The sequence below is a fragment of the Acidovorax sp. KNOB132 genome, assembly GCF_057541515.1.
Map to the genome: position 1 here is coordinate 1 of NZ_BAAJYT010000012.1, position 50,909 is coordinate 50,909.

47 protein-coding genes, 4 tRNA genes and 3 pseudogenes are annotated in these 50,909 nt (G+C 67.6%); 19 read left to right on the top strand and 35 right to left on the bottom strand.

The window, feature by feature from the left end; genetic code table 11:
- Positions 1–26 precede the first annotated feature (26 nt).
- Both AC27IO_RS03600 and AC27IO_RS03605 read right to left on the bottom strand, forming a co-directional pair.
- Positions 27–1,238: a multidrug effflux MFS transporter gene (locus AC27IO_RS03600; protein WP_284430726.1), complete on the bottom strand. Its 1,212-nt coding sequence runs from the start codon at positions 1,236–1,238 to the stop codon at positions 27–29.
- A gap of 88 nt (positions 1,239–1,326) precedes the next feature.
- Complete coding sequence (locus AC27IO_RS03605; RefSeq protein WP_272568573.1) at positions 1,327–1,602, bottom strand: metal/formaldehyde-sensitive transcriptional repressor; 276 nt, start codon at positions 1,600–1,602, stop codon at positions 1,327–1,329.
- 52 nt (positions 1,603–1,654) lie between these two features.
- Between AC27IO_RS03605 and dmeF the strand changes: the two are divergent.
- Positions 1,655–2,651 (top strand): annotated as a pseudogene (gene dmeF, locus AC27IO_RS03610) (CDF family Co(II)/Ni(II) efflux transporter DmeF).
- Positions 2,652–2,697: 46 nt separating this feature from the next.
- Here the strand turns inward: dmeF and AC27IO_RS03615 are convergent.
- The 10 genes from AC27IO_RS03615 to folC all read right to left on the bottom strand — a co-directional run bounded on the left by AC27IO_RS03615 (position 2,698) and on the right by folC (position 11,675).
- On the bottom strand, positions 2,698–3,879 hold the full coding sequence (locus tag AC27IO_RS03615; protein WP_284430724.1) for an acetyltransferase domain-containing protein: 1,182 nt from the start codon (positions 3,877–3,879) through the stop codon (positions 2,698–2,700).
- A 449-nt stretch (positions 3,880–4,328) separates the two neighbouring features.
- A tRNA-Asp gene (locus tag AC27IO_RS03620) sits at positions 4,329–4,405 on the bottom strand.
- A 50-nt stretch (positions 4,406–4,455) separates the two neighbouring features.
- A tRNA-Glu gene (locus AC27IO_RS03625) sits at positions 4,456–4,531 on the bottom strand.
- Between the two features lie 34 nt (positions 4,532–4,565).
- Positions 4,566–4,641 (bottom strand) — tRNA-Ala (locus AC27IO_RS03630).
- A 65-nt stretch (positions 4,642–4,706) separates the two neighbouring features.
- Positions 4,707–6,122: a glutamate--tRNA ligase gene (gene gltX, locus AC27IO_RS03635; RefSeq protein WP_498737358.1), complete on the bottom strand. Its 1,416-nt coding sequence runs from the start codon at positions 6,120–6,122 to the stop codon at positions 4,707–4,709.
- Complete coding sequence (locus AC27IO_RS03640; protein WP_498737359.1) at positions 6,119–7,351, bottom strand: O-succinylhomoserine sulfhydrylase; 1,233 nt, start codon at positions 7,349–7,351, stop codon at positions 6,119–6,121. The genes gltX and AC27IO_RS03640 overlap by 4 nt, the downstream gene beginning before the upstream one ends.
- Positions 7,352–7,377: 26 nt before the next feature.
- Positions 7,378–8,886 (bottom strand): amidophosphoribosyltransferase, encoded by a 1,509-nt coding sequence (gene purF, locus AC27IO_RS03645; protein WP_284431508.1) that lies wholly within the window; start codon positions 8,884–8,886, stop codon positions 7,378–7,380.
- A gap of 79 nt (positions 8,887–8,965) precedes the next feature.
- Positions 8,966–9,454: a CvpA family protein gene (locus AC27IO_RS03650; protein WP_498737362.1), complete on the bottom strand. Its 489-nt coding sequence runs from the start codon at positions 9,452–9,454 to the stop codon at positions 8,966–8,968.
- 24 nt (positions 9,455–9,478) lie between these two features.
- A complete protein-coding gene (locus AC27IO_RS03655) occupies positions 9,479–10,327 on the bottom strand; it encodes an SPOR domain-containing protein (protein ID WP_498737364.1) in 849 nt (282 codons plus the stop codon).
- Between the two features lie 22 nt (positions 10,328–10,349).
- Positions 10,350–11,675 (bottom strand): bifunctional tetrahydrofolate synthase/dihydrofolate synthase, encoded by a 1,326-nt coding sequence (gene folC, locus AC27IO_RS03660; RefSeq protein ID WP_284406187.1) that lies wholly within the window; start codon positions 11,673–11,675, stop codon positions 10,350–10,352.
- Positions 11,676–11,722: 47 nt separating this feature from the next.
- Between folC and AC27IO_RS03665 the strand changes: the two genes are divergently transcribed.
- The 6 genes from AC27IO_RS03665 to AC27IO_RS03690 all read left to right on the top strand — a co-directional run bounded on the left by AC27IO_RS03665 (position 11,723) and on the right by AC27IO_RS03690 (position 16,395).
- On the top strand, positions 11,723–12,148 hold the full coding sequence (locus AC27IO_RS03665) for an ArsC family reductase (RefSeq protein ID WP_498737366.1): 426 nt from the start codon (positions 11,723–11,725) through the stop codon (positions 12,146–12,148).
- A gap of 112 nt (positions 12,149–12,260) precedes the next feature.
- A complete protein-coding gene (locus tag AC27IO_RS03670; RefSeq protein ID WP_284406185.1) occupies positions 12,261–12,896 on the top strand; it encodes a glycine zipper 2TM domain-containing protein in 636 nt (211 codons plus the stop codon).
- Positions 12,897–13,076: 180 nt separating this feature from the next.
- Positions 13,077–13,394: a pyrimidine/purine nucleoside phosphorylase gene (gene ppnP / locus AC27IO_RS03675; protein ID WP_272568545.1), complete on the top strand. Its 318-nt coding sequence runs from the start codon at positions 13,077–13,079 to the stop codon at positions 13,392–13,394.
- Between the two features lie 17 nt (positions 13,395–13,411).
- Positions 13,412–14,755 (top strand): argininosuccinate synthase, encoded by a 1,344-nt coding sequence (gene argG / locus AC27IO_RS03680; RefSeq protein WP_272568543.1) that lies wholly within the window; start codon positions 13,412–13,414, stop codon positions 14,753–14,755.
- A gap of 157 nt (positions 14,756–14,912) precedes the next feature.
- Positions 14,913–15,803 carry an RNA polymerase sigma factor SigJ gene (gene sigJ / locus AC27IO_RS03685; protein ID WP_498737369.1) on the top strand — a complete coding sequence of 297 codons (891 nt, stop codon included), beginning with the start codon at positions 14,913–14,915 and terminating at the stop codon, positions 15,801–15,803.
- A 133-nt stretch (positions 15,804–15,936) separates the two neighbouring features.
- Positions 15,937–16,395, top strand: coding sequence for a carboxymuconolactone decarboxylase family protein (locus AC27IO_RS03690; protein WP_498737371.1), 459 nt, complete (start codon positions 15,937–15,939; stop codon positions 16,393–16,395).
- A 148-nt stretch (positions 16,396–16,543) separates the two neighbouring features.
- Here the strand turns inward: AC27IO_RS03690 and murB are convergent, their stop codons facing one another.
- Positions 16,544–17,614, bottom strand: coding sequence for a UDP-N-acetylmuramate dehydrogenase (murB, locus tag AC27IO_RS03695; RefSeq protein ID WP_498737373.1), 1,071 nt, complete (start codon positions 17,612–17,614; stop codon positions 16,544–16,546).
- Positions 17,615–17,681: 67 nt separating this feature from the next.
- On the opposite strand from murB, the gene AC27IO_RS03700 reads away from it, so the two are divergent.
- The 3 genes from AC27IO_RS03700 to AC27IO_RS03710 are packed head-to-tail and all read left to right on the top strand — an operon-like array spanning position 17,682 to position 19,903.
- Positions 17,682–18,167, top strand: a complete 486-nt coding sequence (locus tag AC27IO_RS03700; protein ID WP_272568536.1) for a YajQ family cyclic di-GMP-binding protein — start codon at positions 17,682–17,684, stop codon at positions 18,165–18,167.
- 58 nt (positions 18,168–18,225) lie between these two features.
- Positions 18,226–18,873, top strand: coding sequence for a retropepsin-like aspartic protease family protein (locus tag AC27IO_RS03705; RefSeq protein WP_284426723.1), 648 nt, complete (start codon positions 18,226–18,228; stop codon positions 18,871–18,873).
- Between the two features lie 10 nt (positions 18,874–18,883).
- Complete coding sequence (locus AC27IO_RS03710; protein ID WP_284398701.1) at positions 18,884–19,903, top strand: HD-GYP domain-containing protein; 1,020 nt, start codon at positions 18,884–18,886, stop codon at positions 19,901–19,903.
- A 35-nt stretch (positions 19,904–19,938) separates the two neighbouring features.
- On the opposite strand, the gene plsY is transcribed toward AC27IO_RS03710, so the two are convergent.
- From plsY to AC27IO_RS03725, 3 genes are all read right to left on the bottom strand, one after another.
- The gene (gene plsY / locus AC27IO_RS03715) at positions 19,939–20,574 is read right to left on the bottom strand and encodes a glycerol-3-phosphate 1-O-acyltransferase PlsY (protein WP_498737376.1); all 636 of its coding nucleotides are present in this window, start codon (positions 20,572–20,574) and stop codon (positions 19,939–19,941) included.
- Between the two features lie 108 nt (positions 20,575–20,682).
- The gene (locus AC27IO_RS03720) at positions 20,683–21,186 is read right to left on the bottom strand and encodes an aminoacyl-tRNA deacylase (RefSeq protein ID WP_284412002.1); all 504 of its coding nucleotides are present in this window, start codon (positions 21,184–21,186) and stop codon (positions 20,683–20,685) included.
- Positions 21,183–22,244 (bottom strand): aldo/keto reductase, encoded by a 1,062-nt coding sequence (locus tag AC27IO_RS03725; RefSeq protein WP_498737378.1) that lies wholly within the window; start codon positions 22,242–22,244, stop codon positions 21,183–21,185. Before AC27IO_RS03725 ends, AC27IO_RS03720 begins: the two co-directional genes overlap by 4 nt.
- Before the next feature lie 172 nt (positions 22,245–22,416).
- Here AC27IO_RS03725 and AC27IO_RS03730 point away from each other — a divergent pair, with 172 nt between their 5' ends.
- The 6 genes from AC27IO_RS03730 to AC27IO_RS03755 all read left to right on the top strand — a co-directional run bounded on the left by AC27IO_RS03730 (position 22,417) and on the right by AC27IO_RS03755 (position 29,313).
- The gene (locus tag AC27IO_RS03730) at positions 22,417–23,370 is read left to right on the top strand and encodes an alpha/beta fold hydrolase (RefSeq protein WP_498737380.1); all 954 of its coding nucleotides are present in this window, start codon (positions 22,417–22,419) and stop codon (positions 23,368–23,370) included.
- A 186-nt stretch (positions 23,371–23,556) separates the two neighbouring features.
- Positions 23,557–24,661, top strand: a protein-coding gene (gene prfB, locus AC27IO_RS03735; protein WP_272552141.1) for a peptide chain release factor 2 whose coding sequence is annotated in 2 segments (ribosomal slippage) — positions 23,557–23,637 and positions 23,639–24,661 — 1,104 coding nt in all. Because the reading frame shifts where the segments join, the coding sequence is not laid out codon by codon here.
- A 25-nt stretch (positions 24,662–24,686) separates the two neighbouring features.
- Positions 24,687–27,407 (top strand): aminopeptidase N, encoded by a 2,721-nt coding sequence (gene pepN / locus AC27IO_RS03740; RefSeq protein WP_498737397.1) that lies wholly within the window; start codon positions 24,687–24,689, stop codon positions 27,405–27,407.
- Between the two features lie 29 nt (positions 27,408–27,436).
- Positions 27,437–28,444 (top strand): class 1 fructose-bisphosphatase, encoded by a 1,008-nt coding sequence (locus AC27IO_RS03745; protein ID WP_272568522.1) that lies wholly within the window; start codon positions 27,437–27,439, stop codon positions 28,442–28,444.
- Positions 28,445–28,455: 11 nt separating this feature from the next.
- Positions 28,456–28,531, top strand: a tRNA-Thr gene (locus AC27IO_RS03750).
- Between the two features lie 293 nt (positions 28,532–28,824).
- Positions 28,825–29,313: a hemerythrin domain-containing protein gene (locus tag AC27IO_RS03755; RefSeq protein ID WP_284431497.1), complete on the top strand. Its 489-nt coding sequence runs from the start codon at positions 28,825–28,827 to the stop codon at positions 29,311–29,313.
- A gap of 136 nt (positions 29,314–29,449) precedes the next feature.
- On the opposite strand, the gene AC27IO_RS03760 is transcribed toward AC27IO_RS03755, so the two are convergent.
- The 16 genes and pseudogenes from AC27IO_RS03760 to rpsB all read right to left on the bottom strand — a co-directional run bounded on the left by AC27IO_RS03760 (position 29,450) and on the right by rpsB (position 44,617).
- Entirely contained in the window at positions 29,450–30,238 is a 789-nt protein-coding gene (locus AC27IO_RS03760; protein WP_498737383.1) for a TrmH family RNA methyltransferase, read from the bottom strand.
- Positions 30,235–30,957, bottom strand: a complete 723-nt coding sequence (gene rnhB / locus AC27IO_RS03765) for a ribonuclease HII (RefSeq protein ID WP_498737384.1) — start codon at positions 30,955–30,957, stop codon at positions 30,235–30,237. The genes AC27IO_RS03760 and rnhB overlap by 4 nt, the downstream gene beginning before the upstream one ends.
- Positions 30,929–32,098 (bottom strand): lipid-A-disaccharide synthase, encoded by a 1,170-nt coding sequence (gene lpxB, locus AC27IO_RS03770; protein WP_498737385.1) that lies wholly within the window; start codon positions 32,096–32,098, stop codon positions 30,929–30,931. Before lpxB ends, rnhB begins: the two co-directional genes overlap by 29 nt.
- A 5-nt stretch (positions 32,099–32,103) precedes the next feature.
- Positions 32,104–32,895 (bottom strand): acyl-ACP--UDP-N-acetylglucosamine O-acyltransferase, encoded by a 792-nt coding sequence (lpxA, locus tag AC27IO_RS03775; protein ID WP_284411994.1) that lies wholly within the window; start codon positions 32,893–32,895, stop codon positions 32,104–32,106.
- 22 nt (positions 32,896–32,917) lie between these two features.
- Positions 32,918–33,358, bottom strand: a complete 441-nt coding sequence (gene fabZ / locus AC27IO_RS03780; RefSeq protein ID WP_092744676.1) for a 3-hydroxyacyl-ACP dehydratase FabZ — start codon at positions 33,356–33,358, stop codon at positions 32,918–32,920.
- A gap of 13 nt (positions 33,359–33,371) precedes the next feature.
- Positions 33,372–34,352 (bottom strand): UDP-3-O-(3-hydroxymyristoyl)glucosamine N-acyltransferase, encoded by a 981-nt coding sequence (gene lpxD, locus AC27IO_RS03785; RefSeq protein WP_284431493.1) that lies wholly within the window; start codon positions 34,350–34,352, stop codon positions 33,372–33,374.
- Positions 34,353–34,379: 27 nt separating this feature from the next.
- A complete protein-coding gene (locus AC27IO_RS03790) occupies positions 34,380–34,907 on the bottom strand; it encodes an OmpH/Skp family outer membrane protein (protein ID WP_272568495.1) in 528 nt (175 codons plus the stop codon).
- Positions 34,907–37,204 (bottom strand): outer membrane protein assembly factor BamA, encoded by a 2,298-nt coding sequence (gene bamA, locus AC27IO_RS03795; protein WP_272568493.1) that lies wholly within the window; start codon positions 37,202–37,204, stop codon positions 34,907–34,909. The genes AC27IO_RS03790 and bamA overlap by 1 nt, the downstream gene beginning before the upstream one ends.
- Positions 37,205–37,246: 42 nt before the next feature.
- A pseudogene (gene rseP, locus AC27IO_RS03800) lies at positions 37,247–38,612 on the bottom strand (RIP metalloprotease RseP).
- A 27-nt stretch (positions 38,613–38,639) separates the two neighbouring features.
- The gene (ispC, locus tag AC27IO_RS03805; RefSeq protein WP_284431492.1) at positions 38,640–39,818 is read right to left on the bottom strand and encodes a 1-deoxy-D-xylulose-5-phosphate reductoisomerase; all 1,179 of its coding nucleotides are present in this window, start codon (positions 39,816–39,818) and stop codon (positions 38,640–38,642) included.
- A complete protein-coding gene (locus tag AC27IO_RS03810; RefSeq protein WP_317358394.1) occupies positions 39,815–40,669 on the bottom strand; it encodes a phosphatidate cytidylyltransferase in 855 nt (284 codons plus the stop codon). The genes ispC and AC27IO_RS03810 overlap by 4 nt, the downstream gene beginning before the upstream one ends.
- Before the next feature lie 12 nt (positions 40,670–40,681).
- A complete protein-coding gene (uppS, locus tag AC27IO_RS03815) occupies positions 40,682–41,413 on the bottom strand; it encodes a polyprenyl diphosphate synthase (RefSeq protein ID WP_284431490.1) in 732 nt (243 codons plus the stop codon).
- Positions 41,414–41,445: 32 nt separating this feature from the next.
- Entirely contained in the window at positions 41,446–42,006 is a 561-nt protein-coding gene (frr, locus tag AC27IO_RS03820; RefSeq protein WP_272568485.1) for a ribosome recycling factor, read from the bottom strand.
- 48 nt (positions 42,007–42,054) lie between these two features.
- Positions 42,055–42,777, bottom strand: a complete 723-nt coding sequence (gene pyrH / locus AC27IO_RS03825) for a UMP kinase (RefSeq protein WP_272568484.1) — start codon at positions 42,775–42,777, stop codon at positions 42,055–42,057.
- A gap of 56 nt (positions 42,778–42,833) precedes the next feature.
- Entirely contained in the window at positions 42,834–43,760 is a 927-nt protein-coding gene (tsf, locus tag AC27IO_RS03830; RefSeq protein ID WP_284398757.1) for a translation elongation factor Ts, read from the bottom strand.
- Positions 43,761–43,864: 104 nt separating this feature from the next.
- A complete protein-coding gene (gene rpsB, locus AC27IO_RS03835; protein ID WP_272568482.1) occupies positions 43,865–44,617 on the bottom strand; it encodes a 30S ribosomal protein S2 in 753 nt (250 codons plus the stop codon).
- A 311-nt stretch (positions 44,618–44,928) separates the two neighbouring features.
- Between rpsB and AC27IO_RS03840 the strand changes: the two genes are divergently transcribed.
- From AC27IO_RS03840 to AC27IO_RS03850, 3 genes and pseudogenes are all read left to right on the top strand, one after another.
- Positions 44,929–46,176 carry an FAD-dependent oxidoreductase gene (locus tag AC27IO_RS03840; RefSeq protein WP_498737392.1) on the top strand — a complete coding sequence of 416 codons (1,248 nt, stop codon included), beginning with the start codon at positions 44,929–44,931 and terminating at the stop codon, positions 46,174–46,176.
- Positions 46,177–46,191: 15 nt separating this feature from the next.
- Positions 46,192–47,756 (top strand): annotated as a pseudogene (locus AC27IO_RS03845) (NAD(P)H-hydrate dehydratase).
- 168 nt (positions 47,757–47,924) lie between these two features.
- Complete coding sequence (locus tag AC27IO_RS03850) at positions 47,925–48,107, top strand: hypothetical protein (protein WP_272568478.1); 183 nt, start codon at positions 47,925–47,927, stop codon at positions 48,105–48,107.
- An 83-nt stretch (positions 48,108–48,190) separates the two neighbouring features.
- Here AC27IO_RS03850 and AC27IO_RS03855 read toward each other — a convergent pair whose 3' ends face one another.
- The 3 genes from AC27IO_RS03855 to AC27IO_RS03865 form a co-directional block, all read right to left on the bottom strand.
- Positions 48,191–48,883 (bottom strand): hypothetical protein, encoded by a 693-nt coding sequence (locus AC27IO_RS03855; RefSeq protein ID WP_498737394.1) that lies wholly within the window; start codon positions 48,881–48,883, stop codon positions 48,191–48,193.
- Positions 48,880–49,887: an MlaD family protein gene (locus AC27IO_RS03860; protein WP_317358379.1), complete on the bottom strand. Its 1,008-nt coding sequence runs from the start codon at positions 49,885–49,887 to the stop codon at positions 48,880–48,882. The genes AC27IO_RS03855 and AC27IO_RS03860 overlap by 4 nt, the downstream gene beginning before the upstream one ends.
- Positions 49,888–50,031: 144 nt before the next feature.
- Positions 50,032–50,835: an MlaE family ABC transporter permease gene (locus AC27IO_RS03865; protein ID WP_284398774.1), complete on the bottom strand. Its 804-nt coding sequence runs from the start codon at positions 50,833–50,835 to the stop codon at positions 50,032–50,034.
- Between the last annotated feature and the right edge of the window lie 74 nt (positions 50,836–50,909).

Consider the following 50,909-nt stretch of genomic DNA (forward strand, 5'->3'; position numbering starts at 1 on the left):
CACGGCGGCGGCGCCCGGACCGGGGCTCAAACCCGCGCCTCCACCGGTCCGGCGGCATGCGGGCCCGCCAGCGTGATCCAGGTCAGCGCCACGCCCACCAGCGCGCCTGCGGCCATGCCGATCACCATGGGCAAGGGCTGTCCATTGGCGAACAGGCCGACGATGCCCATGGCGGCCGCACCTGTCAGCATCTGCAGCGTGCCCAGCAGGGCCGAGGCGGTGCCGGCGATGGCGCCGTGCTGCTCCAGCGCCAGCACCGACGTGGTGGGAATCACCAGCCCCATGAAGGCGCTGGACACGAAATACAGCGCGATCAGCACCGCCAGCTGGTCACCGCCCAGCAGGTAGTAGGCCAGCAGCAGCACCATGACCACGCCCGCCGCGCTGGCCGCCACCTTGACGAGCGGCACCAGGCCAAACCGCTGGCCCAGCAGGCCGGTGAACTGGGACGAGCCGATGAAGGCCGCCGCGTTCAGCGAGAACGCCAGGCTGTACTGCGTGGGTGTGAGCCCGTAGTGGTTGATGAGCACAAACGGCGAGCCCGCCAGGTAGACAAAGAACCCCGACATGGCGCAGCCGCCGATGAAGACCAGGCCCAGGTAATGGCGATCGCGCAGCAGGAGCCCGTAAGCCCGCAGGGCGCTGCCCAGGCTGCTTTCCACCCGGTCGGCAGCGGGACGCGTCTCGCGCAGCGCGCCATAGACCAGCGCCAGCCCCGCGATGGCGGCCACCGCCACCACCCAGAACACGCCGCGCCAGCCGGTGAGCGCGATGACGCCGCTGCCCGCGAGCGGCGCGAGGATAGGCGACACGCTGAACACCAGCATCAGCAGCGCCATCAGGCGCGCGGCATCGGTGCCGGTATGCAGATCGCGCACCACGGCGCGCGGAATGGCCATTCCGGCTGCGGCGCCCAGGCCCTGCAGGAAGCGCAACGCCACCAGCGTCTCGATCTCGGTCGCGAGGGCGCAACCCACGCTCGCCGCGGTGAACAGCAACAGCCCGAAATACAGCGGCGGCTTGCGCCCCACCATGTCGGATACGGGGCCGTAGAACAGCTGCCCCGCCCCCAGCGCCAGGAAGAACGCCGTCAGGCTCCACTGCACGGCGCCGACCTGCGCGCCCAGGCTGCGCCCGATGTCGGGAAGCGCCGGCAGGTACATGTCGATGGCAAAGGGGCCGATGGCCGAAAGAAGGCCCAGAACGAGGGCGGCGCGGAGGAAGGGCGAAGGAAACATGGGCCCGATTGTCGCCAACGGCGGCATCCGCCGCTCGGGCGCCCGATTGGCCGGCGGCCGGGCGCGGTCTTGCCCCGGAGCACCCGGCCTATTTGAGGTAGGAGCGCAGCGCCGAGGCCACCGCCGCCACGTCCTGCGCGCGCTGCTGTGCGGGGGTAGCAGGGTCGCCCAGGTGCTGAACGATGTGGCCTTCCAGCACCTGCGCCATCAGGCCGTTCACCGCGCCGCGAACGGCCGCGATCTGCTGCAGCACCGCCATGCAGTCGGCCTCCTGTTCCAGCGCCCGCTCGAGGGCCGCCGCCTGGCCCTGGATGCGCCGCACGCGGGCCAGCAGCTTCTTTTTTCCGTGGATGGTATGGGCCATGGCCGGATTGTACGAAGGGCTGAAAATATACTGGGGTACAGTATCTCTTACCATGACGGCCACGACCCAAAGCCCTTCCGCCAACGCCCCCCTCGCAGCCGGCTGGCAGCACCCCCATGTCTTCAGCCACGGCAATCCCCTGGCCGAGCGCAACACCCGCTGGGCGGTGGCACTGACGGTCGCCATGATGGTGGCGGAGATCGTCGGCGGCTGGGCCTTCGGCTCAATGGCATTGCTGGCGGACGGCTGGCACATGGGCTCGCATGCCCTGGCGCTGGGGCTGTCCGCCGTGGCGTATGCCGCGGCCCGGCGCCACGCGAGCGATGGCCGCTTCGCCTTCGGCATCTGGAAGATCGAAGTGCTGGGCGGTTACACCAGCGCCATCCTGCTGCTGCTCATGGCCGGGCTCATGGTGTACCAGTCGGTGCAGCGGCTCCTCGCCCCGGCGCCCATCCAGTATGAGCAAGCCGTCTTCACGGCCGCGCTGGGACTGGTGGTCAACCTGGCGTGCGCCTGGCTGCTGCGCGGCGGGCACGCGCACCACGCACACCACGAACACCCTGCGCATGAAGGTCACGGCCACAGCCATGGGATGACGCCAGCCGATCTGAACCTGCGGTCGGCCTACCTGCACGTGGTGGCCGACGCTGCCACATCGGTGCTGGCCATCGCCGCGCTGTGCGGGGGGGCTGCTGTGGGGCGCCGACTGGCTCGACCCGGCCGTGGGCCTGCTGGGCGCGGCCCTGGTCGCGGGCTGGGCCTGGGGGCTGCTGCGCGATACCGGGCGGGTGCTACTGGACGCGGAAATGGACGCGCCCGTGGTGCAGGAAATCCGCGATGCGATCGCCGCCAGCCCCATTCCCGCCAGCGTGTGCGACCTTCACGTGTGGCGCGTCGGGACGGGCCTGTATGCCTGCATCCTGTCGCTGTCCACGGCCCATCCGTCCGTGGCGCCCGACTTCTTCAAGCGCCTGCTGAGCGTGCACGAGGAACTGGTGCACGTCTCCGTCGAGGTGAACCGGGCCGACACCTCCGGCCGGCCCCACTGACCCCGCTGCGCACCGACGCGGGCACCCGCGACGGCACCGCCCACGCTCAAAGGTACTTGAGCCAGGCGATGTCGCGCCGCCGCGCCTTGAAGGCCCCAAAGGCTTTCACCGCGGGGTACAGCGCCACGGCCAGGACGGCCGTGCACAGCCAGACGGCCCACATGGCGTCGAACCCGAAATACGTGCCCTGGGTCTTGCCCCACACGGCCACCGCCGCGAGGTAAAGCAGCTTGAGCACGTACAGGTGCAGCAGGTAAAAGAACATGGGCGCGGCACCGAACCCCGCCAACACCCGCAGCCCGGCCCCGGGCCGCGCCCGCTCGAACGCCCGCAGCACCAGCAGGCCGATGCCCAGCGTGAGCGCGATGAACAGCAGCGAAGGCGGGTATTTGGTCACGTTGAAAAACGACATCGCGGTGGCCAGGGCCGTGTCGCCCGCCACCCAGGGCTTGTCGCCGTACACGTTCCACCAGCGCAACACGGCAAACCCGGCCAGCAGCCCCGTGCCCCAGGCCAGCAGGCGGCGCTGCCGCGCGCCCGCATCCGTGGACGCCAGGAACCAGGGTCCGGCCGCATAGCCCAGCGCGATCACACCGATCCAGGGCAGCAGCGGATAGGAAGTGCGCAGGCGCAGCGATTCGCCCACTTCGATCCAGCCGCGGTCGTGCAGCACCGCCCAGGGAATGTGCAGCGCATGGCCGAACGGAAAATGCAGCCCGTCGAGCAGGTTGTGCCCGGCCACGATCGCCACGCCCAGGGCGATCAACACGGTGCGCGGCAGCCACAGCAGCGCAGCCAGGGCCAGCATGCTCAGGCCGATCACCCAGATCACCTGCAAGTACACCACCTGCGGCGGCCACTGGAAGGTCCAGGCAAAGTTCACCAGCGTGAGTTCCAGCGCGACCAGGAAGCACCCACGCTGGAGCAGGAACACCGAGGCCGCCCCCCGGCCTCCGCCCTGCCGCGAACCATACAGGCAGGCGGACAGCCCCGTGAGGAACACGAACACCGGCGCACACACGTGGGCCAGCAGCCGGCTTGCGAACAGGTCGGGCGAGGTGGCCGCGACGACCATGGGGTCGCTGACTTGGTGGTGCAGGAAAAAGGTTTCGCGCACGTGGTCCAGCAGCATGAACAGGATGACGAGCCCGCGCAGCGCGTCGATGGACTGCAGCCGGGCGGAGGCGGAGCCAGCATGGGGTGGAGGCAGGGAGCGGTCGATGGGCATGGAAGGGGTGGCGCGCGGTGCCTGCATCGCCCTAGGCTGCCGCGCGGCGGGCTGTGGCGGCAGAGGCGATCCGTTGACGGCGAGGGGGCGAAAGGCGCGATTGTGCCCGTTTGGAACAGGCCCGCTGCGATGCGCCTTCCGTTGGATCCAAAAAACAAAGGGTTTTTTTTTGCGCACAGCAATGGGGTCCATCCTGCGACGGTGCAATGGGCACCCGGATCGACAACATGTCAAAGTCCTTTTCCCCTCAGCTTCCCATTAGCCCATGGGCTGACGGACCATGCGCTGGCAGTGCGGCAGTGCGGCAGTGCGGCATTCACCATTCTTTTGAAAGAGCCACTGCAGGTCGGTCCGCAACGGATGGACACAATCCCACGCAGCCAAGCCGCCGTCGCCACCAAAAACCAAAGAAAAAGCCCTCGCAAGCATTGCTTGCGAGGGCTTCCATATGGCGGAGTGGACGGGACTCGAACCCGCGACCCCCGGCGTGACAGGCCGGTATTCTAACCAACTGAACTACCACTCCTGGCAGGCAGCGTTTGCTTGTGAAAAGACACAAGCCAAGTGCTACAAACTTGGCGACCCTACGGGGATTCGAACCCCGGTACTCACCGTGAAAGGGTGATGTCCTAGGCCTCTAGACGATAGGGTCAAAACCTGGGAACTAACCGTTCTCTAACTCTCAGTGGTGGAGGTAAACGGGATCGAACCGATGACCTCTTGCATGCCATGCAAGCGCTCTCCCAGCTGAGCTATACCCCCACTGAATGACCACATTCACACTGTGACTGTCATCATTTCCTGAGCCTTGAATTATAGACAGGTTTTTAAGGCTTCAGCAATCTCGCTGCGATTTTTTCGCGGCCTACGAGTTCGAGCACCGCATCGACCGATGGCGTGTGGGCCGTTCCCACGGTCAGCACGCGCACCGGCATGGCCAGTTGCGGCATCTTGAGCGAATGGGCGGCGAGCACTTCCTTGAAGGCGGCAGAGATTGCAGCCTTGTCCCACGCACAGGTGGTCAAGGCCTGCGACAGTGCACCGATGGCAGGCCACACGGCTTCGGTCACGTGCTTGGCGTACTCCTCGGGGTTGGGCGCCACATCGCCGTAGAAGACACAAGCCCAGTCCGCCAATGCCACGGTCGTGTCGCAACGGTCCTTGAAAAGCGCGCAGATGCGCGGCAGGCGGCCATCGGCCAGCTCTGCCGCAGAAATGCCCCGCTGTTCCAGCCGCGGCGCCACGAGGGCGGCCAGGGCGTCGTCCGCCATGGCTTTGAGATGCTGCGCGTTCACCCACCGCAGCTTGGCTTCGTCGAACTGGGCGGCGCTGCGCCCCAGATGGTCGAGATTGAACCAATGCAAGAACTGCTCGCGGCTGAAGATCTCGTCGTCGCCGTGGCTCCAGCCCAGCCGGGCCAGGTAGTTCACCATGGCTTCGGGCAGATAGCCTTCGTCCCGGTACTGGGTCACGGGCTTGGCGCCATTGCGCTTGCTCATCTTCTCGCCCTGCTCGTTGAGCACGGTGGGCAGGTGGGCATACACCGGGGGCTGCTTTCCGAGGGCCTCGAAGATGTTGATCTGACGGGGGGTGTTGTTGACGTGGTCGTCCCCACGGATCACGTGCGTGATCGCCATGTCGATGTCATCGACCACCACGCAGAAGTTGTAAGTCGGCGTGCCATCGGGCCGCGCGATCACCAGATCGTCGAGCTCGTCGTTGCGGATCTCGATGCGGCCCTTGACCTTGTCATCCCAGATGACGGAGCCGCCCAGCGGGTTGCGAAAGCGCAGCACCGGCTGCACGCCGTCAGGCACGGCCGGCAGGGTCTTGCCGGGCTCGGGGCGCCACGTGCCGTCGTAGCGCGGCTTTTCCTTGGCCTGCATCTGCCGTTCGCGCAGCGCGTCGAGTTCCGGCACGCTCATGTAGCAGGGATAGACATGGCCGGCCTCCTGCAGCTGGGCCAGCACTTCCTTGTAGCGATCCATGCGCTGCATCTGGTAGAACGGGCCTTCGTCGGGCTGCATGCCGAGCCATTCCATGCCTTCCAGAATCACGTCCACGGCGGCCTGGCTGGACCGCTCCAGGTCGGTGTCCTCGATGCGCAGGATGAAGTCGCCACCCGTCGCGCGGGCGAACGCCCAGGGGTACAGGGCGGAGCGGATGTTCCCCAGATGGATGAACCCTGTGGGCGAGGGAGCGAAACGCGTGCGAACGCGCTGGGTCAGGTTGGCTTCGGTCATTGCAGGGTATCCAGGCCGCGCGCGAGGTCGGCCTTCAAATCTTCGATGTGTTCCAGCCCGACCGCCACGCGGATCAGGCCTTGCCCCAGGCCGGCGGCCTGGCGCTGCTCTTCGGTCAGGCGGCCATGCGAGGTGCTGGCGGGATGGGTGATGGTGGTCTTGGTGTCGCCGAGATTGGCCGTGATGCTGCACACCCGCGTGCTGTCGATCACATGGAATGCCTGTGCACGGGCCGAGGCCGGATCGCCCTCTTTCACCTTGACGTCGAACGACAGCACGGCGCCGCCGAGGCCGGATTGCTGGCGCATCGCCAGCGCATGCTGGGGATGGGACGCCAGCCCCGGGTAGTACACGCGCGCCACGCGCGGATGCGATTCGAGCCAGGTGGCCAGCTGCAGCGCGTTGGTGCTCTGCGCCTTCATGCGGATGGACAAGGTTTCCATGCCCTTCAGAACCACCCATGCATTGAAGGGCGACAGGTTCATGCCCGCGCTGCGGATCATGGGCGCGAGCTTGTCGTCGATGAGCGCGCGGGGTCCACACACGGCCCCCGCCATCACCCGGCCCTGTCCGTCGAGGAACTTGGTGCCCGAGTGCAGGACCAGATCCGCACCCCATTTGGCGGGCTGCTGCAAGGCGGGAGAGGCAAAGCAGTTGTCTACGGCAAGCAGCACGCCGGCTTCATGGGCAATGTCGGCCAGCGCCTGGATATCGCACAGATCGGTCAGCGGATTGGTGGGGGTTTCCGCAAACATGAGCCGCGTTTCCGGGCGCAGCGCTGCCTTCCATGCGGCCGCATCGGTCTGTGGCACGAACGTGGTCTGCACGCCGAAACGCGACAGCTCTCCGCCGATGAGCTTGATGGTCGAGCCGAACATCGACCGGGAGCAGATCACATGGTCGCCGGTCTTGAGCAGTGCCAGGCACATGAGCAGGATGGCCGACATGCCGGTGGCAGTGCCGATCGCGGACTCGGTGCCTTCCAGGGCAGCCAGACGCCGCTCGAAGCTCGTGACCGTGGGATTGCCGGTCCGGGTGTAGGTATAGCCCTCTTCCTCGCCGGCAAACCGGCGCGCCGCCGTCGCCGCGTCGGGCTGCACGAAGCTGCTGCTCAGGTAGAGCGCCTCGGAATGCTCGCCGTACACGCTGCGGGGAATGGCTTCGCGCACCGCCAGCGTGTCGGGGTGCAGACCTTCGGGAAGGGTTCGGGCATTCAAGGGGGAGTTCATGGCGTGAAGATCCAAGCGAATAGCGGTCAGGCGTCCTGCGCGTTGGGCAGGGCCAGGCGGGAAGTGTCTTCCTCCTGCGGCTCCTCCGCGCCCACACGCCCTTCGTTCAGCCGCGCGATGTCCTGCGCGGTGATGTCGCCCGTGACGTACACACCGTCGAAGCATGACGCGTCGAAGCCTTCGATGCGCCCGTTCAGTGCGCCCACTGCCTTCTTCATGCCGTTGACGTCCTGATAGATCAAGGCATCGCAGCCGATGGACTGCCGCACTTCTTCGACCGTGCGGCCATGGGCCACCAGTTCATTGCTCGTGGGCATGTCGATGCCGTACACGTTGGGGTAGCGCACCGGCGGCGCGGCGCTGGCCAGGTAGACCTTGCGGGCGCCCGCATCGCGCGCCATCTGCACGATCTCGCGCGAGGTGGTGCCACGCACGATGGAGTCGTCCACCAGCAGCACGTTGCGGCCCTTGAACTCGCTGGCGATGACGTTCAACTTTTGCCGCACGGACTTCTTGCGAACGCCCTGCCCCGGCATGATGAAGGTGCGCCCCACATAGCGGTTCTTCACGAAGCCCTCGCGATACGGAATACCCAGCAGATGCGCCAGTTGCGTGGCGCTCGGGCGGCTCGATTCCGGGATGGGAATGATCACGTCGATCTCGTTGGGCGGCACCGTGGAGACCACGCGCTTGGCCAATGCCTCGCCCAGGTTCAGGCGGGCCTGGTACACCGAGATGCCGTCCAGCACCGAATCCGGACGCGCCAGGTAGACGAACTCGAAGATGCAGGGGTTGAGTTGCGGCGCATCGGCGCACTGCTGCGCATGCACCGTGCCGTCGTCCGTGATGAACACGGCCTCGCCCGGCTGGATATCGCGCTCGAACACGTGGTTGGTGCCTTCCAGGGCCACCGACTCACTGCCGACCATCACGGTGCCTTCCGGGCTGCGGCCCATGCACAGTGGGCGGATGCCGTGGGGATCGCGGAAGGCGACCAGCCCGTGGCCGGCGATCAGCGCGATCACGGCGTAGGAGCCCTTGACGCGGCGGTGCACGGCACGCACGGCCGCGAACACGTCCTCGGTCTGCAGCGGCACACCGCGGGTGGCGCGCTCCAGCTCATGCGCGAACACGTTGAGCAGCACTTCGGAGTCGCTCTCGGTGTTGGTATGGCGGTGGTCGGTTGAAAACAGTTCGGCGCGCAGCGATTGCGCATTGGTCAGGTTGCCGTTGTGCACCAGCACCAGGCCGAAGGGGGCATTCACGTAGAACGGCTGGGCCTCTTCCTCGCTGTAGGCATTGCCCGCCGTGGGGTAGCGCACCTGCCCCAGGCCGACCGTGCCCGGCAACGCACGCATGTTGCGCGTGCGAAACACGTCGCGCACCATGCCCTTGGCCTTGTGCATGAAGAACTTGCGCCCCTGCTGGGTGACGATGCCCGCCGCATCCTGGCCCCGGTGCTGCAGGAGCAGCAGAGCGTCATAGACCAGTTGGTTGACAGGAGCCGTGCTGACCACGCCGACGATTCCACACATATTCGCGTTCCATCCAAAGGCGGGCGATCCCGCAATAAAAAAATCAGTGCAGCGCCACCGGGGTGGCGCCGCGTCCCTGTCATGAAGGCAGATGCCTTCCCAGCGCTGGCGGCAAAGCCGGCTTCAAAACTCTCAGCATCCCCGTCAATATGGGGGCGGCCTGCGACTCTTTCCACCACAGCCCCTCCTGCAAGGGGGTCCACAGCACCACGAGCGATGCCGCCAGCAGCAACACCATGCCCCGCAAGGCGCCAAATGCGGCCCCGAGCGTGCGGTCCACGGGGCGCAGGCCCACCGCTTCGATCAATTTCTTGGCCAGCCAGGCCAGGAATCCACAGGCAAACAGCGTGCCGATGAACGCCAGCGCAAAGCCCGCCGCATGCCGGACGGACTCGGCCGAATCGGAAATCGGCAGCCACCGCCCCACGTCCTCGGCCCACCACTGGGCCATGAAAAAGGCCATGACCCAGCCCGCCAGCGACAGCACCTCATAAATCAGCCCGCGCCAGGCCCCCAGCACCAGGGACCCCAGCAGCACCGCCAAGAAAATCCAGTCCAGCGATGCCATGTACGCACGCGAGCCGTCGGCCGGCTACAGCGCCAGGACCGAAGCCGACAGGCCCAGGCCCTTCACGCGCGCAGCCGCCTTGTCCGCTTCGGCGCGGGAGGCATAGGGGCCGACCCTGACGCGGGTGCGTTTACCGTCCTTGGTGTCCACCACCTGGGTGTAGGTCTTGAGGCCGGCGCGCTCCAGCGACTGGCGCACTTCGCGGGCCTTGTCGGCATCGGCGAAGGCACCCACCTGCACGATCAGCCGGCCCTCTTCGCCTTTGGAGGCTGCCGCGGCCGGCGCCGGGGTATCGCGCCCTTCGAGCAAGGCCCGCGCACGCGCCGCGTCTTCCGAGCGCTGCGGTTTGGCCTCGGGCTTGGGTTCAGGTTTGGTTTCTGGTTTCGATTCGTGAACCTGCGGCTTCGGCTCCGGCCGGGGCACCGGCTTGGGCTCGGCCCGCACCTCGGGCTTGGACGCCGCTGCAGGCGCGGGCGCAGGGGCGTGCACCGGAGCAGACGCCGCCGGCTTGGGCGCGTTGCGGCTGGACGGCACGACCTCTTCGCCTTCGGCCAGCCCCCCGGCCGACGCCATGGCCGGGGCCGAAGCTGCCGGACGGGCCGGCGCGGCCTCGGGCACCACCAGGGGAGCCACCTTGTTGCGATCGGGAATGTCGATGGGAATATCGACCGGGATGGGGCGCGGCTGGGTGTCGAAAAGGATGGGGAAACCCACCACCCCCAGCAACACCAGCACCGCTGCGCCGATCAGCCGGTGCCGTGCGCGCCGACGCATGGCCTCGATGCTCTCAGCCTGGGCATTGCGCGAACGCTTGCCCGCGGGTTTATCGGGTTGCTCCTTGCTGCCGGGCCACCGAAACTTGAAAAATGCCATGGAGTGCAGAATCGTGCGGACCTTATGCGCCCAGATGCTTGGCCTGCAGGCGAGGCGTCCCATTGGTCAGAACGCCGCCCACCGTGTAGAACGAGCCAAAGACCACGATTCTATCAGCCGGCTCCGCGGCATCGACGGCCGCCTGCAGTGCCTGCTGGGGGTCCACGTGCAGGCTGGTGGGCACGGTGCGGCGCCCCCCGGCCACGATCTGCAGGGCGTTCCATTTCTGCTGCAGGCCCGCGGCGCTCTCGGCGCGGGGCGTGGGCAGATCGGTGAAATACCAGCGGTCCACCAGCGGACCGATCTTGGCCAGCATGGGGCCGAGGTCCTTGTCGGCCATGGCGCCCAGCACGGCATGCGTGGTGGGGAAGAACCCCATCGCGTCCAGGTTGGCGGTCAGCGCCGCCACCGAATGGGGGTTGTGCGCCACATCCAGCACCAGGGTCGGCTGGCCGGGAACGATCTGGAAGCGCCCGGGCAGTTCCACCATGGCCAGCCCGTTGCGCACCGCCTGGGCGGTGACCGGAAGCCGGTCGCGCAGGGCCTCGAGCGCCGCCAGGGCGCCGGAGGCATTGACGAGCTGGTTGGCGCCCCGCAAGGAGGGGTAGGCCATGCCGGCGTAGCGGCGCCCCCGCCCGGCCCAGCTCCACTGCTGCTTGTCGCCCGAAAAGTTGAAGTCATGGCCGAAGCGCCACAGGTCGGCGCCGATCTCCAGAGCATGGTCGAGCACGCTCTGCGGCGCCATGGGATCGCTCACCACCACGGGGCGGCCCGTGCGCATGATGCCGGCCTTCTCGCGCCCGATGGTTTCGCGGTCGGGGCCCAGGAATTCGGTGTGGTCGATGTCGATGCTGGTGATGACGGCGCAGTCCGTGTCGATCACGTTGGTGGCGTCCAGCCGCCCGCCCAGGCCGACCTCGAGGATGGCCACATCCAGCCGCGACAGGCTCATGAGCCGCAGGATCGCCAGGGTGGTGAACTCGAAGTACGACAGCGAAATGTCCTCGCCATCCAGGGTCCTGGCGCTTTCCACGGCGGCGAAGTGCGCGATCAGATCCGAAGCGGCGACGATTTCGCCGTGGATGCGGCACCGCTCCTCGAAGTGCACCAGGTGCGGCGACGTGTACACCCCGGTGCGGTAGCCCGACTGCAGCGCCACCGCTTCGAGCATGGCGCAGGTGGAGCCCTTGCCGTTGGTGCCGGCCACGGTGATGACCGGGCAGTCGAACCGCAGATCCATGCGCCGGGCCACGGCGCGCACGCGGTCCAGGCCCATGTCGATGTTCTTCGGGTGCAGGCGCTCGCAATGGCCGAGCCAGCCTTCCAGGGTGTCGAAATTGGTGTGCATACGGGGCCGGATTGTCGCCGAGCGCGGCTTGCACGATGATCGGCGCCATGAGTACCCCCACCCCTACCCCCGCCCGTCCCCCCGCCCACGCCGCCGCCCGCCCGGGCACCACCGTGCTCTACGGCATTCCCAACTGCGACACCGTCAAGAAGGCCCGCGCCTGGCTCGCCGCCCAGGGCGTTACGCACCAGTTCCACGACTTCAAGAAGCAGGGCGTGCCGGCCGATCGCCTGCCGCATTGGGCCGATGCGGTGGGCTGGGAAAAGCTGCTCAACCGCCAGGGAACGACCTGGCGCAAGCTGGATGCGGACACCCAGGCCGCCGTGCACGACGCAGGCAGCGCCGCCGAGGTGATGAAGGCGCAGCCCAGCGTCATCAAGCGCCCGGTCGTGGAATGGGCGGACGGCCGCATCACCGTGGGTTTCAACGAAGCCGATTGGAACGAAGCCGCCACCGCGCGCTCCAAGCCCTGAAACGGCACAAATCTTTACCCAGATTTACGGCCCCCGGCTGCAGGCTTGACACGGCGACCCTAAACTTTTTCTCAGCCTGATGCGTTGTACACCGACCGAAAGGAGCTTCTCCATGAAGAAAATCATCTTGTTGACCGCGCTGGCTGCCGTTGCAGCCAGTGCCAGCGCCCAGGAGCAGGGCCGCGTCCTCTCCGCCACCCCCATCACCGAGCAGGTGGCCATTCCCCAGCAGGTGTGCGGTAACGAAACCATCTACGGCGAATCCCGGCCGACCGGCGCCGGGGCGGTGCTGGGTGCCATCGCCGGCGGGGCCACCGGCAACGCGATCGGCAAGGGCAGCGGACGCGCCGCCGCCACCGCCATCGGGCTGATCGGCGGGGCCGTGCTGGGCAACAACATCGAGGGCACCCGGCCCGAGTACCAGAACGTGCAGCGCTGCTCCACCCAGACGTACTACGAGAACCGCACCATGGGCTACAACGTGCTCTACGAGTACGCGGGCCGCCAGTACACCACCCGCACGCAGCACGACCCGGGCGCCTGGATTCCCGTGAGCGTGCAGCCCATCGCCAGCGCACCGCCGGCCCCCGCCTACTCCGGCGGCTACGCCCAGCCGGGCGTGGTGGTCTCCACCTACCCTGGCCCGCCCGCCTACGTGACGCCCCCGTCCACCACGGTCATCGAATACCACGACAGCTACGGCCGCCCCTACTACCCGCCCCGCCCGCGCGATCCCTACTGGCGCTGAAGGGACCACCGGCCGGACGGCCAACGCATCCAGCAGGGAGCCTTCGGGCTCCCTTTTTCGTGGGGCGCGCCTTCGGCACGGCGTTTTGGGGCGCCGCCTCGCACGGGGAACGGGGGCCGGCCGCAGCGTTCAACCTAGAATCTTCGGTTTTCCCCCTTCCTCTTCCTTTCAAGCGCATCCATGACCACCGAAACCATCGACGGCGTGTCCGTCACCACCCAAGCCAACGTGTATTTCGACGGCAAATGCGTGAGCCACAACATCACGTTTCCGGACGGCACGAAGAAATCGGTGGGCGTGATCCTGCCCGCCACGCTGACCTTCAACACCGGCGCGCCCGAGATCATGGAATGCGTGGGCGGCGCGTGCGAGTACAAGCTCGACGGCACCGACGCCTGGGTGAAGTCCGGCGCGGGCGAGAAATTCAGCGTGCCCGGCCAGTCGAAGTTCGAGATCCGCGTCGCCAGCGCCTACCACTACATCTGCCACTTCGGCTGAACCGCAAGGCACCGCACATGGCCACCATCCTCCAGAACCTGCCCCTGAACCAGAAGGTCGGTATCGCCTTCTCCGGCGGTCTCGACACCAGCGCCGCGCTGCGCTGGATGAAGAACAAGGGCGCCCTGCCCTACGCCTACACGGCCAACCTGGGCCAGCCCGACGAGCCGGACTACGACGCCATCCCTGCCAAGGCGATGGAATACGGCGCCGAAAAGGCCCGCCTGGTGGACTGCCGCACGCAGCTCGCCCATGAAGGCATCGCCGCGCTGCAGGCCGGCGCCTTCCACATCAGCACGGCCGGCATCACCTACTTCAACACCACGCCGCTGGGCCGCGCCGTCACCGGCACCATGCTGGTGGCGGCCATGAAGGAAGACGACGTCCACATCTGGGGCGACGGCTCGACCTTCAAGGGCAACGACATCGAGCGCTTTTACCGCTACGGCCTGCTCACCAACCCCTCGCTCAAGATCTACAAGCCCTGGCTGGACCAGCTGTTCATCGACGAGTTGGGCGGCCGCGCCGAAATGTCGGCCTTCATGACGAAGGAAGGCTTCGGCTACAAGATGAGCGCCGAAAAGGCCTACAGCACCGACAGCAACATGCTGGGCGCGACGCACGAGGCCAAGGACCTGGAGTTCCTGAACAGCGGCATCCGCATCGTGAACCCCATCATGGGGGTGGCGTTCTGGAAGGACGATGTCCAGGTCAAGTCCGAGGAAGTGTCCGTGCGCTTCGAGGAAGGCCAGCCCGTCGCCCTGAACGGCGTCGAGTACAACGACCCCGTGGCGCTGATCCTGGAAGCCAACCGCATCGGCGGCCGCCACGGCCTGGGGATGAGCGACCAGATCGAGAACCGCATCATCGAAGCCAAGAGCCGCGGCATCTACGAAGCCCCGGGCCTGGCGCTGCTGCACATCGCCTACGAGCGTCTGGTGACCGGCATCCACAACGAAGACACCATCGAGCAGTACCGCATGAACGGCCTGAAGCTGGGCCGCCTGCTGTACCAGGGCCGCTGGTTCGACCCGCAGGCCATCATGCTGCGCGAGACCGCCCAGCGCTGGGTGGCGCGCGCCGTGACCGGCACGGTGACGCTGGAGCTGCGCCGCGGCAACGACTACTCGCTGCTCAACACCGAGTCGCCCAACCTGACCTATGCGCCCGAGCGCCTGTCGATGGAAAAGGTGGAAGACGCGCCATTCAGCCCCGCCGACCGCATCGGCCAGCTGACCATGCGCAACCTGGACATCATCGACACGCGCCACAAGCTGGGCGTTTACGCCCAGTCCGGCCTGCTGTCGCTGGGCGGCAATGCCGCGCTGGCGCAGCTGGGCGACGGCAGCGAGAAAAAGTAACGCCAGGCATCGAAAAGGCCTCCAGCGCTACCGCGACATGCGCTGGCAGCTATGAAAACAAGAGCAACCGCCCCGCCACCCGGCCGGGCGGTTTTCTTTTTGTGGCAGGCGGCGCGGATTCCTGTCACAAACCGGCCCGGCCACCCGTCTTGAAGGCATGAACGCCGACATTCCCCTCGCCCCGGACCCGCACACCGCCACGTTCCTTCAGCACCGCCCGCGCCTCCTGGGCGTGGCCTACCGCATGCTGGGCAGCCGCGCCGATGCACAGGACGTGCTGCAGGACGCCTGGCTGCGCTGGCAGTCCACGCCGGCCGAGCGCGTGCAGACGGCCGAGGCCTGGCTGGTGACCACCGTCACCCGCCTGTGCGTGGACCGGCTGCGCGCCACCCGCACCGAGCGCGAGGCCTACAGCGGCCCGTGGCTGCCCGAACCCTGGCTGGACCGCGACGCCACCGCGCCGGCGGCCGATGCGCGCGCCGAGCTGGCGTCCGATCTGTCCATCGCGCTGCTGGTGGTGCTGGAGCGCCTGTCGCCCGACGAGCGCGCCGCCTTCCTGCTGCACGACGTGTTCGACAGCGACTACGGCGAGATCGCCACCGTGCTGGACCGCAGCGAGGCGGCCTGCCGCCAGCTGGTGCACCGCGCCCGCACCCAGGTGCGCCGGGAGAAGGTGCGCTTTTCGGCCACGCCGGACGCCGCGCGGGCCCTGCTGCACCGCTTCATGGACGCGATGCGCGCCCAGGACCACGGCGCCCTGCTCGCCCTCTTCGCGCCGGACGCCACCTGGACGCCCGATGCGGGCGGCAAGGTCCAGGCCGCCACCAAGGTGGTGCGCGGCCCCCGGGCCCTGGCCCGGCTGGCGGCGGGACTGTGGCGCGTGTACCTGCGCCACCTCACCGTGCAAGAGGTGCAGATCAACGGCACGCCGGGTCTGGTGCTGCGCGAGGGCGGCACGCCGCGCGTGGCGCTGGCCTTGCAGACCGACGGCACGCACATCCACGGCATCTACGCCGTGCTGAACCCGGACAAGCTGCGCGGGTTGTAGGCCCCGCCGCCGGGTCCCGCTTTCCCGATCCGTTCCCATGGCATGGCACCCGCGCCGGGTGCGGGCCGCGCCATGGGCCACGGGTTTCCCACCCGCTCCTTCCCTCAACCACCCACCGCCACGAAGGCTCCCCATGTCCCAAGCCCGCATCGACCTCATGAAAAACCACCCCGCCACCGCGAACGCCATGATGGCGCTGGAGAACCAGTTGCGCGCCGGCGCCCTGCCCCTTGCCCTCAAGGAGCTGGTGAAGATGCGCGTGTCGCAGATCAACGGCTGCGCGTTCTGCATCGACCTGCACGTGGGCGTGGCCCGCCGGCATGGCGAGACCGACCGGCGCCTGCACCTGCTGGCCGCCTGGCGCGAGGCCGGCCTGTTCGATGCCCGCGAACGCGCCGCGCTGGCCTGGGCCGAATCGCTGACCCGCCTGGCCGCCACGCAGGACGTGCCGGACGCGGTCTATGACATGGTGGCGGCGCAGTTCTCGGAGGCGGAGATCGTCGAGCTGTCGCTGGCCGTCATCGCCATCAACGGCTGGAACCGGTTCCAGGTCGCTTTCCGCGCGCCACCGGCGGGCGGCGCCGACGCCTGAGCGCCCCGTTCGGGCCGTCGCACCAAAAATAAGAGCCAAATCGGCCCGATGCCTTAGTCAAACATGCCATTAATGCTATTAATAGAATAGCAATATCCGCGATGGCTTTGCAGCCGCTTCGCGGCAGAACCGGCCGGACGCGCCGGGCCTAGACCACCACCGGCTCCGGCTCCAGCCGGATGCCGAAGCGCTCGTACACGCTGGTCTGGATGGCCTTGGCCAGCGTCATCACCTCGCCGCCGGTCACGCTGTCGGCGCCCCGGCCGCGGTTGACCAGCACCAGCGCCTGCTTTTCGTACACGCCGGCCTTGCCCACGCTCTTGCCCTTCCATCCGCAGGCATCGATCAGCCAGCCCGCCGCCAGCTTGATGGTGCCGTCGGGCATGGGGTAGTGCACGATGCGCGGCTCGCGGGCGATGATGTCCGAGCACTGGTCGGGCGTGACCGTGGGGTTCTTGAAGAAGCTGCCGGCGTTGCCCACCACCGCCGGGTCGGGCAGCTTGGCGCGGCGCACCTCGCACACCCATTCGAAGATCTGCTGCGCCGTGGGCTCGGCCACCCCGGCCTCGGCCCGCTTGCGCTCCAGGTCGAGGTAGCCCAGCTCGGGCTTCCAGGGCTTGGGCAGGCGAAAACGCACGTGCGTGATGGCCGCGCGCCCCGCCAGGCCCATGCCGCGCGGCCCGCTGCCCTCGGCGGCGGCGGGGGCCTGGTGCTTGAAGACGGAATCGCGGTAGCCGAACGCGCATTGGGCGGCATCGAGCGTGAACGGCTGGCCCGTCGCCAGGTCGATGGCGTCCAGGGAATCGAAGCGGTCCTGCAGCTCGACGCCGTAGGCGCCGATGTTCTGCACGGGCGCCGCGCCCACGGTGCCGGGGATGAGCGCCAGGTTTTCCAGCCCGGGAAAGCCGTGCGCCAGGGTCCAGGCGACGGCGTCGTGCCAGGACTCGCCGGCGCCGGCCTCCACGATGAAGGCCTGGGGGGTTTCCTGCACCAGCCGCAGGCCCTTGATCTCCATCTTGAGGACCACGGGCTTGACGTCGCCCGTGAGGACGATGTTGCTGCCGCCGCCCAGCACGAAGACGGGCGAGCCCGCCAGCTGCGGGTCGGACACCAGGGCGCGCACGTCATCGACCGAGCGGGCACGCACCAGCGTGTGGGCGCGGGCCACGATGCCGAAGGTATTGCAGTGCTGCAGGGGAGCGTTTTTCTCGACTAACATCGACCGGATTGTCGCACCCGGCCCCTTTTCGCGGCCGGGTTCTCCCCCAGTTTCCGAGAGTGATGCCATGCCTTCTTTTGACACCGTTTGTGAAGCCAACCTCGTAGAAGTGAAGAACGCGGTCGAAAACACCGCCAAGGAAATCGGCACGCGCTTCGACTTCAAGGGCACGTCCGCCGCCATCGAGATCAAGGACAAGGAGATCACGCTGTTCGGCGATGCCGACTTCCAGCTCACCCAGGTGGAAGACATCCTGCGCAACAAGCTCACCAAGCGCAACGTGGACGTGCGCTTTCTCGACATGGAAAAGCCGCAGAAGGTCGGCGGCGACAAGGTCAAGCAGGTCGTGAAGGTGCGCAACGGCATCGAGAGCGAGCTGGCCAAGAAGATCCAGAAGCTCCTCAAGGAAAGCAAGCTCAAGGTGCAGGCCGCCATCCAGGAAGAGAAAGTGCGCGTGACCGGCGCCAAGCGCGACGACCTGCAGGCCGCCATGGCGCTGCTGCGCAAGGAAGTGGTGGACATTCCACTGTCGTTCGACAACTTCCGCGACTGACACCGACTTCCCCGCCGCCTGCCGCATCACCGCCCTCACCCCCAGGCTGCCCCCCTCCATGCTCCTGCGCGCCCTCCCCCTCGCTGCCGCCCTGGCGCTTGCGCCATGGCAGGCGCACGCCCAGGCGGTGGCGCTGTCCGGCATCCTGGGCGGCAAGGCGCTGCTGGTCGTCAACGGTGGCGCGCCGCGCGGCGTGGGCCCGGGTGAAAGCCACCAGGGCGTGAAGGTGGTCTCGGTCGGCCGAGAGGAGGCGGTGGTCGAGCTGGCCGGCGCGCGGCGCACGTTGATCCTGGGCGAGGCCCCGGTCAGCGTGGGCAGCCGCAGCGCCGCCGGCACGGGCCGGCGCGTGGTGCTCACCGCCGACAGCCGCGGGCATTTCGTGAACAGCGGCACCATCAACGGCCGGCCGATGCAGTACCTGGTGGACACCGGCGCCAGTACCGTGGCCATCGGCCAGCCGGAGGCGGAACGCATGGGCCTGGCCTACCGCAGCGGGCAGCCCGTGGTGCTGGGCACGGCCAACGGCACGGCCCAGGGCTGGCGGATCAAGCTCGATTCGGTGCGCATCGGCGACGTCGAGGTGCTCGGCGTGGACGCCGTCGTCACGCCCCAGGCCATGCCCTTCGTGCTGCTGGGCAACAGTTTCCTGAACGAGTTCCAGATGAGCCGCATCAACGACCAGATGGTGCTGGAAAAGCGCCAGTAGCCCGCGCCCCATGCCCCACAGCCCCCCCAGCGCCGGCGAGCCGTCCGACAGCGAATACGAAGACCTGCTCGGACTGTGGTCGGACCTGGAATCCGCCCTGGCGGTGATCCTCTCGCGGCCCCTGCAGGTGCACGACTTTCCCGCCAAGGTGCGCCAGTGCGACCGGTGGCTGCAGGAACTGGTGGCGCACGACATCGACGCGGCGCTGTACCTGATGTTCCAGCTGGCCTCCACCTCCACGGTGGGCTACAGCACCTCGCACGCCCTGGTGTGCGGCACGCTGTGCCACATCCTCGCGCACGAGCTGCAGCTGCCCTCCCTGGAGCGCGACAGCCTGGTGCGGGCCGCGATCACCATGAACATCGGCATGACCGCGCTGCAGGACGAGCTGGCCAGCCAGCGCGAGCGGCCCAGCCCCGCGCAGCAGGAGGCCATCGAGGCGCACCCGCTGCGCAGCATGACCCTGCTGGAGCAGCTGGACGTGAAGGACCCGCTGTGGCTGGACGTCGTGGGCCAGCACCATGCGCCGTTGGCCGAGACGCAGCCGCTGGCGGGCATGCCCGCCGAGGACCGGCTCAGCCGCATCCTGGGGACGATCGACCGCTACGCCGCGATGATCAGCCCGCGCAAGTCGCGTGCGGGCCGCAGCGCCACGGACTCGGTGCGCGCCATCGTGGGCCAGGACGTGGACCGGCGCGACGAAGTCACCTATGCGCTGGTGCGCGCCGTCGGGCTGTGCCCGCCCGGTACCTTCGTGCGGCTGGACAACGGCGAGACCGCGCTGGTGCTGCGCCGCAGCGAGAAGGTCAACGCCCCCCTGGTGGCCAGCCTGCTCGACCGCGACGGTGAGCACCTGGCCCAGCCCCGGCTGCACCAGACGGCCAGCGGCCGGCCACGCATCCAGTCGGCGCTGGCCCGACCCGCGGTGAAGGTGGAGATCAACCACCGCACGCTGGTGCGCCTGGGCCACTACGCGGCCCAGCACAGCAGCGGGCTGATGGGGTTGGTGAGCACGGCCGGCCGGCCCTGACCGGGCGCCCCCCGCCTGGCTCCGTCCCCTTCGATTCAGGGCTTTTTCTTCTTCTGGCCCAGCTGGGATTCGGTGCCGGCCATGAGGCGGCGGATGTTTTCGCGGTGCCGCCACACCAGCAGCGCCGACATGGCGGCGATGGCCACGCCGATGGTCGCCTCGGTGTACCAGAGCACGCCGCCGAACATCACGTAGTACAGCGGCGCGAACACCGCCGCCGCGAGCGACGCGCCCGAAGAGTAGCGAAAGAAGAACGCGATGATGACCCAGGTCAGCAGCGTGGCCAGCCCCAGCCATGGGCTGATGCCGACCAGCACGCCCAGCGCCGTGGCCACGCCCTTGCCGCCCTCGAAGCGGAAGAACACGGGCCACAGATGCCCGAGGAATGCCGCCAGGCCCACCAGCGCCACCGTGCCGTCCTCCAGGCCATGGGGCTTGCCGAAGGCCTGCACCAGCACCACGGGCAGCCAGCCCTTGACCGCATCGAGCAGCAGCGTGATCACGGCCGCGGCCTTGGAGCCGGAGCGCAGCACGTTGGTGGCGCCGGGGTTCTTGCTGCCATAGGTGCGGGGATCGTTCAGGCCCATGGTGCGGCTCACGATGACGGCGAACGACAGCGAGCCCAGCAGGTAGGCGGCCACGGTGGCCAGGAGGCAATAGACGGTGGTCAAGGTAGGAATTCCTTCAGGATGCGGGCGTCACGAGAGGCCGGTGGCGGGCGCCACGGGGGGCCGGTGGCCGGCGCCCCCGAAGGCGCGGCCCCGGTTCGGCGGGGCGGCCTATTCTGCCAGCGCGCACTGCACCGGTTTGGCACCGAGCTGCTGCACGCACACCTGCGGATCGATCTGCACCAGAAAGCCCCGGCGGCCGCCGTTGATGGCGATGCGCGGCAGCGCGAGGATGCTTTCCTCGATGTACACCGGCATGTCGCGCCGCGTGCCGAACGGCGAGGTGCCGCCCACCAGGTACCCGCTGTGGCGGTTGGCCACCTCGGGCTGGCAGGGCTCGACCGACTTGGCGCCGATCTGGCGGGCCAGGTTCTTGGTGGACACCTTGCGGTCGCCATGCATGAGCACGATGAGGGGTTTCGCATCCTGGTCCTGCATCACCAGCGTCTTGACGACGACGTGCTCGTCCAGCCCCAGGCTGGCCGCGCTGTGCGCGGTGCCGCCGTGCTCCACGTAGTCGTAGGGGTGCTCGGTGAAGGCCACGCCCTGGCGCCGCAGCCACTGGGTGGCCGGGGTTTCGCTCACATGGGCGGCCTTGGCGGCCTTCTTGCTCACAGTGCCGGGTCTCGCAGTTCCCAGCGGACCGCGTCGATGGCCGCGAGCAGCTCGGGCGAAAGCACCGTGCCCCAGGCATCGAGGTCTTCGTCCAGCTGGGCCAGCGAGGTCACGCCGATGATCGTGCTGGCCACCTGCCACTTGGTGTAGCAGAACGCCAGCGCCATCTGCGTGGGCGTGAGGCCGTGCTCGCGCGCCAGCGCGTTGTAGCGGCGCGAGGCCTCCAGCGCCTCGGAGCGGCCCCAGCGCTGCTTGCGCACCGATTCGTAGCTGGCGATGCGCGCGCCCTTCGGCGCACCGGCGCCGGTCGTGCCGCTGGCGTCGTACTTGCCCGTCAGCAGCCCGAAGCCCAGGGGCGAATACGCCAGCAGCGACACGCCCAGGCGGTGGCAGGACTCGTCCATGCCGTTTTCCCAGGTGCGGTTGATGAGGCAGTACGGGTTCTGCACCGTGGCCACGCGCGGCAGGCCGTGCTGCTCGGCCAGCCGCACGAACTCGTGCACGCCGTAAGGCGTTTCGTTGGACAGGCCGATGGCGCGCACCTTGCCGGCCTGCACCAGCCCGGCGAGCGCCTGCAGCTGGTCGTGGATGGGGGTGGCCGAGGTTTCCTTGGCGGGGTCGTAGTACACCGTGCCGAACGCGGGCACATGGCGCTCGGGCCAGTGGATCTGGTAGAGGTCGATCACGTCGGTCTGCAGGCGGCGCAGGCTGGCGTCGCACGAGGCCACGATGTCGGCCGGGGTCATTCCCTTGCCTTCGCGCACCCAGGGCATGCCGCGCGAGGGGCCCGCCACCTTGGTGGCCAGCACCGTCTTTTCGCGGGCGCCGGGGCGGCTGGCGAACCAGCGGCCGATGATGGTCTCGGTGGCGCCGTAGGTCTCGGCGCGCGCCGGCACGGCGTACATCTCGGCGGTGTCGATGAAGTTCACGCCCCGCTCCAGCGAGCGGTCGAGAATGGCATGGGCCGTGGCTTCGTCCACCTGTTCGCCGAACGTCATGGTGCCCAGGCAGATGGGCGTGACCTGGAGCGCGCTGGCGCCCAATGGGATTTTTTGCATGGAGAGAAGACCTACAAGCTGCGGATGGGCTGGGCAGAATAATGGATTTTCCCTGTTCCCGCAGCGAGCGCACCGCATGCCCGAAGGCCCGCAGCAGGGCCCCGAACGAGCGGGCCGCCCGCTTGTCCCAGCCTTGACTGACGCCGCCGCGCCCTGCACGAATAATCGCCCGATGTACCAGCCCGCCCGCGCCTCCCAGAGCGAATTCGTCCCCGTCCGCACCCTGCAGTACCACGTTCGCCGCTGGAACGGCGAGGCGTCGCCCGCCTCCGCTTCCCCGTCTTCCCCTTCTCGGCCCCCGCTGGTGCTGATGCACGGCTGGATGGACGTGGGCGCGTCCTACCAGTTCGTGGTGGACGCGCTGTCGCAGGCGTTCTTCGCCTGCCGCACGGTCATCGCGCCCGACTGGCGGGGCTTCGGCCTGAGCCGCCTGCCCGCGCCCTGCGACCACTACGTGTTCGCCGACTACTTGGCCGACCTGGACCACCTGCTGGACCACTACGCGCCCGGCCAGCCGGTCGATCTGGTGGGCCACAGCATGGGCGGCAACGTGTGCATGGCCTATGCCGGCGTGCGGCCCGCGCGCATCCGCCGGCTGGTGAACCTGGAAGGCTTCGGCCTGCCGGCCACCACGCCCGACCAGGCCCCCCGGCGCTACGCGCAGTGGATGGACGAGATCCGGGCGCTGGAGCGCGGCGAGAAATCGCTCAAGGCCTACGACAGCGCCGACGGCGTGGCCCAGCGCCTCATCAAGACCAATCCGCGCCTGTCCGCCGGCAAGGCCGCCTGGCTGGCCCGTCAGTGGGCCGCGCCCGACGCGCAGGGCCGCTGGCGCATCCTGGGCGATGCGGCGCACAAGATCACCAGTTCGCAGATCTACCGCGTGGAGGAAGCGCTGGCCCTGTACGACGGCATCACCGCGCCCACCCTCGCGGTGGAGGCCAGCGACGACAGCATGGGCCTGTGGTGGAAGGACCGCTACGACCTGCCCGAATACCACGCCCGCCTGCGCCACGTGCGCGATTGCCGCACCGCCGTGGTCCAGGACGCGGGGCACATGCTGCACCACGACCAGCCCGGCGCGGTGGCGGCGCTGATCGAGTCGTTCCTGAGCACCCCTGAATAAAACAGGCCGCCAGCGCATATTCCACTAGGGCGTCTTGCTATCATTTTTGAAAAATCGGCCGGTTTTGCGCCCCGGCAACGGGGCCGGCCGGCTGCGCCCTGCGCCCCGTGGAAGGGCATTGGGGGCGTGCGGCGCATCGCGTGAGAAAATCGCCGGTTATTCCACCGAACACTCAGGACACGCACCATGGACGCAGAACGCATCAACCTCATCGGCAACACCCTCTCCGACCTGACCGTGCGCACGCAAGAGTTACGGAGGTATCTTTGACTTCGATGCCAAATTCGAACGCCTGCGCACGGTAAACGCCTCGCTGGAAGACCCCACGGTCTGGAACGACCCCAAGAAGGCCCAGGAGCTGGGCAAGGAAAAGAAGAGCCTGGACGGCGTGGTGCTCACGCTGGAGCGGCTCACGCGCGAACTGGCCGACAACACCGAGCTCTTCGACATGAGCAAGGAAGAAGGCGACGACGACGGCCTGATGACCATCGAGGCCGAAACCGCCAAGCTCAAGCCCGAGATCGAGATGCTCGAGTTCCGCCGCATGTTCAGCAACGAGGCCGATCCGCTCAACTGCTTCGTGGACATCCAGGCCGGCGCCGGCGGCACCGAGGCCTGCGACTGGGCGGGCATGCTGCTGCGCCAGTACCTCAAGTACGCCGAGCGCAAGGGCTTCAAGACCACGGTGGAAGACGAAACCCCGGGCGACGTGGCCGGCATCAAGAGCGCCACGATCAAGATCGAGGGCGAATACGCCTACGGCCTGCTGCGCACCGAGACCGGCGTGCACCGGCTGGTGCGCAAGAGCCCGTTCGACTCGTCCGGCGGGCGCCACACCAGCTTCGCCAGCCTGTTCGTCTATCCGGAGATCGACGACTCGATCCAGATCGACATCAACCCGGCCGATGTGCGCACCGACACCTTCCGCGCCAGCGGCGCCGGCGGCCAGCACATCAACAAGACCGATTCGGCCGTGCGTTTGACGCACATTCCAACCGGCATCGTCGTTCAGTGCCAGGATGGCCGCAGCCAGCACAGCAACCGCGACGTGGCATGGCAGCGCCTGCGCTCGCGCCTGTACGACTTCGAGATGCGCAAGCGCCAGGAAGAGCAGCAAAAGCTGGAAGACACCAAGACCGATGTCGGCTGGGGCCACCAGATCCGCAGCTACGTGCTGGACAACAGCCGCATCAAGGACCTGCGCACCAACGTCGAAATCTCCGCCACCCAGAAGGTGCTGGACGGCGATCTCGACGCCTTCATCGAAGCCTCCCTCAAGCAGGGCGTGTAACGCGCCCGGAAAGCCCCAAGCCATGATGAGAGAAGGACACGCCACGGCCATCCACCGTGCCGACTACACCGCCCCCGCGTTCTGGATCGACACGGTGGACCTCACGTTCGACCTGGACCCGGCCAAGACCCGGGTGCTCAACAAGATGCGGCTGCGCCGCAACGCAGACGTGCCCGCGGGCGCGCTGCGGCTCGATGGCGACGAGCTGAACCTGGCGCGCGTGCTGGTCAACGGCGCGGGCACCTCGTTCAAGATGGAAGGCGGCCAGCTGGTGCTGGAGAACCTGCCGGAGGGCCACGAGCCCTTCGACCTGGAGATCTTCACCACCTGCTCTCCGACCAAGAACACGCAGCTGTCGGGCCTGTACGTGAGCCAGGGCACCTTCTTCACCCAGTGCGAGGCCGAGGGCTTTCGGCGCATCACCTACTTCCTGGACCGGCCGGACGTGATGGCCAGCTTCACCGTGCTGCTGCGCGCCGACAAGGCCGCCTACCCGGTGCTGCTGTCCAACGGCAACCTGATCGACCACGGCCCGCTGGACGACGGCCCCAACGGCGCGCGCCATTTCGCCAAGTGGCAGGACCCGCACAAGAAGCCCTGCTACCTGTTCGCGCTGGTGGCCGGCAAGCTCGTGGCGCGCGAGCAGCGCATCCGCTCGCGCTCCGGCGCCGACCACCTGCTGCAGGTGTACGTGCGCCCGGGCGACCTGGAGAAGACCGAGCACGCCATGAACTCCCTCATGGCCAGCGTGGCCTGGGACGAGGCGCGCTTCGGCCTGCCGCTGGATCTGGAGCGCTTCATGATCGTCGCCACCAGCGACTTCAACATGGGCGCGATGGAGAACAAGGGCCTGAACATCTTCAACACGAAGTACGTGCTGGCCAGCCAAGCCACGGCGACCGATGTGGATTTCGGCAACATCGAAAGCGTGGTGGGCCACGAGTACTTCCACAACTGGACCGGCAACCGCGTCACCTGCCGCGACTGGTTCCAGCTGTCGCTCAAGGAAGGCCTCACGGTCTTTCGGGACCAGGAGTTCAGCCAGGACCTGTCGGGCAGCCCCTCGGCCCGCGCCGTCAAGCGCATCGAGGACGTGCGCGTGCTGCGCACCGCGCAGTTCCCGGAAGACGCCGGCCCCATGGCGCACCCGGTGCGGCCCGACAGCTACGTCGAGATCAACAACTTCTACACCGTCACCATCTACGAAAAGGGTGCCGAGGTCGTGCGCATGATGCACACGCTGGTGGGCCGCGAAGGCTTCGCGCGCGGCATGAAGCTGTACTTCGAGCGCCACGACGGGCAGGCGGTCACCTGCGACGATTTCGCGCAGGCCATCGCCGATGCCAACCCGGACAGCGACCTGGCCCGCCTGCTGCCGCAGTTCAAGCGCTGGTATTCGCAGGCCGGCACGCCGCGCGTGCAGGCCACGGGCGTGTACGACGCCGCCGCGCGCACCTACACGCTCACGCTGTCGCAAAGCCTCGCGCCCACGCCCGGCCAGCCGCTCAAGGAGCCCGCCGTGATCCCGGTGGCCCTGGGCCTGCTGGGCGCGGACGGCAGCGCACTGCCGCTGCAACTGGAGGGCGAGGCCGCCGCGGGCGGCGCGGACCGCACCGTGGTGCTGACCGAGGCCACCCATGCGTTCACCTTCGTGAACGTGGGCTCCCAGCCCGTGCCGTCGCTGCTGCGCGGGTTCAGCGCCCCGGTGGTGCTGGACATCGACTACAGCGATGCCGAGCTGCTCGCCCTGCTGGCGCACGACACCGACGCCTTCAACCGCTGGGAGGCCGGCCAGCGCCTGGCCCTGCGCATCGCTATTAAAACAATAGCGGACGAGGCAATCAATCCGCCGGCAGGCACACCTATTGAGCAACAGATCGTGCCCGACAGCTTCGTGGAGGCCATGCGCGGCGTGCTGCGCCACCCCGCGCTGGACGCGGCCTTCAAGGAACTGGTGCTCAGCCTGCCCTCCGAGGGCTACATCGCCGAGCACCTGGACGTGGTGGACCCGCAGCGTGTGCACGCCGTGCGCGAAGCAATGCGCGCGCAGCTCGCCGTCGCGCTGCAGCCGGAGTGGGAAGCCATCTGGGCGCAGCACCACGACACGGGCGCCTACCGCCCCGATGCGATCTCGGCCGGCCGCCGCGCGCTGTCGGGCCTGGCGCTGTCCATGCTGTGCCTGGCGGCCCGCACCACGGGCGACAGCGTGTGGCCGGGCAAGGCGTACCAGCGCTTCAAGGACGCCGGCAACATGACCGACCGCTTCAACGCCCTCACGGCGCTGGTGTACAGCGGCCATGCCCTGGCCGAGCCGGCGCTCGCGCGCTTTCACGCCCTGTTCAAGGACGAGGCCCTGGTGCTGGACAAATGGTTCTCGCTGCAGGCGGGCGCGCCCGACCGCGGCGGGCAGGTGCTGGCCGCCGTGCAGCAGCTCATGAAACACGCGGACTTCAGCCTCAAGAACCCGAACCGCGCACGCAGCGTGATCTTCAGCTACTGCAGCGCCAACCCCGGGGGCTTTCACCGGCTGGACGGCGCGGGCTACCAGTTCTGGGCCGACCGGGTGCTGGAGCTGGACACGCTCAACCCGCAGGTGGCGGCGCGGCTCGCCCGGGCACTCGACCGCTGGAAGAAGCTGGCCGATCCCTACCGCGGCGCGGCGCGCGACGCCATCGCCCGCGTGGCGGCCAAGCCCGACCTGTCCAACGATGTGCGCGAGGTGGTCACCCGCGCGCTGGCCGACTGATCACGTCCAAAAAATAGGAAACCCCCTCCATGGCAAAAACCATCAGCCTCACCCGCTACCTCGTCGAACAGCAGCGGGTGGACGGCCTCATCCCCTCGCAGCTGCGCCTGCTGCTCGAAGTGGTCGCCCGGGCCTGCAAGAGCATCAGCCACGCCGTGAACAAGGGCGCGCTGGGCGGCGTGCTGGGCACGGCCGCCAGCGAGAACGTGCAGGGCGAGATCCAGAAGAAGCTGGACATCATCGCCAACGAAGTGCTCATCGAAGCCAACGAATGGGGCGGCCACCTCGCGGCCATGGCGTCCGAAGAGATGGACAGCATCTATGTGGTGCCCAACCGCTATCCGCAGGGCGAGTACCTGCTGCTGTTCGATCCGCTCGACGGCTCCTCCAACATCGACGTGAACGTGAGCATCGGCACCATCTTCAGCGTGCTGAAAAAGCCCGAAGGCCACCCCGGCGTCATGACCGAGGACTTCCTGCAGGCCGGCACCCAGCAGGTGGCCGCGGGCTACTGCATCTACGGCCCCCAGACCACGCTGGTGCTGACCGTGGGCGACGGCGTCGCCATGTTCACGCTGGACCGCGAGCAGGGCTCGTTCGTGCTGGTGGAAGAGAACGTGCGCATTCCCGAGGACACCAAGGAATTCGCCATCAACATGAGCAACATGCGCCACTGGGACACCCCGGTCAAGCGCTACATCGACGAATGCCTGGCCGGCACCGAAGGCCCGCGCGGCAAGGACTTCAACATGCGCTGGATCGCCAGCATGGTGGCCGACGTGCACCGCATCCTCACGCGCGGCGGCGTGTTCCTGTACCCCTGGGACAAGCGCGAACCCAACAAGCCCGGCAAGCTGCGCCTGATGTACGAGGCCAATCCCATGAGCTGGCTCGTCGAGCAGGCCGGCGGCGCCGCCACCAACGGCAAGCAGCGCATCCTGGACATCCAGCCCACGCAGTTGCACGAGCGCGTCAGCGTGGTCCTGGGCTCAAAAAATGAAGTGGAACGCGTGACACGCTACCATTCCGATATATAATTCGAGTCTTCGCCGGTGTAGCTCAGTCGGTAGAGCAGCTCATTCGTAATGAGAAGGTCGGGTGTTCGATTCATCTCTCCGGCACCAAATGGAAACCCCTGATTCGCAAGAGTCAGGGGTTTTTCTTTTAGGCCTTGCATTGCGTGTGCCGGCGCTGCACAGCATCCCGGCATCGAGCGGCTGAGCGGCGGCGACCAACGTGCGTTGCCAGCACGATCCTCGCAGCCAATCCAATGATCGATGGGGCCCATGGCCCTGCCCCAACGGCCTGTCGGCCGAAGGCGAACCCGCGCAGGCCCGTGGCTTGGCGTCCTACGGCAGGGGGTAGACCACCCGTGCAGCATGGCCTTCCCCACACACACCATCGACAAGGAAATCCCATGACCACCACCCGTGCACCCCGAGACGCCTGCTCCCTGCTCGATGCGGACCATCGCGCCGTCAAGAAAATGTTCAAGGAATACGAATCGCTGATGGAGTCCCGCTCCAAGGCGGCCGCCACCCAGCGGTTCGAACTGGCGCGCCAGATCTGCCGCGAGTTGACCGTGCATGCGCAGATCGAAGAAGAGATCTTCTACCCCGCCCTGCGCGATGCCATCAAGGACACCGACCTCCTCGCCGAAGCCGAAGTGGAGCACGCCAGCGCCAAGGACCTGATCGCGCAGATCGAGGCCGCCAGCGCCGCCGATGAAATGTTCGATGCCAAGGTGACCGTGCTGGGCGAGTACATCGACCACCACGTGAAGGAAGAGCGCAACGAGATCTTTCCGAAGGCACGTGCCGCCCGCAAGCTCGACCTCGTGGCCATGCGCGAAACGCTCGAAGCCCGCAAGGAAGAGCTGATGGCGGGTGAAGAAGCAATGGCCTGACGACCCTGGCGGGTGGCCCTCCCTCAGGGCGGCCTTGCCGCGAAACGCAGGGTCGGCGCTGCGATGCGCTTACCGCCCTCTCTGACCGCCCTGACCAAGGTCTGCCCGCATCGCTGAAAGCCTGCGGGCCGAGCCGTCAGGTGCGGCCCATCTCCGCCGCCGCAGCGCTCGCATGCAGGCAGATCGCGGCCGCCGCACCCACATTCAACGATTCCTCCCCGCCCGGCTGGGCAATGCGGATCAGGCGGCTCGCGCGCTCCTGCAACGCCGGTGACACGCCCTGCCCTTCATGCCCCATGACCCAGCCGCAAGGCCAGGGCAGTTGCGCCCGGTGCAGGAATTCGCCGCCGTGCGAACTGGTCGCCAGCAGGGGCAGGCCGAGCGCATCGATGTCCGTCGCATCGAGCCCCTCCACCAGCCGCAGGCCGAAATGGGCCCCCATGCCGGCCCGAAGCACCTTGGCGCTCCACAGCGCCGCCGTGCCCTTGATGGCCGCGATCTGTCCGAAACCGAATGCCGATGCACTGCGCAGGATGGACCCCACATTGCCGGCGTCCTGCAGGCGGTCGATCACCACGGTGGACACGCCGGGCACCAAGGCGGCGGCTGCAGGCATCTCCAGCACGAAGCCCATGTGCGCCGGGGATTCGAGGCCGCTGACTTCCGCCCAAAGGGGATCGGCAATCACTATGTTTTTGATAGCAGCATGCCAGTAGCTTTCTTGTGCTTCAGGCCAAAAAGACTCCGCATACACGGCCACCGCCGGCTGCAGCCCCCGGGCCAGCGCCGCACGGCACAGGTGGTCGCCTTCCAGCCATACCCGGCCCTGCTTGCGGTAAGCGCTGCTGTCCTGCGCCAGGCGCCGCAGGTCCTTGACGAACGCGTTGCCGCGCGACTGAACGAAGGTGACGTTGTCCGAGGTCATGCCGGTTGCCACTCCGACTGCACCAGGCCCTGCGGCGCTGGCAACGCGTGCGCCCCATCCACGGTAGGCACCGCAGGCAGCGGGAGCACCGCCGCGTTGCCCCGCACGAGGGCCGCGGCCACGGGCGAAAACGAGCGGCGGTGGTGCGGGCAAGCGCCATGCTGCTGCAGCGCCGCCATGTGCTCGGCCGTCCCATATCCCTTGTGGCCGGCAAAGCCGTATTGGGGATATTCCAGGTGCAATTGCGCGCACCAGCGGTCCCGCGTGACCTTGGCCAGGATCGACGCCGCAGAAATGGCCTGCACCAGCGCATCGCCCTTGACGATGGCGTCCGCGGGCACTTCCAGCACGGGCAGCCGGTTGCCATCCACCAGCACACGCACGGGCTTCAGGCGCAGCCCCTGCACCGCGCGCTGCATGGCCAGCATGGTCGCCTGCAGGATGTTGATGGTGTCGATCTCTTGCACGCTGGCCTCGGCCACCGCGCAGCACAGGGCCTTGGCGCGGATCTCGTCGTACAGCGCTTCGCGGCGCGCGGCGGTCAATGTCTTGGAATCGGCCAACCCGGCGATCGGATTCTGGTCGTCAAGGATCACGGCGGCGGCCACCACCGGGCCGGCCAGCGGCCCGCGCCCGGCTTCGTCCACCCCGGCCACCAGGCCCGGGGGATGCCACGGCAGGGCCGCCTGCTCAGACGGCAAGGATTTTCTGGATCGCATCGGCGGCCAATCGGGGGGTGTCGCGGCGCAGGGTTTCGTGCAGCGCGGTAAAGCGCTGCTCCAGCGCCGCCAGCGTGTCGGGAGATTGCGTAGGCGCGTCGAGCCACTGCGTCACGGCCGCGGCCAGCGCCTCGGGGGTGGCGGCGTCCTGGATCAGCTCGGGCACGACGAATTCGCCGCAAAGGATGTTGGGCAGACCCACCCACGGCTGCAGCTGCTTGCGCCGCATGAGGCGCCAGCTGATGGGGTGCATGTGGTAGCCGATCACCATGGGCCGCTTGAACAGGGCCGCCTCCAGGGTGGCCGTGCCGCTGGCGATCAGCGTGCAGTCGCAGGCCGCCAGCACGGTGTGCGACTGGCCTTCGACGACCTGCACGGCCTCGGCCATGCCGCATTCGCGCACCACCTGCTCGATGCGCTCACGCAGCGCCGGCACAGCCGGGATGACCATGCGCAGCGCCGGGCGCGCCTGGCGCAGCAAGGCAGCCGCCCGCAGGAACGGCGTGGCGATGTAGTCCACCTCGGCCGAACGGCTGCCCGGCAGGATGGCCAACACCTCGTCGCCGCGGGCCAGCCCAAGCCGGGCACGCGCCGCCTCGCGGTCCGGCTGCATGGGAATCACATTCGCCAGCGGATGGCCGACGTAAGTGGCCGCAATGCCGTGGCGGGCCAGGAGCGCGGGCTCGAACGGGAAGATGCACAGCACGTGGTCGGCGCTGCGCTTGATTTTGTCGATGCGTTCGGCACGCCAGGCCCAGATCGAAGGGCACACGAAGTGCACCGTCTTGATGCCGGCCGCACGCAGGTCGGATTCGAGTCCCAGGTTGAAATCGGGCGCATCCACGCCGATGAAGACCTGCGGCGGGTCCGAGAGCAGCCGCCGCCTCAATTGCTTGCGGATCTGCACGATGCCCCAAAGCCGGCGCAGCAGCTCGACGCTGTAGCCGTGCACGGCCAGGCGCTCGCTGGGCCACCAGGCGGTGAAGCCCCGCCGCTGCATCTGCGGCCCGCCGATGCCCTGCCCCACCACGCCCGGCCACTGTGCCTGCAGGCCGTCGAGCAGCAGGCCCGCCAGCAGATCGCCAGAGGTTTCGCCTGCCACCATCGCGATGCGCGGTGCCGGTTGGAGGGAAGGCGCCATCGCCGTCAGCGCGCGATGCCGCGCGAGGAGTTGGCGATGAAATCCAGCAGCAGCGCGATGTCGGGCGCGGCCTCGCCGTGGACCGACGGCAGTTCGGCGATCGCCTGCCGTGCCGCGTCCAGCGTGAGGCCCTGGCGATACAGCAAGCGGTGCGCCTGCTTGATCGCGGCGAGCCGGTCGGCCGAGAACCCGCGCCGGCGCAGGCCTTCAAGGTTCAACCCGCGCACGGACAGCGGGTTGCCGTCCACCATCATGAAGGGGGGCACGTCCTGCGAGATGTGGCTCGCGAACCCGGCCATGACGTGCGCGCCCACCTTGGTGAACTGGTGTACGCCCGTGAGGCCGCCGATGATGGCGTGGTCACCCACGTGCACATGGCCGGCCAGCGTGGCGTTGTTGGCCAGCACGGTGTGGTGGCCGACCACGCAGTCGTGGGCGATGTGCACGTAGGCCATCACCCAGTTGTCGTTGCCGATCGTGGTCACGCCCCGGTCCTGCGCCGTGCCGGTGTTGAACGTGCAGAACTCTCGGATCGTGTTGCGGTCGCCGATGCGCAGCTCGGTGGGCTCGCCGGCGTACTTCTTGTCCTGCGGCGCGGCACCCAGGGAGGCGAACTGGAAGATCCGGTTGTCTTCGCCGATCGTGGTGCGCCCTTCGATGACGCAGTGCGCGCCCACCGAGGTGCGCGCACCGATCGTCACGTGCGGGCCGATCACCGCATAGGGGCCGATGGCCGCGGAGGCGTCGATCCGCGCTGCGGGGTCGACGATGGCTGTGGAGTGGATGCTGCTGGTCACGTGCCGCCCTGCCCTCGCAGCGTCAGCCCACGGTGCGCATGGTGCACATGATCTCGGCCTCGCAGGCCACGCTGTCGCCCACGCGTGCAAGGCCCTTGAACTTGTAGATGCCGCCCTTGATACGGTCCAGATCCACTTCCAGGATGAGCTGGTCGCCCGGCTCCACGGGGCGCTTGAAACGCGCACCGTCGATGCCGACGAAATAGAACACCTTGTCGTCGCCGGGCGCCTCGCCCATCATGTCGAACGACAGCAGGCCCGCGGCCTGCGCCAGGGCTTCGAGCATGAGCACGCCAGGCATCACGGGCCGGCTCGGGAAATGCCCCGTGAAGAAAGGCTCGTTGATCGTGACGTTCTTGAGCGCCTGGATGCGCTTGCCCCTTTCGAGTTCGACCACGCGGTCCACCAGCAGAAACGGATAGCGGTGCGGCAAGAGCTTGAGAATTTGGTGGATATCCATCATTGGAAGATGCGGTCTAACCGTCTTTTCGAGTTTGTTCGAGGGCCTTGATCCGTTCGCGCAGGCTGTGAAGCTGCTTGAGCGTGGCCGCGTTTTTTTCCCACTTCGCATTTTCGTCGATGGGGAACATGCCGGTGTATTGACCCGGCCGGGTCAGCGATCGCGTGACCACCGTGGCCGCCGACACGTGCACGTGGTCGGCCAATTCGAGATGCCCCAGCACGATGCCTCCGCCCCCCACCGTGCAATGCGCGCCGATGGTCGCGCTGCCCGCCACCCCCACGCACCCCGCCATGGCGGAATGCCGGCCGATGCGCACGTTGTGGCCAATCTGGATGAGGTTGTCGAGCTTCACGCCATCTTCGATGACCGTGTTTTCCAGTGCGCCGCGGTCGATGCAGGTGTTGGCGCCGATCTCGACGTCGTTGCCGATGTGCACGGCCCCCAGCTGCTCGATCTTGATCCACTCGCCGCCCTGCGGCGCGAAGCCGAAGCCGTCGGCCCCGATCACCACGCCGGCATGCACGATGCAGCGATCGCCGATGTGGCAGTCCTCGCCCAGCGTCACCCGCGATTTGAGCACCGTGCCTGCACCCACGCGCGCACCGCGCTCCACCACGCACAGCGGGCCGATGAAGGCCGTGGAATGCACCGTGGCGTCCGGGTCCACCACCGCGCTGGGATGGATGCCCTGCGGCACCGCCACGGCGTGCGCGCGCTTCCACAGCTGCGTGGCACGCGCGAAATACACGTACGGCTCGTCCGCGACGATGCACGGCCCCCGGGCCAGCCCGGCCTCGCGCATCGATGGCGCCACAATGACACAGGCCGCCCGGGAGGCGGCCAGTTGCTGCTGGTAGCGCGGATGGCTTAAAAAAGCCAGGTCACCGGGACCTGCAGACTCCAGGGGAGCGATGCGGTGGATCTCTCCGTCCCTCTCGCCCCCCTCCAGCGTGCCGCCCAGCGCATCGACGATCTGCCCCAGAGAGAGGCTCACGCCGCGCGCCCCGTCAGCCGACGGCCATCACTTGGCGGGCGTGGCAGCAGCGGCATTCAGTGCCTTGATCACTTTGTCGGTGATGTCGTGCTTGGGGTTGATGTAGACGGCTTCCTGAAGGATCACGTCGTACTTCTCGGCCTCGGCGACCTGCTTGACGACCTTGTTGGCGCGTTCCAGCACCTGGCCCAGCTCTTCGTTCTTGCGGGCGCCCAGGTCTTCCTGGAACTCACGGCGCTTGCGCTGGAAGTCGCGGTCCTGGTCGACCAGCTGGCGCTGGCGGGCCGTGCGCTGGCTCTCGGCCATCGTGGGCGCTTCGCGCTCGAACTTCTCGGTGGCGGACTTCAGGCTGTTGCCCTGCTCCACGAGGTCCTTCTCACGACGGGAGAACTCCTGCTCCAGCTTGGCCTGGGCCGCCTTGGCGGTGCTGGCCTCGCGGAAGATGCGGTCGGTGTTGACGAAGCCGGCCTTGAACTCCTGCGCCTGTGCAGGCACGGCTGCACCGAGCGTGCCCAGCAAGAGAACGAGGGGAATATGGCGGGAGAGAGATTTCATTAGAAAGACGTTCCGATCTGGAATTGCAGTTTCTGGATTCTATCGCCGGCGAACTTGCGCACCGGTTGCGCAAAAGCGAGGCGAAGCGGACCGAGCGGAGAAATCCAGCTCAGGCCCAGGCCGGCAGAGACACGCATGTCGCTGAGGGTGACCTTTTCATCTTCGCCATACACGTTGCCCGCATCCACGAAAGTGAACACGCGCAGCGTGCGGTCGTTGCCCGCACCTGGGAACGGTGCGATCAACTCGGCATTGAGCGTGACCTTCTTCGGTCCGCCCAGCGACGCACCCGTCACGTCGCGTGGACCCAGCGTGCCCTGGTCGAAACCACGCACGGAGCCCAGGCCGCCCGAGTAGTAGTTCTTGAACACCGGGAACGGCCGGCCGTTCATGCCCTTGCCCCAGCCGAACTCGCTGTTGAAGGCCATGGTGAACTTCTTGTTCAGCGGCACATACTGCTGGAACTGGTAATTGCCGCGGACATAGCGCGCATCGCCGGCCACCGACCATTCGGTGTTCAGGCGCTGGTAGCGGCCCGAATTGGGTGCCAAGGCGCTGTCGCGGTCATCGCGCGACCAGCCGATCGTGAGCGGAATCGCGGTGCTGCTGGAGCCGTAGGTCGTGGCATACGACAGGTACGCAGCGGGAATGTTGGTGCCCAGCTTGATCCGCGTCTGTTCGAGGCCGCCCCCGAAGAACACGGTATCGGTTTCGCTGAAGGGGATGCCGAAACGCACACTGGTACCCGCAGTGATCAGCTCGTAGTTGCCGCCCTGGTCCTCGTACGGCTTGTCAGTGCGGTAGTACAGATCGAGCGTGCGCGAGATGCCGTCCCGCGTGAAGTACGGGTTGGTGGTGCTGAACACCAGCGTGCGGCGGTATTTGCTGGTGTTGACGTCCACCCCGAGGTAGTTGCCCGAACCGAACACATTCTCTTGCTTGATGCTGAACGACAGCGAGACCTTTTCCGCACTTGAGAAGCCCGCGCCCAGCTGCAGCGAACCGGTGGGCTTTTCGGCCACGTTCACCACCAGGTCCACCTGATCGGCCGAGCCCGGCACTTCCTGCGTTTCCACATTGACTTCGGTGAAGAAGCCCAGGCGGTCCACGCGGTCACGGGACAGCTTGATCTTGTCGCCGTCGTACCAGGAGGCTTCGTACTGGCGGAACTCGCGGCGGATCACTTCGTCGCGCGTGCGGTTGTTGCCGCTCACGTTGATGCGGCGCACGTAGGCACGGCGGGCCGGCTCGGCGCGCAGCACCAGGGCCACGCGGTTGTTCTCGCGGTCCACTTCGGGCACCGCTTCGACGCGCGCGAACGCGAAGCCGAAATTGCCGAAGTAGTCGGTGAATGCCTTGGTGGTTTCGGCCACCTTGTCGGCGTTGTAGGGCTCGCCGGGCTGAATGGTGATCAGCGACTTGAACTCGTCGTCGCGGTCCAGGTAATTGCCTTCGATCTTCACGCCGGAGACCACGTAGCGCTGGCCTTCGGTCACGTTGACGGTGATCGTGATGTCCTGCTTGTCCGGGGAGATGGCCACCTGCGTGGAGTCGATGCGAAACTCGAGGTAGCCGCGCGCCAGATAGTAGGAACGCAGGGTTTCCAGATCGGCGTTCAGCTTGGTGCGGGAATAGCGGTCCGACTTGGTGTACCAGCTGAGCCAGCCGCCCGTGTCCTGGTCGAACAGTCCTTTGAGCGTCGATTCGCTGAAGGCCTTGTTGCCTACCAGGTGGATTTCCTTGATGCGCGCGGGTTCGCCTTCGGTGACCGTGAACGTGAGGTTGACGCGGTTGCGCTCGATGGGGGTGACCGTGGTCACGACCTCGGCGCCGTACAGGCTCTTGTTGATGTACTGGCGCTTGAGCTCCTGCTCCGCGCGGTCGGCCAGCGCCTTGTCGAAAGGCCGGCCTTCGGTCAGGCCCACATCGCGCATGGCTTTCTTGAGCGTGTCCTTGTCGAATTCGCGGGCACCGGCGAAGTCCACGTCGGCGATGGTGGGACGCTCTTCCACGACCACCACGAGCACGTTGCCGCTGGCCTCCAGGCGCACATCCTTGAACAGGCCCAGCGCGAACAGCGCACGGATCGCCGCAGCGCCCTTCTCGTCGTTGTAGTCGTCACCCACGCGCAGCGGCATCGATGCGAAGATCGTGCCCGGCTCGACGCGCTGCAAACCCTCCACCCGGATATCCTGCACCTTGAACGGCTCCAGGGCCCATGCCGCATTGGCAGCAAAAACCATGGCGGCCACGGCACAAGCCTTGCGCACGCCCAAGCGATTGAATTGTTTTTTCATGAGTGAACTGGTACCGCGCGGTGAACGCGCGCGGCAAAAAGGTTAGCCAAAAAGCCGGGTGATATCGTTGAACAGGGCGATGGACATCATCAGGAGAAGCACCGCCACGCCGCCGCGCTGCAATCGCTCCATCCAGGCGTCGGACACGCCCTTGCCGGTCACGCCTTCCCAAAGATAATACATCAGGTGCCCACCGTCCAAAACCGGCAGCGGAAGCAGGTTCAGCACACCCAGACTCACGCTGATGAGGGCCAGAAACACCAGGTACTGCGTGAGCCCCATGCTGGCCGAACGGCCCGCGTAATCGGCGATGGTGAGCGGGCCGCTGAGGTTCTTGAGCGAGGCTTCGCCGATCACCATGCGCCCCATCATGCGCAGGGTCAGGGCCGACACCTCCCACGTGCGCACCACTCCGTTCCACAATCCTTCGAGCGGCCCGTGCCGCACGGTCACGAACTCTGGCTGAGCGCCCACGAACGCTCCCACGCGGCCGACCGGGCCGGAAGGCTCGCTGTGCAAGTCCGGCAGCACATCCAGCGTCAAGGTCTGGCCGCCGCGTTCGATGCGCCACGGCTGGGATACGGCCACCCCGCCACTGACCGATGCACGGATGAGCTCCCGCAACTGCTGGCCATCCACCACATTCGTCGCACCGAGCCTGACGACCAAGTCCCCCTGCCGCAATCCAGCGCGTTGCGCCGCCCCCCCCCTGGACGACCTCGCCGAGCACGGGCCGCGTCCACGGACCCACGATGCCGATCTTGCGAAAGAGCTGCGCATCCGCCTCCCGCGCATCGAATTGCGCGAGTTCCAGCACCATCTGGCGCTGCGGCGCCCCGGGCGACGGCTGCACCTGCAGGCGGACGTCGGTGCCGTCGAGCGCGCCGCGGGTCAGGAGCCAGCGCAGGTCCTCGAAGGATCGCACCGGCTCGGATTCTTCGTTGCCGAGGGCCGCTTCCAGTACGAGCTCGCCGCCTTGCAGGCCGGCTTTCTGGGCCACGGACCCGGGCACGGGGCTGGCGAGAACCGCCTTCGGCTCCTCCACGCCCATCCAGTTCACTGCGGCGTACAGCAGCACGGCGAGCAGCAGATTGGCCGCCGGACCCGCCGCCACGATCGCAGCGCGGGATCGCAACGGCTTGGCATTGAACGACAGGTGGCGCTCATGGGCATCGACGGGAGCCTCGCGCTCGTCCAGCATGCGCACATACCCGCCCAGGGGAAACGCGCCGATGACGAATTCCGTGGGCGATCCCTTGGGCTGCCAGCGCAGCAGGGGCTTGCCGAAACCCACCGAAAAACGAAGCACCTTCACGCCGCAGGCGACCGCTACGCGGTAGTGGCCGTATTCATGGACGGCGATGAGCACGCCCAGCGCGACGATGAAGGCAATGACGGTCAGCAACATGGTGTCTTTCTGCCCGGAGGCGATGGCTCAGGCGGCCAGCCGCTGCGCACTGCGCAGAGCGACGGACCGTGCTTCGGCATCCAGCGCCAGCAGGGCCCCGAGCGATTCGGGGTTGGAGGGTGTCACCGCCTCCAGAGTTGCAAGGTTCAGCCGATGAATCTGATCGAAACGGATGCGGCGCTCCAGGAACGAGGCCACGGCCACCTCGTTGGCGGCATTGAGCACCGCCGTGGTGCCGCTTTGCGCGCGCAGCGCCTGCCAGGACAGGTGCAGCCCCGGGAAGCGGGTGGCATCGGCTTCCTCGAAGGTGAGCGCGGACAGGGTGGAAAAATCCAGCCGCGGCGTTCCGCTCTCGATGCGCTCCGGCCAGGCCAGCCCGCAGGCGATCGGAACGCGCATGTCCGGCGTTCCCAGTTGCGCCAGCACCGATGCATCCACAAACTGGACCATGGAATGGATGATCTGCTGCGGATGGATCACCACCTTGATCTGCTCCGGCGCCAGATCGAAGAGCCAGCGCGCCTCGATGACCTCCAGGGCCTTGTTCATCATGGTGGCCGAATCGACCGAGATCTTTCGCCCCATCGAGAAATTGGGATGGGCGCAGGCCTGCTCCGGCGTGACATCGCGCAGCGTGGCCGGCGCCCGGGTGCGAAATGGCCCGCCGGATGCGGTGAGCAGAATGTGGTCCACGCGGCGGGCCCAGGTCTGCGGGTCTTCGGGCAGGCATTGGAAGATCGCCGAATGCTCGCTGTCGATCGGCAGCAGCATGGCCCCGCCCTCCCGGACGGCGGACATGAAGACCTCACCGCCCACCACCAGCGCCTCCTTGTTGGCGAGCAGCAGGCGCTTGCCGGCGCGGGCCGCCGCAAGGCAGGGGCCCAGGCCCGCAGCGCCGACGATGGCGGCCATCACCACGTCCACCTCTTCGTGGGAGGCAATGGTGTCCAGCGCGTCCGGGCCCTGCAAGACCCGCGTTGCCAGACCATGCGCCGCGAGCCGCTCCTCCAGCAGGCGCGCATGCGGCGCGCTGGCCATCACGGCGAAGCGGGGCTGGAAACGGACACATTGCGCCAGCAGGGCGTCGACCTGCGTGGCAGCGCTCAGGGCGAACACCTCGTAGCGCTCGGGATGACGTGCCACCACATCCAGGGTGTTGGTACCGATGGACCCCGTGGATCCCAGGACCGTGATGCGTTGTTTCATGCGGAAGCGAAGTGGGTCAACATCATGGCCAGCGGCAAGGTGGGCAACAGCGCATCCACGCGATCGAGCACGCCGCCGTGGCCCGGCAACAAACCGCTGCTGTCCTTGGCGCCGATGCTGCGCTTGACGAGGGACTCGGTCAGGTCGCCCATCACGCTCATGGCCGCCATGAACACGGCACCCAGCAACAGCAGCCACCAGCCGCGCGCGAACAGGTGGGTATAGAAACTCGCGACCGATGCACTGGCGGACGCGTCGGCGACCACCCAGGCCACCGCCAGAACCACCACACCGGCCATGCCGCCCCACACGCCTTCCCAGCTCTTGCCGGGGCTGATCGAGGGGGCCAGCTTGTTCTTGGTGAAGCGCAGGCCGAAAGCCCGGCCTGCGAAATACGCAAAGATGTCTGCCACCCAGACAAGAACCAGGATCGACATCAGAAAATTGATGCCCGCCATGCGCGCCTGCACCGCGGCCAGCCACGCCAGCCACAGCACGAACACGCCGCCGACCAGCCGCACGGCCTTGGGAACCTGGGGCCAGCCCTGGACACCCGCGCGCAGCATCCAGGCGCCGACAAGCACCCAAGCGGCGCCACCCAGGGTCCACAGCCAGGCCAGCGGTTGCTGCAGCCAGCCCATTGACCAGCTCGCCGCGCAAAGCGCGACGCAAGCGGCCCCCACCCCCACGGCCGCGCCAGAGCCCAGCCCTTGAAGCCGACCCCACTCCCAGGCACCCGCGGCCATCAAGACCAGGATGACCGTGGCAAAGGGCCACGGAGACGGGTAAAAAAGCGCAGGCAGCAAAATGGCCAGCAGGACGATGGCAGTGATGACGCGCTGTCGAAGCATGGAAAAGCCCTTTCAGACCTGCAGCGAGGCAGGTGACGACGCCAATATTTGCTCGGATGTCTTGCCGAAACGGCGCTCTCGGGCATTGAAGGCGGCAATGGCCTCATCCAGGGCCTTGCCGTCGAAGTCCGGCCAAAGCCGGTCACTGAAGTAGAACTCGGAATAGGCAGACTGCCACAGCAGGAAATTGCTGATGCGCATTTCTCCACCCGTGCGGATCACCAGGTCCGGATCCGGCACGTGCGCCAGGCCCATGGCCGCATGCAGGCTGGCCTCGGTGATGGGCTCGCCCCGCGCCGCGACGGCCGCAGCGGCCTGCGCGATGTCCCAACGGCCGCCATAGTTGAAGCAGACGTTCAGGACCAGGCGGGTATTGTGCGCGGTGTCCAGCTCGGCCTGGCGCAGGCCCGCCCGCACCTTCTCCGACAGCCCGGCTTTCTCGCCCACGAAATGCAGGCGCACTCCGTCTTTTTGCAGTTGGGGGACTTCCCGGGACAGCGCCTTGGCCAGCAAGTCCATGAGTCCCGAGACCTCATCGGCAGGCCGGTTCCAGTTCTCCGAAGAGAAAGCGAACACCGTCAGAACGGCCACGCCCCGCTCCACGCAGGCCTGCGCGCAGCGTTTGAGAGACTCCACGCCCTGCTTGTGCCCCGCCAGCCGCGGCAGGAAACGGCGCGTGGCCCAGCGGCCATTGCCATCCATGACGATGGCAACGTGGTGCGGAATGACCGAAGAGGCGGACATGCAGGGCAACGATCGATTCCCGGAACCGGGGATCAGACCGCCATGATTTCCTGTTCCTTGCCGGACACCAGCGCATCGACTTCGGCGATGTGCTTGTCGGTGACCTTCTGGATCTCGGTTTCCGAACGCTTCTGGTCGTCTTCGGAGGCCAGCTTGTCCTTGACCAGCTTCTTGACGGCTTCGTTGGCGTCACGGCGCAGATTGCGCACGGCGATCTTGGCGCTCTCGCCTTCGTTGCGCGCGAGCTTGGTCATTTCCTTGCGGCGCTCTTCGCTCATGGGAGGCATGGGCACGCGGATCAGGTCGCCCATGGAAGCGGGGTTCAGGCCCAGATCGCTTTCGCGGATGGCTTTCTCGATCTTGGCACCCATGCCTTTTTCCCAGGGCTGGACGCTGATGGTGCGCGAGTCGATCAGGGCCACGTTCGCCACTTGCGACAACGGCACGAACGAGCCGTAGTACTCGACCTGCACGGAATCGAGCAGCGCCGGATTGGCCCGGCCGGTGCGGATCTTGGACAGATTGTTCTTGAACGCCACGATGGACTGGTCCATCTTGGTTTCTGCATTCTTCTTGATATCGGCAATGGTCATGTTTTTCTCCTCAGCATGAAGCCAGGCGCGCCGGAGCGCGCCCAACGCTCAAGCGTACACCAGCGTGCCTTCGTCCTCACCCATGACCACGCGCTTGAGCGCGCCGTGCTTGATGATGGAAAACACGCGGATCGGCAACTTCTGATCACGGCACAGGGCAAACGCTGTCGCATCCAGAATCCCCAGATTGCGCGACATGGCCTCGTCGAACGTGAGCTTGGTATAGCGGGTCGCCGTTGGGTCCTTCTTGGGATCGGCGGTGTACACACCGTCCACCTTGGTCGCCTTCAAAACCACCTCGGCGCCGATTTCGGCACCCCGCAGCGCTGCCGCGGTGTCGGTGGTGAAAAAGGGATTGCCAGTACCGGCGGCAAACACCACCACCTTGCCCTCTTCCAGGTATTGCAGGGCCTTGGGGCGCACATAGGGCTCGACGACCTGCTCGATGGCGATCGCCGACATCACACGCGCAGTCAATCCCTGCTTGTCCATGGCGTCGGCCAGTGCCAGCGCGTTCATGACCGTGGCCAGCATGCCCATGTAATCGGCGGTGGCGCGGTCCATGCCGACCGAGCCGCCGGCCACACCGCGGAAGATGTTTCCACCACCGATCACCACGGCCACCTGCACACCCATGCGGGTGACCTCAGCGATCTCCTCCACCATCCGGACGATGGTGGCACGGTTGATGCCGAAGGCATCGTCCCCCATGAGCGCCTCGCCAGACAACTTGAGCAAAATGCGCTTGTGGGCTGGTGCAGCGATGGACATGGGGACTTCTCCGTGGGGCAATGGAATGGCGGGTGAGGTGGCGATGGGGTCTGCGATCAAGCGGCAGACTTGGCGGCTGCCACCTGGGCGGCCACTTCGGCAGCGAAGTCGTCCACCTTCTTCTCGATGCCTTCGCCGACCACGTACAGCGTGAACGCCTTGACCGTGGTGTTGGCGCCCTTGAGCATCTGGCCCACGGACTGCTTGCCGTCGGCGGCCTTCACAAAGACCTGGTCGAACAGGGACACTTCCTTGAGGTACTTCTGCACGCCGCCTTCAATGCGCTTGCTGACGATTTCGTCGGACTGCACGGCCTTGCCCTCGGCTTCCGCCTTGGCCTTGTCTTCCGCGGCCTTGGCAGCGGCAACCGAGCGTTCCTTCTCGATCAGGTCGGCAGGCACGTCGGCGCTGGTCAGCGCGACGGGCTTCATGGCAGCGATGTGCATGGCCACGTCCTTGGCAGCGGTTTCGTCGCCTTCGAACTCGACCACCACGCCGATGCGGGTGCCGTGCAGGTAGGAGGCCAGCTTGTTGCCGGAGAAGTGCTTGAAGCGGCGGAACGACATGTTCTCGCCGATCTTGCCGATCAGGCCCTTGCGCACTTCTTCCAGGGTGGGGCCGAAGCCGTCCTGGCTGTAAGGCAGTGCACCCAGGGCTTCCACGTTGGCGGGATTGTGCTTGGCCACCAGTTCGGCAGCGGCCTTGGCCAGCGCGAGGAAGCTGTCGTTCTTGCTCACGAAGTCGGTTTCGCTGTTCACTTCGATCAGCCCGCCGGTCGTGCCGTCAATGTAGCTGGCGACCACGCCTTCCGCGGTGATGCGGGCGGCGGCCTTGCCGGCCTTGGTTCCCAGCTTCACGCGCAGCAGCTCTTCCGCCTTGGCCAGGTCGCCTTCGGCTTCCGTCAGGGCCTTCTTGCATTCCATCATGGGGGCATCGGTCTTTGCGCGCAGTTCGGCGACCATGCTTGCGGTAATTGCAGCCATCTTTTTCTCCAGTCTCAGTTCAGTTCGTTACAGCATTCGGGCTAAAAAAAAGGGGGCTAACCAGGAGCCCCGCTTTCATTCGCGACAGGTCGCGCGGCCGGGAATCAGGCAGCGGTTTCTTCCACTTCCACGAATTCGTCAGAGCCTTCGGCAGCCACGGCCTTGACCACGTCGTTCACGGCATTGGCACGGCCTTCGATGATCGCGTCGGCGATACCGCGGGCATACAGGGCCACAGCCTTGGCCGAGTCGTCGTTGCCAGGGATCACATAGTCGATGCCTTCGGGGGAGTGGTTGGAGTCCACCACGCCGATCAGCGGAATGCCCAGCTTCTTGGCTTCAGCCACGGCGATCTTGTGGAAGCCCACGTCGATGATGAAGATGGCATCGGGCAGTGCATTCATTTCCTGGATGCCGCCGATGTCCTTTTCCAGCTTTTCCATTTCGCGGGTGAAGGTGAGCTGTTCCTTCTTGCTCATGGCGTCCAGGCCGCCTTCTTGCTGGGCCTTCATGTCCTTCAGGCGCTTGATGGAGGTCTTGACCGTCTTGAAGTTGGTCAGCATGCCGCCCAGCCAGCGCTGGTCGACATAGGGCACACCGGCGCGCTGCGCTTCGGTGGCGAGGATTTCGCGGGCCTGGCGCTTCGTGCCGACCATCAGGATGGTGCCGCGGTTGGCGGTGAGCTGCTTGGCGAACTTTTGGGCGTCCTGGAAGAGCGGGAGCGACTTTTCCAGGTTGATGATGTGGATCTTGTTGCGATGGCCGAAGATGTACGGAGCCATCTTGGGGTTCCAGAAACGGGTTTGGTGACCGAAGTGGACACCGGCTTCCAGCATTTCGCGCATGGTGACGGACATGAGAATTTCTCCGAAGGTTAGGTCTAAAATCCAGCCCCAATAACTGCCGGCTTGCAAGAAGAAGGCAGCACCTTGAAAGGGCTGGTTTGCGATTTGTCTTGCCAGGTTGTCGGCCACGCACTGCGCAGCCACCAGCAAAACCCAAAGATTCTAGCATGGCAGATTGACCGAGCCCAAACGGACCCTTGCGCCATCGGCGCGGCCGGCGCCGGCGGGGCCCGCCTGGAAACAGGCCCTTGGAAAACACAAAAAACAGTAGCAGCCAGCGCAGTGTCCATTAGCGCTGGTGCCTGAAAGAGCTCAGAAACCAAATGCACATCGCCATCGTGGGCGCCGGGATCGTCGGCGTCACCACTGCTTACGAACTGACGTGCGACGGCCACGAGGTTTCGGTTTTCGAACAACGCAGCGCCGCGGCGGAGGAATCGAGCTTCGCCAATGCCGGCCTGTCGTCACCTGCCCTTCTCATTCCCCTGGCGGCCCCCGGCATCGGCGGCCCGCAAAGCACCCGGCTGTGGGGACGCCATGCGGCGGTGCGGCTCGCGAAAGGGGTAACGGCTTCCGAGCTGCGATGGCTCTGGCGTTGGCGCAAGGCTGGCCGCTCGCCGGCCCTTCCGATGGCCCTTGCCGCACTGGAGCAACTGAGCCGCTACAGCCAGGCGCGCATGCGGTGGGTGTCGGAGCAGCTGCAGGTGGACGCGGAAACCGGCCGCGGCGCGCTGGTCCTGCTGCGCACGGTCGAAGACCTGGCGCACGTGCAGCCGGCCCTGCAACTGCTGCGGGACGCGGGCATGGCCATCCACGACGTGGATGCCGAGACCGCCCGCCAGATCGAGCCGGGCCTGTCGCCCGACAGCCCCCTGATCGGCGCTCTGCACATTCCCGACGGCGAGTCCGGCAACTGCCGTCTCTTCGCCCAGATGCTGCGCTACGCCGCGCAGGAGCGCGGGGCGCAATTCCATTTCAATGCCCAGGTCACCGGGCTGGATGCGGCGCCCGCGGGTCTGCGGATCGCCGGCGAGACGCTGCCCCGCCGGTTCGATGCCGTCGTCGTCTGCGCCGGCGTGGCGGCGGTGGCGCTGCTGCGCCCCTTGGGTGCCGAGCTGCCGATGGCCGCGCTCCATGGCTACTCGATCAGCGCCCCGGTGCGCGAAGACTCCCATGCCCCGCAAGGATCGGTCGTGGACCCGCTCCATCGGGTGACGATCACGCGCCAGGGCCAACGCGTGCGCATCGCGGGCGGCGCCGAGCTCGGCCGGGGCGATGGCGCGCACCATGCGCCCACGCTGCAAACGCTGTACCAGGCCATCTCCGGCTGGTTTCCCGGCGGGGTGCAGGTTTCATCCGGCCAGGTGCAGGTGTGGCGTGGTGCCCGCCCCACCCTGCCGGACGGTGCCCCGGTCGTGGGTCCGAGCGGCCTGCCGGGGGTGTGGGTGAACGCCGGCCATGGCGGCTGCGGCTATGCGCTCGCCAGTGGCAGCGCGCGGGCCCTGGCCGACCTGATGGCCCAGCGCGCGCCCGAGGTGGATCTGCAGCACTTCGCGCTGCGCCGCTTCTGAGCCGGACCCGACGCCATGCGCTCCGAGCCGCCCGCAGCAACAGCGCCGCAGCCCGCCCTTCGCCGGATCACGGCCGATCAGCCCCATCCCCTGTTCGATACACAGGCCACACGCCGGATCGAACAGGCCCTGGCAGCGCAATGCCCCCCGCACACCCTGATGCAGCGGGCCGGTTGGGCGGTGGCCCGGCTGGCCCAGGCCATCGCCCCGCACGCGCGCAACGCATGGGTGGTCTGCGGTGCGGGCAACAACGGCGGGGACGGCCTGGAAGCGGCGTTCCACCTGCACCGGGCGGGGCGCATCGCCACGGTGACCTGGCTGGGCCGGCCGGACACGGTGCCCCCCGATGCGCTCGCGTCCTATCGGCGTGCCGCGGCCGCGGGTGTCGTTTTTTCCGATGGCCCGCCGCCGGGCATGGGGCCCGATGACGTGTGCGTGGACGCGCTGCTGGGCATCGGCCTGGCGGGCAGCGGCAAATCCCGCGCGGCTGACCCACGCATGCAGCACCTGCTGGCCCAACTGCATGCCACACCGGCGCCGTGCTGTGCGTCGATACGCCCTCCGGCCTGTCGGGCGACACGGGCCAGTTCGCGGCCGGACTGGCGCCGCCGCCGGGCGCCGCGGCGTCTGCGCGGCACACCCTGGCCTTGCTCACCTTGAAGCCCGGGCTGTTCACCGGGAACGGGCGCGACGCGGCCGGACAGGTCTGGTTCGACGACCTGGGCCGCGGAGCGACGGACGTGGCGCCCTGCGCCTGGCTGGCGACAGCGCCACCGCCCGCCCACCGCGCGCATGCCAGTCACAAAGGCAGCTACGGCGATGTGGCGGTGGTGGGCGGAGAAGGGCTGCGGGCCCGGGGCATGGGCATGGCGGGCGCGGCGCTGTTGGCGGCATCGGCGGCGCTGCACGCGGGCGCCGGGCGGGTGATGGTGGCCGTGCTGGACGGGGCCGACCTGTCCCTCGACCCCATGCAGCCGGAATGCATGTTCCGGCGCTTCGACGCGCTGCACCTGGAGCAAGGCACCGTGGTCTGCGGATGCGGCGGGGGCGAGGCCATCCGGGCGGTGCTGCCGAAGGTCCTGGCCGAGGCGCACCGCCTGGTGCTGGATGCGGATGCGCTCAATGCCGTGGCGGGCGACCCGTCCCTGGCGACGGCGCTGCGCGATCGCGCGGCGCAGCGGGGCCGGCACACCGTGCTCACGCCCCACCCGCTGGAAGCGGCCCGGCTCCTGGCGGTGGACACACCAGGCGTGCAGGCCGACCGGCTGGCTGCGGCCTCCCGGCTGGCGGACCAATTCGGCTGCGCGGTGGTGCTCAAGGGTTCGGGCAGCGTGATCGCGGCCGCGGGGCAAACGCCCTGCATCAATCCGACCGGCAACGCACGCCTGGCAACGGGCGGCACGGGGGATGTGCTGGCGGGACTGGTGGGTGCGCGGCTGGCCGCGGCGTCCGACGCGCCGAGCGCCGCCTTCGATGCGGCCATGGCAGCCTGCTGGATGCACGGCGAGGTGGCGGACCAATGGCCTGACGGCACCGCCTTGACGGCGTCGGCGCTTGCCCGGCGGCTGACGCCTGGGTGAATGGAGCCCAAAACCGTTGACTTGCGTCAACGGAGCGCAACCAACCGTAACTGTCGTCGCAACAGCCTTCCAAAAGGCCTTGTCTGACAGACCCGGCCCGAAGGCAAGCGGTGTAATGCGTTCACTCCCACCGCCGTGCAGGCCCCACCCCTTTTGAAGGACTCTGTCATGAAACGCAAAATCCACTCCGGAACCCGCGCTTTCGCAGCCTTTACGGTGACAGTGCTTCTCGCGGTGGCTGCCACCGCCATGACGCTGGTACCGGACGAGGCGGTGCAGGCCGCCGACTCGCTGGTGAATCTGCCGGGCAACCTCGAGCAGATTCTTCCCGCAGAATCGTTCCTCAACTGAGTCCGGCATCCCGGCACGGCGCGGGCCGGGGCAGTCCCCTGAATCTCCGCGCCATCCCCCTCCGCCCCCTTTGGGTTTCTGCGTCAGCGCTTTTCAGCGCTGATCCCCTGCTCCAGCACCGCCAACCGCCTGCGGGCGGCGGCAGCGGCGGGCCCATCGCCCCGTTGATCGGCACGCTGCGCCGCCAGGGTCAGCCAGGCCAGCAGCGGCCGTTGCCACCCCTGCGCGGAGGCGGCCTCCACGGCGGAGTCGACCACCTGCGGCGTCTCCCGGCCGGTTTTCACCCACACCCCCGCGGCCACCAGGCGCGACAGCGGATCGGCCAGGCCGGCTTGCGCAGCCGGGCCGGCCGCCCAGGCGCTGCGCTGCGGCTCGGGCAGGTGGGCAGCGGCGGTGCTGTCGATGGTGCCGGCCAGGTAATCGGCATAGGCCTGGTCCTGCGGCGCGGCGTCGGCACGCAGGGCCTCGAAGGCCGTGCACGGCTCGACCACCAGGCTGGCGACCTGGGCGGCGCAGCGCATGAGTTCCACGCGCGCCAGCAAGTCGGGCCGCCCCGTGCGGGCCACTTCCGCACGGGCCCGGTTCCATTCCAGCTGCGCGATGCGGGGCTCGCCCGACAGGTATGCCTCGGTGGCCTTGCGGGCCGCGCCGTGGGCATTCATCTGCCATTGCGGCGTGGGCGGCTTGGCCGAGCACGCCCAAAGGGCCAGGCAGGGGAGCAGCGCGGCGGCACGGAGCACCGGTGTACGCAGCGGGGAAGACAGCAGGGATTTCATGGCAGCTTGAGTTCCGTGTCGCGCGCAAACGGCCATTTGCGCTGGATGTCGTTGACCAGGCCCTCCACCTTGCGCAGGTTGCTCTCCACTTCGGCCCGCAAGCTGCCCAGATCGGTGGTGGCTTCTCGCGCGTTCGCGCCGATGGCCTGGGCTTCGGCCAGCACGGCATCGACCTTTTTCAGGCTCTGGCGCGTGTCGGCCAGCAGGCCGTTGAGCTGCACCACCGTGGCCCGCACCTCGGGCACGAGCCCCGGATCGCCCGCCGCTCCGAACACCTGCCGGTCGGCCTTGGCGGCCATGCCGTCGATGCGCGCCAGCAGCTGGTTGGTGCGGTCCAGCGTGGCGGTGATCTTTTTGGCATCCGCCTCGCTGCCCATGAGCACGTTGAGCGCACCGCCCGGCGCGTTGAGCCGCTCGGTCAGCGTGCGCACGTTGGACAGCGTGCCGCCCAGCGCGGCGTCCTGGGCCGTCATCGCCTGCAGGTTGGACAGCAGTTCGCGCGCCGAGGCCATGAGCTGCGGGATCTCGGCCGTGGCATCGCCGCGCAGCACGGGGCGCTCGGCGCCGTCGGCCAGCAGCGGGTCGGTGAGGATGCCGCTGTAGGCCTTGATGGTGGTGCCGCCCACGATGCCGCGCACCAGCGTGAAGACGCTGGACTCGCGCAGCCAGTGCGCGTCCTTGCGCGGCACGTCGATCAGGATGCGCACGTTGCCGTCGGGCGAGAGCTCGATGCCGCGCACCCGCCCGATCGGGAAGCCTGAAAACGTCATGTCCATGCCCACCACCACGCCCTCGGAGTCGTCGGCCGTGAGCACCAGGCGCTGCGTGGGCTCGAACACGCCGCGTGCATACAGCAGATAGAACGCCGAGCCCACGATGAGCGCCAGCGTGAACAGGAGCAGCGCCGCGGCCTTGCGCTCCAGGTTCGCCACCGGGCGCTGGGCTTCGAGCAGCGCCTCGCTGGCGGCATCGTCCGCTTCGTGGGAAGGGGGCCGCTCAGCCATGGTGCGCACCGCCGTGGGCCCGCCGGCCGAAAGCGCCGGCGGGGAAGGTCTCTGAGTCGGGCATGAAAGCGTTTCCTCGGTGAGGCCACGGCGCGCAGCGCGGGCCATGGCCGGTGTCGGTCGTGGGATGGGTCACGGAACGGGTTAGTAGTAATTGCCCAGCAGGGACGCGACTTCGATCAGCAGCAGCACGGCGAACATGCGCGCGAGCCCGCCCAGTTCGGAGCCGTGGCGGCCCCGGCCGTCGCCATTTTCGTAGAGCCCCGCCGCCATGGGAATGAGGGCCACGGCGAGGCTGAAGAACAGGGTTTTCAGCACGAACACCAGCGTGACGGCCGGCGTGAACACCTGCCCGAACATGCGCGTGTAGCTCGGCAGCCCCGCGGTGTTGAGCCCGTACACCCCGAAATAGGCCATGGCGAGCGCGACCACGCACGACAGCGCCGCAAGCGTGATGCTGGCGTAGATGCCGGCCACCACCCGGGGCAGCAGCTCCACGCGGATCGGGTCGGCGCCGTGCCGGCGCAGGCTGTCCAGGCGGCCGGCCTGGCGCATGAGGGCGAGCTGGGTGCCGTTGGGGATGGTGGTGCGCATGGCGACGAACAGCGCGGCGGTGAGCGGGATCAGCTCCAGCACCAGCACGCGGATGACCATCTCCAGCGCGTAACGCGACAGGCCGTAGCTCAGCGCCGTGACGACGACGATGCGGGTGATGACCAGGCTGACCAGCGCCGCCAGCACCGTGAACCCCAGCAGGATGGGCGCCGTGTCCTGGTACATGTGCCGCGCGAGCCGCCAGCGGGTGGCGCGCCCGTAGCTGGACGGCGAAAGCATGAGCACCAGCGCCACCGACCCGAGGTGCACGATGCGCCACCAGGCCACCGCCCAGCCCCGCGCGGCGCGCCAGATGCGGTCGATCAGCGAAGGGGATGGCAGGCCGGCGATCATGCGGCCATCATAGTGGACGGGGCGCCGGCGATGCGTAACAAAATTGGCCTCCAGCGCATATTCCACTAGGGCGT

Bases quoted from the DNA above. Each gene is read 5' to 3' on its own strand.
- AC27IO_RS03600 (WP_284430726.1), bottom strand. From the start codon at position 1,238: ATGTTTCCTTCGCCCTTCCTCCGCGCCGCCCTCGTTCTGGGCCTTCTT.
- AC27IO_RS03605 (WP_272568573.1), bottom strand. From the start codon at position 1,602: ATGGCCCATACCATCCACGGAAAAAAGAAGCTGCTGGCCCGCGTGCGG.
- AC27IO_RS03615 (WP_284430724.1), bottom strand. From the start codon at position 3,879: ATGCCCATCGACCGCTCCCTGCCTCCACCCCATGCTGGCTCCGCCTCC.
- gltX (WP_498737358.1), bottom strand. From the start codon at position 6,122: ATGACCGAAGCCAACCTGACCCAGCGCGTTCGCACGCGTTTCGCTCCC.
- AC27IO_RS03640 (WP_498737359.1), bottom strand. From the start codon at position 7,351: ATGAACTCCCCCTTGAATGCCCGAACCCTTCCCGAAGGTCTGCACCCC.
- purF (WP_284431508.1), bottom strand. From the start codon at position 8,886: ATGTGTGGAATCGTCGGCGTGGTCAGCACGGCTCCTGTCAACCAACTG.
- AC27IO_RS03650 (WP_498737362.1), bottom strand. From the start codon at position 9,454: ATGGCATCGCTGGACTGGATTTTCTTGGCGGTGCTGCTGGGGTCCCTG.
- AC27IO_RS03655 (WP_498737364.1), bottom strand. From the start codon at position 10,327: ATGGCATTTTTCAAGTTTCGGTGGCCCGGCAGCAAGGAGCAACCCGAT.
- folC (WP_284406187.1), bottom strand. From the start codon at position 11,675: ATGCACACCAATTTCGACACCCTGGAAGGCTGGCTCGGCCATTGCGAG.
- AC27IO_RS03665 (WP_498737366.1), top strand. From the start codon at position 11,723: ATGAGTACCCCCACCCCTACCCCCGCCCGTCCCCCCGCCCACGCCGCC.
- AC27IO_RS03670 (WP_284406185.1), top strand. From the start codon at position 12,261: ATGAAGAAAATCATCTTGTTGACCGCGCTGGCTGCCGTTGCAGCCAGT.
- ppnP (WP_272568545.1), top strand. From the start codon at position 13,077: ATGACCACCGAAACCATCGACGGCGTGTCCGTCACCACCCAAGCCAAC.
- argG (WP_272568543.1), top strand. From the start codon at position 13,412: ATGGCCACCATCCTCCAGAACCTGCCCCTGAACCAGAAGGTCGGTATC.
- sigJ (WP_498737369.1), top strand. From the start codon at position 14,913: ATGAACGCCGACATTCCCCTCGCCCCGGACCCGCACACCGCCACGTTC.
- AC27IO_RS03690 (WP_498737371.1), top strand. From the start codon at position 15,937: ATGTCCCAAGCCCGCATCGACCTCATGAAAAACCACCCCGCCACCGCG.
- murB (WP_498737373.1), bottom strand. From the start codon at position 17,614: ATGTTAGTCGAGAAAAACGCTCCCCTGCAGCACTGCAATACCTTCGGC.
- AC27IO_RS03700 (WP_272568536.1), top strand. From the start codon at position 17,682: ATGCCTTCTTTTGACACCGTTTGTGAAGCCAACCTCGTAGAAGTGAAG.
- AC27IO_RS03705 (WP_284426723.1), top strand. From the start codon at position 18,226: ATGCTCCTGCGCGCCCTCCCCCTCGCTGCCGCCCTGGCGCTTGCGCCA.
- AC27IO_RS03710 (WP_284398701.1), top strand. From the start codon at position 18,884: ATGCCCCACAGCCCCCCCAGCGCCGGCGAGCCGTCCGACAGCGAATAC.
- AC27IO_RS03725 (WP_498737378.1), bottom strand. From the start codon at position 22,244: ATGCAAAAAATCCCATTGGGCGCCAGCGCGCTCCAGGTCACGCCCATC.
- AC27IO_RS03730 (WP_498737380.1), top strand. From the start codon at position 22,417: ATGTACCAGCCCGCCCGCGCCTCCCAGAGCGAATTCGTCCCCGTCCGC.
- pepN (WP_498737397.1), top strand. From the start codon at position 24,687: ATGAGAGAAGGACACGCCACGGCCATCCACCGTGCCGACTACACCGCC.
- AC27IO_RS03745 (WP_272568522.1), top strand. From the start codon at position 27,437: ATGGCAAAAACCATCAGCCTCACCCGCTACCTCGTCGAACAGCAGCGG.
- AC27IO_RS03755 (WP_284431497.1), top strand. From the start codon at position 28,825: ATGACCACCACCCGTGCACCCCGAGACGCCTGCTCCCTGCTCGATGCG.
- AC27IO_RS03760 (WP_498737383.1), bottom strand. From the start codon at position 30,238: ATGACCTCGGACAACGTCACCTTCGTTCAGTCGCGCGGCAACGCGTTC.
- rnhB (WP_498737384.1), bottom strand. From the start codon at position 30,957: ATGCGATCCAGAAAATCCTTGCCGTCTGAGCAGGCGGCCCTGCCGTGG.
- lpxB (WP_498737385.1), bottom strand. From the start codon at position 32,098: ATGGCGCCTTCCCTCCAACCGGCACCGCGCATCGCGATGGTGGCAGGC.
- fabZ (WP_092744676.1), bottom strand. From the start codon at position 33,358: ATGATGGATATCCACCAAATTCTCAAGCTCTTGCCGCACCGCTATCCG.
- AC27IO_RS03790 (WP_272568495.1), bottom strand. From the start codon at position 34,907: ATGAAATCTCTCTCCCGCCATATTCCCCTCGTTCTCTTGCTGGGCACG.
- bamA (WP_272568493.1), bottom strand. From the start codon at position 37,204: ATGAAAAAACAATTCAATCGCTTGGGCGTGCGCAAGGCTTGTGCCGTG.
- ispC (WP_284431492.1), bottom strand. From the start codon at position 39,818: ATGAAACAACGCATCACGGTCCTGGGATCCACGGGGTCCATCGGTACC.
- AC27IO_RS03810 (WP_317358394.1), bottom strand. From the start codon at position 40,669: ATGCTTCGACAGCGCGTCATCACTGCCATCGTCCTGCTGGCCATTTTG.
- uppS (WP_284431490.1), bottom strand. From the start codon at position 41,413: ATGTCCGCCTCTTCGGTCATTCCGCACCACGTTGCCATCGTCATGGAT.
- frr (WP_272568485.1), bottom strand. From the start codon at position 42,006: ATGACCATTGCCGATATCAAGAAGAATGCAGAAACCAAGATGGACCAG.
- pyrH (WP_272568484.1), bottom strand. From the start codon at position 42,777: ATGTCCATCGCTGCACCAGCCCACAAGCGCATTTTGCTCAAGTTGTCT.
- tsf (WP_284398757.1), bottom strand. From the start codon at position 43,760: ATGGCTGCAATTACCGCAAGCATGGTCGCCGAACTGCGCGCAAAGACC.
- rpsB (WP_272568482.1), bottom strand. From the start codon at position 44,617: ATGTCCGTCACCATGCGCGAAATGCTGGAAGCCGGTGTCCACTTCGGT.
- AC27IO_RS03840 (WP_498737392.1), top strand. From the start codon at position 44,929: ATGCACATCGCCATCGTGGGCGCCGGGATCGTCGGCGTCACCACTGCT.
- AC27IO_RS03850 (WP_272568478.1), top strand. From the start codon at position 47,925: ATGAAACGCAAAATCCACTCCGGAACCCGCGCTTTCGCAGCCTTTACG.
- AC27IO_RS03855 (WP_498737394.1), bottom strand. From the start codon at position 48,883: ATGAAATCCCTGCTGTCTTCCCCGCTGCGTACACCGGTGCTCCGTGCC.
- AC27IO_RS03860 (WP_317358379.1), bottom strand. From the start codon at position 49,887: ATGGCTGAGCGGCCCCCTTCCCACGAAGCGGACGATGCCGCCAGCGAG.
- AC27IO_RS03865 (WP_284398774.1), bottom strand. From the start codon at position 50,835: ATGATCGCCGGCCTGCCATCCCCTTCGCTGATCGACCGCATCTGGCGC.